The 52008-nt window shown below is 41.5% G+C and carries 60 protein-coding genes and 7 tRNA genes; 47 read left to right on the forward strand and 20 right to left on the reverse strand.

From position 1 onward, the window contains the following. Positions 1 to 50 precede the first annotated feature (50 nt). The 6 genes from PLF31_02730 to PLF31_02755 are packed head-to-tail and all read left to right on the forward strand — an operon-like array spanning position 51 to position 6360. Positions 51 to 704: a hypothetical protein gene (locus PLF31_02730; protein HRH26360.1), complete on the forward strand. Its 654-nt coding sequence runs from the start codon at positions 51 to 53 to the stop codon at positions 702 to 704. 9 nt (positions 705 to 713) lie between these two features. Then, positions 714 to 2531: a DUF87 domain-containing protein gene (locus PLF31_02735; GenBank protein HRH26361.1), complete on the forward strand. Its 1818-nt coding sequence runs from the start codon at positions 714 to 716 to the stop codon at positions 2529 to 2531. Continuing rightward, positions 2531 to 3121, forward strand: a complete 591-nt coding sequence (locus PLF31_02740) for a hypothetical protein (GenBank protein HRH26362.1) — start codon at positions 2531 to 2533, stop codon at positions 3119 to 3121. Before PLF31_02735 ends, PLF31_02740 begins: the two co-directional genes overlap by 1 nt. Further along, on the forward strand, positions 3093 to 4097 hold the full coding sequence (locus PLF31_02745; protein HRH26363.1) for a hypothetical protein: 1005 nt from the start codon (positions 3093 to 3095) through the stop codon (positions 4095 to 4097). The genes PLF31_02740 and PLF31_02745 overlap by 29 nt, the downstream gene beginning before the upstream one ends. Continuing rightward, positions 4090 to 5112 carry a hypothetical protein gene (locus tag PLF31_02750; GenBank protein HRH26364.1) on the forward strand — a complete coding sequence of 341 codons (1023 nt, stop codon included), beginning with the start codon at positions 4090 to 4092 and terminating at the stop codon, positions 5110 to 5112. Before PLF31_02745 ends, PLF31_02750 begins: the two co-directional genes overlap by 8 nt. Before the next feature lie 9 nt (positions 5113 to 5121). Next, a complete protein-coding gene (locus PLF31_02755) occupies positions 5122 to 6360 on the forward strand; it encodes a hypothetical protein (GenBank protein HRH26365.1) in 1239 nt (412 codons plus the stop codon). Here PLF31_02755 and PLF31_02760 read toward each other — a convergent pair. Next, the gene (locus tag PLF31_02760; protein HRH26366.1) at positions 6344 to 7084 is read right to left on the reverse strand and encodes a YidC/Oxa1 family membrane protein insertase; all 741 of its coding nucleotides are present in this window, start codon (positions 7082 to 7084) and stop codon (positions 6344 to 6346) included. The genes PLF31_02755 and PLF31_02760 overlap by 17 nt on opposite strands. A gap of 344 nt (positions 7085 to 7428) precedes the next feature. Then, on the reverse strand, positions 7429 to 7563 hold the full coding sequence (gene rpmH / locus PLF31_02765) for a 50S ribosomal protein L34 (GenBank protein ID HRH26367.1): 135 nt from the start codon (positions 7561 to 7563) through the stop codon (positions 7429 to 7431). A gap of 122 nt (positions 7564 to 7685) precedes the next feature. Here rpmH and dnaA point away from each other — a divergent pair, with 122 nt between their 5' ends. The 3 genes from dnaA to PLF31_02780 all read left to right on the forward strand — a co-directional run bounded on the left by dnaA (position 7686) and on the right by PLF31_02780 (position 10784). Continuing rightward, positions 7686 to 9074: a chromosomal replication initiator protein DnaA gene (dnaA, locus tag PLF31_02770; GenBank protein ID HRH26368.1), complete on the forward strand. Its 1389-nt coding sequence runs from the start codon at positions 7686 to 7688 to the stop codon at positions 9072 to 9074. A 329-nt stretch (positions 9075 to 9403) separates the two neighbouring features. Continuing rightward, positions 9404 to 10498, forward strand: coding sequence for a DNA polymerase III subunit beta (gene dnaN, locus PLF31_02775; protein HRH26369.1), 1095 nt, complete (start codon positions 9404 to 9406; stop codon positions 10496 to 10498). A gap of 34 nt (positions 10499 to 10532) precedes the next feature. Next, the gene (locus PLF31_02780; protein ID HRH26370.1) at positions 10533 to 10784 is read left to right on the forward strand and encodes a hypothetical protein; all 252 of its coding nucleotides are present in this window, start codon (positions 10533 to 10535) and stop codon (positions 10782 to 10784) included. A gap of 9 nt (positions 10785 to 10793) precedes the next feature. On the opposite strand, the gene PLF31_02785 is transcribed toward PLF31_02780, so the two are convergent. Continuing rightward, positions 10794 to 13085: a transglycosylase domain-containing protein gene (locus PLF31_02785; protein HRH26371.1), complete on the reverse strand. Its 2292-nt coding sequence runs from the start codon at positions 13083 to 13085 to the stop codon at positions 10794 to 10796. A gap of 60 nt (positions 13086 to 13145) precedes the next feature. Here PLF31_02785 and tyrS point away from each other — a divergent pair, with 60 nt between their 5' ends. After that, entirely contained in the window at positions 13146 to 14348 is a 1203-nt protein-coding gene (gene tyrS / locus PLF31_02790; GenBank protein HRH26372.1) for a tyrosine--tRNA ligase, read from the forward strand. Between the two features lie 35 nt (positions 14349 to 14383). On the opposite strand, the gene PLF31_02795 is transcribed toward tyrS, so the two are convergent. The 5 genes from PLF31_02795 to PLF31_02815 form a co-directional block, all read right to left on the reverse strand. Next, a complete protein-coding gene (locus PLF31_02795; protein HRH26373.1) occupies positions 14384 to 14692 on the reverse strand; it encodes a hypothetical protein in 309 nt (102 codons plus the stop codon). Between the two features lie 47 nt (positions 14693 to 14739). Next, positions 14740 to 15279 (reverse strand): crossover junction endodeoxyribonuclease RuvC, encoded by a 540-nt coding sequence (ruvC, locus tag PLF31_02800; protein HRH26374.1) that lies wholly within the window; start codon positions 15277 to 15279, stop codon positions 14740 to 14742. After that, a complete protein-coding gene (locus tag PLF31_02805) occupies positions 15269 to 15793 on the reverse strand; it encodes a YebC/PmpR family DNA-binding transcriptional regulator (GenBank protein ID HRH26375.1) in 525 nt (174 codons plus the stop codon). Before PLF31_02805 ends, ruvC begins: the two co-directional genes overlap by 11 nt. A gap of 16 nt (positions 15794 to 15809) precedes the next feature. Then, a complete protein-coding gene (gene ruvB / locus PLF31_02810) occupies positions 15810 to 16823 on the reverse strand; it encodes a Holliday junction branch migration DNA helicase RuvB (protein HRH26376.1) in 1014 nt (337 codons plus the stop codon). Between the two features lie 341 nt (positions 16824 to 17164). Next, on the reverse strand, positions 17165 to 18853 hold the full coding sequence (locus PLF31_02815) for a GspE/PulE family protein (GenBank protein HRH26377.1): 1689 nt from the start codon (positions 18851 to 18853) through the stop codon (positions 17165 to 17167). A gap of 42 nt (positions 18854 to 18895) precedes the next feature. Between PLF31_02815 and PLF31_02820 the strand changes: the two genes are divergently transcribed. The 5 genes from PLF31_02820 to PLF31_02840 all read left to right on the forward strand — a co-directional run bounded on the left by PLF31_02820 (position 18896) and on the right by PLF31_02840 (position 24084). Continuing rightward, positions 18896 to 19861: a D-glycerate dehydrogenase gene (locus PLF31_02820; GenBank protein ID HRH26378.1), complete on the forward strand. Its 966-nt coding sequence runs from the start codon at positions 18896 to 18898 to the stop codon at positions 19859 to 19861. Positions 19862 to 19993: 132 nt separating this feature from the next. Then, on the forward strand, positions 19994 to 20398 hold the full coding sequence (locus PLF31_02825; GenBank protein HRH26379.1) for a hypothetical protein: 405 nt from the start codon (positions 19994 to 19996) through the stop codon (positions 20396 to 20398). 76 nt (positions 20399 to 20474) lie between these two features. Further along, positions 20475 to 20945, forward strand: coding sequence for a tRNA (adenosine(37)-N6)-threonylcarbamoyltransferase complex ATPase subunit type 1 TsaE (tsaE, locus tag PLF31_02830; protein HRH26380.1), 471 nt, complete (start codon positions 20475 to 20477; stop codon positions 20943 to 20945). Positions 20946 to 20951: 6 nt separating this feature from the next. Then, positions 20952 to 23369, forward strand: coding sequence for a DNA polymerase (locus tag PLF31_02835; protein ID HRH26381.1), 2418 nt, complete (start codon positions 20952 to 20954; stop codon positions 23367 to 23369). 1 nt (position 23370) lies between these two features. Then, positions 23371 to 24084, forward strand: a complete 714-nt coding sequence (locus tag PLF31_02840) for a hypothetical protein (GenBank protein ID HRH26382.1) — start codon at positions 23371 to 23373, stop codon at positions 24082 to 24084. Between the two features lie 35 nt (positions 24085 to 24119). Here PLF31_02840 and PLF31_02845 read toward each other — a convergent pair. After that, positions 24120 to 24192 (reverse strand) — tRNA-Lys (locus PLF31_02845). 68 nt (positions 24193 to 24260) lie between these two features. On the opposite strand from PLF31_02845, the gene PLF31_02850 reads away from it, so the two are divergent. Then, positions 24261 to 24761 (forward strand): TrmH family RNA methyltransferase, encoded by a 501-nt coding sequence (locus tag PLF31_02850; protein ID HRH26383.1) that lies wholly within the window; start codon positions 24261 to 24263, stop codon positions 24759 to 24761. Here PLF31_02850 and mutM read toward each other — a convergent pair. The 3 genes from mutM to ruvA are packed head-to-tail and all read right to left on the reverse strand — an operon-like array spanning position 24751 to position 27609. Beyond that, positions 24751 to 25680 (reverse strand): bifunctional DNA-formamidopyrimidine glycosylase/DNA-(apurinic or apyrimidinic site) lyase, encoded by a 930-nt coding sequence (mutM, locus tag PLF31_02855; protein ID HRH26384.1) that lies wholly within the window; start codon positions 25678 to 25680, stop codon positions 24751 to 24753. The genes PLF31_02850 and mutM overlap by 11 nt on opposite strands. Beyond that, on the reverse strand, positions 25673 to 27004 hold the full coding sequence (murE, locus tag PLF31_02860; protein ID HRH26385.1) for a UDP-N-acetylmuramyl-tripeptide synthetase: 1332 nt from the start codon (positions 27002 to 27004) through the stop codon (positions 25673 to 25675). Before murE ends, mutM begins: the two co-directional genes overlap by 8 nt. Before the next feature lie 23 nt (positions 27005 to 27027). Beyond that, entirely contained in the window at positions 27028 to 27609 is a 582-nt protein-coding gene (gene ruvA / locus PLF31_02865) for a Holliday junction branch migration protein RuvA (protein ID HRH26386.1), read from the reverse strand. Between the two features lie 53 nt (positions 27610 to 27662). Between ruvA and rpsT the strand changes: the two genes are divergently transcribed. Further along, entirely contained in the window at positions 27663 to 27926 is a 264-nt protein-coding gene (gene rpsT / locus PLF31_02870; protein ID HRH26387.1) for a 30S ribosomal protein S20, read from the forward strand. A gap of 57 nt (positions 27927 to 27983) precedes the next feature. Here rpsT and PLF31_02875 read toward each other — a convergent pair. Both PLF31_02875 and PLF31_02880 read right to left on the reverse strand, forming a co-directional pair. Then, a tRNA-Arg gene (locus PLF31_02875) sits at positions 27984 to 28055 on the reverse strand. Between the two features lie 49 nt (positions 28056 to 28104). After that, positions 28105 to 28563 carry a hypothetical protein gene (locus tag PLF31_02880; protein ID HRH26388.1) on the reverse strand — a complete coding sequence of 153 codons (459 nt, stop codon included), beginning with the start codon at positions 28561 to 28563 and terminating at the stop codon, positions 28105 to 28107. An 80-nt stretch (positions 28564 to 28643) separates the two neighbouring features. Here PLF31_02880 and PLF31_02885 point away from each other — a divergent pair. The 21 genes from PLF31_02885 to PLF31_02985 all read left to right on the forward strand — a co-directional run bounded on the left by PLF31_02885 (position 28644) and on the right by PLF31_02985 (position 41983). Then, positions 28644 to 28730 (forward strand) — tRNA-Ser (locus PLF31_02885). A gap of 146 nt (positions 28731 to 28876) precedes the next feature. Beyond that, the gene (locus PLF31_02890) at positions 28877 to 29524 is read left to right on the forward strand and encodes a prolyl oligopeptidase family serine peptidase (GenBank protein ID HRH26389.1); all 648 of its coding nucleotides are present in this window, start codon (positions 28877 to 28879) and stop codon (positions 29522 to 29524) included. 117 nt (positions 29525 to 29641) lie between these two features. Continuing rightward, positions 29642 to 30031, forward strand: a complete 390-nt coding sequence (locus tag PLF31_02895; GenBank protein HRH26390.1) for a hypothetical protein — start codon at positions 29642 to 29644, stop codon at positions 30029 to 30031. Between the two features lie 119 nt (positions 30032 to 30150). After that, positions 30151 to 31773: a hypothetical protein gene (locus PLF31_02900; protein ID HRH26391.1), complete on the forward strand. Its 1623-nt coding sequence runs from the start codon at positions 30151 to 30153 to the stop codon at positions 31771 to 31773. 94 nt (positions 31774 to 31867) lie between these two features. Beyond that, positions 31868 to 32194, forward strand: coding sequence for an ASCH domain-containing protein (locus tag PLF31_02905; protein ID HRH26392.1), 327 nt, complete (start codon positions 31868 to 31870; stop codon positions 32192 to 32194). A 544-nt stretch (positions 32195 to 32738) separates the two neighbouring features. Further along, positions 32739 to 33269, forward strand: coding sequence for a hypothetical protein (locus PLF31_02910; GenBank protein HRH26393.1), 531 nt, complete (start codon positions 32739 to 32741; stop codon positions 33267 to 33269). Between the two features lie 207 nt (positions 33270 to 33476). Beyond that, positions 33477 to 33914 (forward strand): hypothetical protein, encoded by a 438-nt coding sequence (locus tag PLF31_02915; protein ID HRH26394.1) that lies wholly within the window; start codon positions 33477 to 33479, stop codon positions 33912 to 33914. A 118-nt stretch (positions 33915 to 34032) separates the two neighbouring features. Beyond that, positions 34033 to 34461 (forward strand): hypothetical protein, encoded by a 429-nt coding sequence (locus PLF31_02920; protein ID HRH26395.1) that lies wholly within the window; start codon positions 34033 to 34035, stop codon positions 34459 to 34461. An 87-nt stretch (positions 34462 to 34548) separates the two neighbouring features. Further along, on the forward strand, positions 34549 to 34983 hold the full coding sequence (gene ruvX, locus PLF31_02925) for a Holliday junction resolvase RuvX (protein HRH26396.1): 435 nt from the start codon (positions 34549 to 34551) through the stop codon (positions 34981 to 34983). Between the two features lie 17 nt (positions 34984 to 35000). Beyond that, complete coding sequence (locus tag PLF31_02930) at positions 35001 to 35354, forward strand: methionine--tRNA ligase (GenBank protein ID HRH26397.1); 354 nt, start codon at positions 35001 to 35003, stop codon at positions 35352 to 35354. Positions 35355 to 35410: 56 nt separating this feature from the next. Next, the gene (gene pilM, locus PLF31_02935) at positions 35411 to 36481 is read left to right on the forward strand and encodes a pilus assembly protein PilM (GenBank protein ID HRH26398.1); all 1071 of its coding nucleotides are present in this window, start codon (positions 35411 to 35413) and stop codon (positions 36479 to 36481) included. A 6-nt stretch (positions 36482 to 36487) separates the two neighbouring features. Then, complete coding sequence (locus PLF31_02940) at positions 36488 to 37021, forward strand: hypothetical protein (protein ID HRH26399.1); 534 nt, start codon at positions 36488 to 36490, stop codon at positions 37019 to 37021. A 2-nt stretch (positions 37022 to 37023) separates the two neighbouring features. Beyond that, complete coding sequence (locus PLF31_02945) at positions 37024 to 37638, forward strand: hypothetical protein (protein HRH26400.1); 615 nt, start codon at positions 37024 to 37026, stop codon at positions 37636 to 37638. Between the two features lie 3 nt (positions 37639 to 37641). Beyond that, the gene (locus PLF31_02950) at positions 37642 to 37974 is read left to right on the forward strand and encodes a hypothetical protein (GenBank protein HRH26401.1); all 333 of its coding nucleotides are present in this window, start codon (positions 37642 to 37644) and stop codon (positions 37972 to 37974) included. Positions 37975 to 38007: 33 nt separating this feature from the next. After that, positions 38008 to 38082, forward strand: a tRNA-Arg gene (locus tag PLF31_02955). Positions 38083 to 38100: 18 nt separating this feature from the next. Next, positions 38101 to 38550 carry an NUDIX domain-containing protein gene (locus PLF31_02960; protein ID HRH26402.1) on the forward strand — a complete coding sequence of 150 codons (450 nt, stop codon included), beginning with the start codon at positions 38101 to 38103 and terminating at the stop codon, positions 38548 to 38550. Positions 38551 to 38682: 132 nt separating this feature from the next. Continuing rightward, positions 38683 to 39750 (forward strand): quinone-dependent dihydroorotate dehydrogenase, encoded by a 1068-nt coding sequence (locus PLF31_02965; protein HRH26403.1) that lies wholly within the window; start codon positions 38683 to 38685, stop codon positions 39748 to 39750. Positions 39751 to 39759: 9 nt separating this feature from the next. After that, the gene (locus PLF31_02970) at positions 39760 to 40389 is read left to right on the forward strand and encodes a 2,3-bisphosphoglycerate-dependent phosphoglycerate mutase (GenBank protein ID HRH26404.1); all 630 of its coding nucleotides are present in this window, start codon (positions 39760 to 39762) and stop codon (positions 40387 to 40389) included. Next, complete coding sequence (locus PLF31_02975) at positions 40386 to 41189, forward strand: pyruvate kinase (protein ID HRH26405.1); 804 nt, start codon at positions 40386 to 40388, stop codon at positions 41187 to 41189. Before PLF31_02970 ends, PLF31_02975 begins: the two co-directional genes overlap by 4 nt. A gap of 6 nt (positions 41190 to 41195) precedes the next feature. Continuing rightward, entirely contained in the window at positions 41196 to 41606 is a 411-nt protein-coding gene (locus tag PLF31_02980) for a hypothetical protein (protein HRH26406.1), read from the forward strand. Between the two features lie 23 nt (positions 41607 to 41629). Continuing rightward, entirely contained in the window at positions 41630 to 41983 is a 354-nt protein-coding gene (locus PLF31_02985; protein ID HRH26407.1) for a metalloregulator ArsR/SmtB family transcription factor, read from the forward strand. Here PLF31_02985 and PLF31_02990 read toward each other — a convergent pair whose 3' ends face one another. Genes PLF31_02990 through PLF31_03005 form a run of 4 tightly spaced genes read right to left on the reverse strand, consistent with a single transcriptional unit; the run spans position 41984 to position 43781 of the window. Next, complete coding sequence (locus tag PLF31_02990; GenBank protein HRH26408.1) at positions 41984 to 42331, reverse strand: hypothetical protein; 348 nt, start codon at positions 42329 to 42331, stop codon at positions 41984 to 41986. A 36-nt stretch (positions 42332 to 42367) separates the two neighbouring features. Next, positions 42368 to 42667: a hypothetical protein gene (locus PLF31_02995; GenBank protein HRH26409.1), complete on the reverse strand. Its 300-nt coding sequence runs from the start codon at positions 42665 to 42667 to the stop codon at positions 42368 to 42370. Continuing rightward, positions 42642 to 43247 carry a hypothetical protein gene (locus PLF31_03000; protein HRH26410.1) on the reverse strand — a complete coding sequence of 202 codons (606 nt, stop codon included), beginning with the start codon at positions 43245 to 43247 and terminating at the stop codon, positions 42642 to 42644. Before PLF31_03000 ends, PLF31_02995 begins: the two co-directional genes overlap by 26 nt. A 60-nt stretch (positions 43248 to 43307) precedes the next feature. Then, positions 43308 to 43781 carry a hypothetical protein gene (locus PLF31_03005; protein HRH26411.1) on the reverse strand — a complete coding sequence of 158 codons (474 nt, stop codon included), beginning with the start codon at positions 43779 to 43781 and terminating at the stop codon, positions 43308 to 43310. A 936-nt stretch (positions 43782 to 44717) separates the two neighbouring features. Between PLF31_03005 and PLF31_03010 the strand changes: the two genes are divergently transcribed. Both PLF31_03010 and PLF31_03015 read left to right on the forward strand, forming a co-directional pair. Further along, the gene (locus PLF31_03010) at positions 44718 to 45302 is read left to right on the forward strand and encodes a hypothetical protein (protein HRH26412.1); all 585 of its coding nucleotides are present in this window, start codon (positions 44718 to 44720) and stop codon (positions 45300 to 45302) included. Positions 45303 to 45717: 415 nt separating this feature from the next. Then, positions 45718 to 46017, forward strand: coding sequence for a hypothetical protein (locus PLF31_03015; protein HRH26413.1), 300 nt, complete (start codon positions 45718 to 45720; stop codon positions 46015 to 46017). Positions 46018 to 46212: 195 nt separating this feature from the next. Here PLF31_03015 and PLF31_03020 read toward each other — a convergent pair. After that, a tRNA-Val gene (locus PLF31_03020) sits at positions 46213 to 46285 on the reverse strand. Between the two features lie 93 nt (positions 46286 to 46378). On the opposite strand from PLF31_03020, the gene PLF31_03025 reads away from it, so the two are divergent. The 4 genes from PLF31_03025 to PLF31_03040 all read left to right on the forward strand — a co-directional run bounded on the left by PLF31_03025 (position 46379) and on the right by PLF31_03040 (position 48538). After that, a complete protein-coding gene (locus PLF31_03025) occupies positions 46379 to 47194 on the forward strand; it encodes an RluA family pseudouridine synthase (GenBank protein HRH26414.1) in 816 nt (271 codons plus the stop codon). Positions 47195 to 47221: 27 nt separating this feature from the next. Further along, positions 47222 to 47638, forward strand: coding sequence for a 50S ribosomal protein L19 (gene rplS / locus PLF31_03030; protein HRH26415.1), 417 nt, complete (start codon positions 47222 to 47224; stop codon positions 47636 to 47638). Positions 47639 to 47740: 102 nt separating this feature from the next. Further along, a complete protein-coding gene (locus PLF31_03035; protein HRH26416.1) occupies positions 47741 to 48292 on the forward strand; it encodes a hypothetical protein in 552 nt (183 codons plus the stop codon). Between the two features lie 162 nt (positions 48293 to 48454). After that, positions 48455 to 48538: transfer RNA gene (locus tag PLF31_03040), tRNA-Leu, on the forward strand. A gap of 33 nt (positions 48539 to 48571) precedes the next feature. On the opposite strand, the gene PLF31_03045 is transcribed toward PLF31_03040, so the two are convergent. Further along, positions 48572 to 49873: a pitrilysin family protein gene (locus PLF31_03045; GenBank protein ID HRH26417.1), complete on the reverse strand. Its 1302-nt coding sequence runs from the start codon at positions 49871 to 49873 to the stop codon at positions 48572 to 48574. 583 nt (positions 49874 to 50456) lie between these two features. Here PLF31_03045 and PLF31_03050 point away from each other — a divergent pair. The 3 genes from PLF31_03050 to PLF31_03060 all read left to right on the forward strand — a co-directional run bounded on the left by PLF31_03050 (position 50457) and on the right by PLF31_03060 (position 51984). Then, positions 50457 to 50527 (forward strand) — tRNA-His (locus PLF31_03050). A gap of 162 nt (positions 50528 to 50689) precedes the next feature. After that, complete coding sequence (locus PLF31_03055) at positions 50690 to 50896, forward strand: hypothetical protein (GenBank protein HRH26418.1); 207 nt, start codon at positions 50690 to 50692, stop codon at positions 50894 to 50896. Between the two features lie 233 nt (positions 50897 to 51129). Continuing rightward, a complete protein-coding gene (locus PLF31_03060; GenBank protein HRH26419.1) occupies positions 51130 to 51984 on the forward strand; it encodes a hypothetical protein in 855 nt (284 codons plus the stop codon). The last annotated feature ends 24 nt before the right edge of the window (positions 51985 to 52008 follow it).

The following is a 52008-nucleotide window of genomic DNA, read 5'->3' on the forward strand; positions in this document are numbered from 1 at the left end:
ATGTAGTTTCTGTAGGTGTAGGGTAAGGAAGAGAGTATAATATATAAAGTATGGCAATCAGCGCATCAGCTACGCAAGAATTTGTTCCCATTCAAGAGGTCCGTGATGGCATTATCGTCATGCGTGACGGTACAGTACGCGCTATCTTACTCGCTTCTTCAATTAACTTTGACCTTAAGTCTGCAGATGAGCAACGCTCCATCCTCATGCAGTTTCAGAACTTCTTAAACTCTTTGGACTTCTCCATCCAGATCTTTGTACAATCACGAAGACTCGATATACGGCCATACATAGCCCTTCTTGAAGACCGCCTTAAGGATCAAACAAATGATTTAATGCGCATCCAAGTAAAGGAGTACATTGAATTCGTAAAGAAGTTTACGGAAGCAACAAATATTATGACCAAAAACTTCTTCGTTGTGGTCTCATACGCACCCTCAATGATCGATACATCAAAAAAGGGAAGTATCTTAGGGTCATTGTTTGGAAAAAAGAGCACAGTAAAGACTGTTGGTAACACTCAATTTGAAGAAACACGCAGCCAACTTGAAGAACGTATGGCTGTTGTTGAGCAAGGACTCGTGCGAACAGGTGTACGAATGGCGCGATTAGGAACAGAGGAGGTAGTTGAGTTATTTTATAAGATTTTCAATCCAGGCGAGACTGAAAAGCCAATGATGCCAACTGGCGGAGAGATAGCATAATATATTCATATGGCACTATTTGGACTAGGAAAAAATAAAGAGGAGCGAACACCGGAATCAATCCTTCCGCAACAGATTTATGAGGCTGGAGTATTGGAGTTACAAGACATAATTGCTCCGTCAGCGTTAAAAGTTACACCAAAGAGCTTGTCTTTGGGGGAGAAAATTGCTCGAACATTCTTCGTCATCTCATACCCAAGATATCTTACTGAAAGCTGGTTCTCTCCAATCATCAACCTCGACAAAGTATTTGATGTTTCTATTTTCATTCACCCAATAAACACAGCTGACGTTCTTAAAAAGTTCCAGAAAAAAGTTGCTGAGGTACAGAGTCAGATCTCTGCCAGGGAAGACAAAGGTCTCGTACGTGATCCAAAACTAGATATTGCATACCAAGACCTCGAATCTCTCCGAGATAATTTGATGCAGGCACAGGAAAAGCTATTTGATGTTGGATTATATATTTCTATCTACGGAGAAACAGAAGACGAGCTCGACAAAATCGAAACTGAAATCCGTGGAATTCTTGAATCAAAACTAATCTACGTAAAGCCTGCGCTCTTCCAGCAACAGCAAGGATTCGAATCGGTAATTCCACTTCAAAACGATCTCCTAGAAGTTCATTCTAAGCTTAATTCCAGCCCTCTTTCGAGCATTTTCCCCTTTGTGTCCTTTGACCTTACATCTGATAAGGGAATTCTCTATGGAATTAACAGGCACAACTCAAGTCTTGTGCTCTTTGATCGATTCTCACTTGAAAACTACAACTCAATCACATTCGCAAAGTCTGGTTCTGGTAAGTCATATGCAACAAAACTAGAAATCTTGCGTTCTCTTATGTTTGATACTGACGTAATCGTCATCGACCCAGAAAGAGAGTACGAGTACATGGCCCAGGCAACAGGAGGAAGGTATTTTAATATCTCACTTAACTCCGACAACCACATCAACCCATTTGATCTTCCAATTCCAAGTGAAGACGAGCCTGCTGCAAGCGTACTTCGTTCACAGATCATTAATCTTGTAGGCCTCTTCCGCATCATGCTTGGAGGACTAACACCTGAAGAAGATGCGATCATTGACCGAGCTATTACAGAAACATATGCACTCAAGGACATCACACCTGATTCAGATTTCTCATCTGTAGAAGCACCGCTTCTTTCTGACTTCGAACTAGTACTAGCTGGAATGGAAGGAGGGGAGTCACTTGCACAACGCCTTTCAAAATATACCCGTGGTACATGGGCAGGCTTTATCAACCGACCATCTAACGTTGATATCAATAAGAAGTTTGTAGTCTTCTCACTTCGAGACATGGAAGAGGAGTTGAAGCCGGTAGCAATGTACATTGTTACTCACTACATCTGGAATGCTATTCGACGAAACCTTAAACGCCGTCTTCTTGTAATTGACGAGGCATGGTGGATGATGCGATCAGAAGACACTGCTTCATTCTTGCTCGGACTTGCAAAGCGAGGACGAAAATACTTTCTTGGAATCGCAACAATCACCCAAGACGTAGATGACTTCTTGAAGTCCCCTTATGGAACCCCAATTATCACCAACTCGTCTATCCAGGTACTTCTAAAACAGTCACCAACCTCAATTGATCGCCTTCAAGAGGTGTTTCATCTTACAGACGAAGAAAAGTTCCTGTTGCTTGAATCAGGAGTAGGGGAGGGTATCTTCTTTGCAGGCTTAAAACACGTTGCTATCAAGGTTATTGCGTCTTACACCGAAGATCAAATCATTACTTCTGACCCATCTCAGCTTTTGGCAATCAAGAAAGCTAGACAAGATCTAGAAGCGAGCGAGAATACTAAGTAATGAATACGGAGGTTCATAAAATCAGCATAGTAGAGGCAATACTTGCCATACTGTTTACACTTCTTATTGATGCACTGCAGATAGTGCTCACGTTTTTCGTTGTTGGGGTGTTTTTAGGGATAGTACTCGACGTAATCTACATTTTTATAATTGGTACGTGGTTATTTTTGGCAAACCACATAGGTAAAAAGTCTGCCTATGCGTTTGGTGTAGCACTTATTGTTGAAATAATCCCTGTAATTCAGGTTTTTCCAGCCTGGACACCTTTTATTCTCTACACTATTGGCCAATCTAGAGGCTGGAGAGCAGCAAAAGTATTTGATGCAGCGAGAAATACCGTAGCAAAAACAAGAGGTGGAAACATCGGCTCAGTAACACCACCAAGACCTCCACAGCTTCCTACACCTAAACCAATAAGTACTCCACGTACACCTATTCGAGAGATTAAAACTACAAATAATTCATTTACACCAACACAACAAAGAAACTCTATCCCCAAAGAAGAGCCTAAAAATCTTCTCAATCTGAGGGATCGGCAATATAATAAGGAGCAACCTCCTAATGTACTCGATCTTAAAAAAACACAATAAGAAAATATTTTCTTTTTTCCTTACTCTAGGAATCATACTTGTTGCACCAATAATATCTCTTGCACAATCAATGCCGAGTATTGGAGGATTAACTCCAAACGCAAACATTAACCTTACAGCAACCCCAGAGTTTCCACGAGCAGGGGAGCAGGTAACTATTGTTGCAGAAAGTTTTTACATGGACCTCGATCGTTCAGCGATCGGCTGGTATGTAAACGGCACCCGGGTTGCAGAAGGAACAGGGTTAAAACAATTTACCGTTGATGCTGGAGCACTTGGAGTTTCCAAAACAATTTCAATACTCGCAGTACAGGGAACAAAACGGGCAACGCAAAGCATTTTCATTAACCCAGCTGAAGTAGACATGCTCTGGGAAGCAAAGACATATACACCACCGTTTTATAAAGGAAAAGCACCATACACACCACAAGCCGATCTCCTTGTTCACGCTGTTGCAAATTTGAAAGGGTACTCAGGAACAAACATTGTGTATGAGTGGAAGAAAAACGGACAACAAATAGCAAGAGGCGCTGGATTAGATACACTCACTCTTTCAGGAGATGAATTAACTCAAAGTTTTATTCTCTCTGTACAAGCAGAATCATCTGACAAAAAGACACGTGCTTTTTCAAGTAAGACTTTCTCTCCAGTACTTGCCTCAATCGTGACCTATCAATACAGCCCAACTCAAGGAGTATTGTTTAATCGTGCTCTTGGAACAAACCCAACATTCCCTGAACAAGAATTTACAATTGCAGCGTTTCCATTTGGTTTCTCTACTCCAAACAGATATCTTTCACCAGCACCTATTGCGTGGACAATTAACGGAACAAAAGATTCACAGAGCACAGGCAAGCCTAACTTAACATTCAGAAAAGAAGGGGAGGGTAAAGCAAGTATCGGAGTCTTCGCTCAGTCGTCATCAAAAATTGCCCAGTTTGCTAACACTACATTACATGTACAACTCAATGATTAAATTTATTTATACGTTTGTTTTAACTGTAGGAGTATTTGGTGCACTAGCAATCACTGCGCACGCAACAGAAATAGAAATCAGCGACTATGTACCACTAGCAGGGAGTATCCCAGGTGTAACAGAATCAATTAGAGATAATAGTGAGCAAGGAATTGGTCCATACATCCAACAAATGTATACACTTATAATCTCACTATCGATTGTCTTGGCAGTAATTATGTTTATCTGGAACGGTTTTAAATACGCAACAAGTGACATTCTTCCAGTTAAATCAGATGCCAAAGAAGGATTAAAAAACGTTATTCTTGGGCTTTTACTTGTTCTTGGTGCTTACCTTATTCTTTTTACAATTGACCCATACCTAACACGATTTGAATTTGGAGCAGACCTTCCACCCGCACCAAACTCTACATCAACCGCACCCACTGATCCAACACAAGTTCCTGAGTGTGACACAGTTCGAGGATCAGCAATTCCAACCTCAGAGGGTGTATTTTTGAAAACTGGGTTACCATGTAAGGCCCCTGGAGGAAGTACAGCATTGAAATTTGAGTACAAAAAGGTTAGCAGCTACGAAATGTTACTTGCAACAGCGGCTCCTACAGCGGGGCAAGAATGGGTAACAGATAACGCTTGTGAGGCGCAGGTTGCGCAATGGAAAACAGAGCACCCAACAGGGGTTGCGATGTGTGCGTATAGGCAACAACTGTATGTTGCAAATGTATATTTCGATTTTAAAACTCAGAGTGGCAAGACAAGACAAGCCTGGTTTGTTGAAATACCATATAACGCACCGGGGGTTCCTAAAAATGTATGTGAATTTCGTGCAGGCGAATACACAAACCCAGGAACACTTCTTACGACTGCAAATAGAAAATTAGCTGATCAGGCAACTGCTCCAAATGATTTATATGGAATGGCAGAATTTGCAGGAGACCGAATTACTGAGATATCAAATATTCGATTCTTTGGATGCGAAGCTCTCGATGACTCATACCTACAAACAGGATTTTAAAACACTCACATGAAACGATTTATTATCTTATTTACAGTTCTCGTCATCGCAGCAATCGGTGCTGTTGGATATTTTATGTTCTTTGCAGACAAAGGAACACTCCAAGAAACATTCACTGACCTGAATCCCTTTAGCGATGGGGGAGGAGTGAACACAACACCCCAGTCACCACAAGGCCCTGCATTTCCAGGAGATGACAATAGTTTTTCTGACCCAAGTAAACCAATCACTCTCTTACAAGTATCAAAAGAAGCTGTTACTGGATACACATTCTTCACACGAACTGAAACTAAAGTGATTGATGATGAAAAAATAACTATCACCGAACCAGTAGTTAGGTACATGGACAGGGGAACAGGTCACATTTCAGACTACCTATTCACACAACGAACTGTTGAAAAGATTTCAAATACAACAATGCCGACACTTGATCACACATATTTCTATAAGAATGCATCTGAGTTTATTTCACAGAGATTAAACGAAACAGATATCATTGAAACAATAGGTGGAACAATTGCGTCTTCATCTGTTGATGCTATTTCACTTGAAAATCGACTTCTCCAAGCTATTCCAGCTCCTACCACTCGAAAATTATTCCTTTCACGTATTGATAGTGGTAAATACACAGCCCTTATCTCAGACCCAGATGGCAGCAAAGCAAAAGTATTATTCACATCACCCCTTACAGAGTGGTGGGCAGAGTGGATTAACGACACATCAATACTTCTTACATCAAAGCCAAGTGCTGGAACTGAAGGATCTTCATACATTATTAATACTCAAACAGGAGTTCGTCAGCCATCAATTACAAAGCAATTAGGGTTACTTGCTTCTGTAAACCCTGTTTCAGCCGTTGGAACAACTCTATACTCAAAAACAGTAGGGAATACCATTCAAACACTTATTCGATCAGGGAGTAGGGATTTTGCGCTAACCAGACCCACCCTTATTGATAAATGTGTATGGAAGAAGAACGGACTATCAATTCTTTGTGCACGACCAGGATGGATTCCATCTGCAAGTTACCCAGATGACTGGTTACTTGGAAAAGTAGCGTTCGTTGACTCTCATATCGATGAGATAGACGCGAAAACTGGCACCCTACTTAACAGCTGGAGTCTAGAACAGTCAGGTGTAGACATTGACGCTGTTAGATTACAACTATCTTCTAATGAAACCATGGTTGGTTTCATGAATAAAAATGATAATACCCTCTGGGTATTAAATATTAACTCTGCGGAGTAAACTTTTCTCTCTCTTTTCTAAGAAGAATTTCTTGGAAGATGTTAAATAGTGCTCCAACCGTCCAATAGAGACCAATTACAGAAGGGAGGTTAAGGGCAAAAATACCTGCCAATAGTGGGAAAACATATTTCATTTGAAAAGACATAGAGCGGGCGAGGTCATCCTGGAATGTCCGCTTAGCGCCATCTACTTTTGGCTTCTGTGGTTGTTTACGTTGTTGGAAATACGCAACAAAGTACTGTGAGACTCCTGCGAGTACTGCCATTGTGATACTTTTTGCAGTTAGATCAATGATTCCAAATAATGTGTGGTCATTAACTGGAGGAATAGGAACAAAACTATACAAAAGTGATGCGTTGATAGATGCTAATGCGCCACTTGAAAAAATGTAATAGAGAGAAATGATAATTGGAATCTGTAAGAGTAAGAATAGGATTCCTGAAAATGGATTAATATTTTTATCCTTATATAGAGCCATCATTCGGCGAGCCTGCTCTTCTTTATTATCTTTATATTTATTTCTAAGTTCAGCTAGTTCTGGCTGTAACTCTTGAATACGCATCTGAGAAAGAAGTGCCTTCTTTGAAAGAGGGTAGAGAATACCTCGAATAACCACCGTAAATAAAATAACTGCGAGACCTGCATCTACATACGGGATTGATAGGAATAATGCGAACGCGTTATAAAGGGGGATATAAAAAATCTGACGTAAAATTTCAAGCATTGGACAATTGTATAGGTGTATTAACTTAGAAACAAGAACACTTCATGTATCGCGTCACGTAATTCTAACGGCGTCGCTTGAATAATTTTCTTAGTACATACAAGCGCAATAGAAGCTTTAGGACGGATTTCAACATATTTAAGGTTATTATAGACTTTTCGACGAACAGTGTTTCTCTCTACGGCAGTGGGGAATACCTTTTTTGAGGTTAGAGTAGATAGTGAAAAACGAGAAGAGGGAGCGTAAGTGACTAAAAACAGCGGAAAATTCCGCTGTTTTCCTTCCTTAAAGAGGGTATCGAGCTCCTTAGTAGTAAGCCGCTCTGTCTTTGGAAGCATATATGGCTATACAGCAAGGCGCTTTCGACCTTTTCTCATACGTCGAATCAACACATTACGTCCAGTTTTTGACTTAGTTCGTACGAGGAACCCGTGAGTTGTCTTTCTCTTTCTTTTCTTTGGTTGGTAGGTTTGGGACATCGCGATACTTTTTAGCTAATTAACGATTAGTAAACATAGTATAAACATATATTTAAGAAAATTTCAAGTATCTTAAAATTTTTGCGGCATTATAATACACGTACACAAATTACTTTTTGATCATGATAGACAACAGTCAACTTTGGAATACCGTTTTGGAAAATCTGAAGTCTTCGATGTCTAAGCCATATTTCAGCATGTGGCTCAAAGATTCTTCTATAGTTAAGCAAGAAGAGGGAATAATCTCTGTTGGAGTACCAAGTGTATTTGCTCGCGAGTGGCTTTCAGAGAAATTTCATAAACAAATACTTAAAGCTCTCCGAGAGGTGAACGATAACATCCGTGGTATTGAGTATGTTATTACTGATGCACAGAAGAAAAAGATGCTCGAGAAACGAGCGCAAGCAGAACAACTACGGAGAGAGAGTGTAAAAGATCAACAAGGGAAGAGTAGGGAGTTACCGCTCGATGATTTATATGTAAACAAAGAAGATAACCTAAACCCTCGGTATACCTTCGATTCCTTTGTGGTTGGGCCGTTTAATGAGCTTGCTCATGCAGCGTCTCTTGCAGTTATTGCAAAACCAGGAGGAGCATATAACCCACTCTTTATCTATGGAGACACAGGTCGTGGAAAGACACACCTAATCCAAGCAGTAGGGAATAGACTTAAACAACTCTATCCTGGTAAAAAAATCTTTTATATAACATCAGAGAGATTTGCCAATGACTTTATTATGGCTGTACAAAACAACCGTAGTCAGCAATTTAAGGAGAAATATCGCTTCTATGACGTAATAATCATGGACGACGTGCAGTTCTTCTCAAATAAAGAAAAGAGTCAGGAGGAACTATTCCATTTGTTTAACCATTTCTACGACAATAATAAACAAATTATCTTTTCTTCAGATAAACACCCTCAATACATTCAAAACCTAGAGGAGCGTATTAAATCAAGATTCAATGCGGGAATGATAGTAGATATTCCTGCGCCTGATTTTGAGTCACGCTGTGCAATTTTACGTACTAAGTCACGTATTAATAACCTTGGACTCTCTGAAGAGGTTGTAGTGGAGTTAGCCAGGGTAGTAGAGGGGAATATCCGAGAACTTGAAGGTGCTCTTAACTCAATCATGATGCATACCCAACTTAAAGGTATACAAGTTGCTCCTCATGAAATTAAAAACATCATTAAAACAGCTTCTAAGCCTGCTGTTCAGAAAAACGTATCCATAAAAGACGTTATCCGTATCGTATCTCAATTCTACGACGTAGAAGAGAAGGATATTTTTGATAAATCACGAAAAAAGGAAGTAGTTAAGCCACGCCAGATGATTATGTATATCCTAAGAGAGGATTTTGATGTCTCATATCCATCAATAGGGGAGAAGTTAGGGGGTAGAGATCACACAACCGTCATTCACTCATGTGAAAAGATAAAAGAGGAGATTAAAACTAACCCTTCAGTTATTAGTGATATTGAACGTATCCGTTCCATCATTCAATATTAGTTGTGGAAAAGCATGTGGATAACACTGGGGATAACCTGTGTACCACCTTCGGATAATTTTTAAGATTTCTTTATTTTTAATTTAAGGAATTTTTTATCCCAATGTTATCCATACCTTATTAGGTAAAATTTACCTGTAATCCACAAGTTGTTCTTTTAGAATTTTACTTTTATAGGCCTCTATATGGCTATTTTTTAACCTTATCCACTTATCCCCAGTGTATATATCATCAACAAAAGGTATTTTCTTAAAAAAGAATTAATACATATATAGGATTGGGAATTTAAGACTTCGTACGTGAAATCGTTCAAAATGGTATAGTTCCCCTTATGGAAATAGAAGTGAACAAGGAGATATTCTTAAGTGCTATTCAGAAAGCTGAACGAGTCACTGGAAAAGGGTTATCTCTCCCAATACTCTCAGCAATCCTCTTTGAAACAATTGATGGTGGTCTTTGTGTAACTGCTACAAACAGTGAACTAGGTATCCAGTTATCTATCCCTGCAAAGGTAACTACCCCTGGAAAAGTAGCTGTCCCTGGAAATATTCTCTCAACATATATTTCATCTCTAGGAGGGGATAAGAAAATTACTATCACTCAGGTTGGTGGAACAATAAAGATTCAGAGTCAGAAAGCTGAAACTGCAATTAAATGCATGCCGTCAGATGATTTTCCATCAATCCCTAAACATGAAAATGGATCTTCTTTAAAGATTTCTCCAAAATATATTATTGAAGGAATTAAGTCAGTTATTTTCTGTGCATCTCAATCTTCTATAAAGCCTGAATTGGCCAGTGTGTACATCTATGGAGAAGGAGACATGACATTCGTCGCTACTGACTCATTCCGACTAGCAGAGAAGAAAATTGGGCTTTCAAAGCCTATACAGGATTGGTCTGTTCTTATTCCAGCGAAGAATGCGAACGAAATCATTAGAATCCTTGAAGATATTGAAGAAGATGTTGATATGAAAGTTGATACTCATCAAATTTCATTCACTAAGGAAGGGTTATATCTAACCTCTCGAGTGGTAAATGGATCATTTCCTGACTACCGACAAATTATTCCTAAGGAATCAAAAGTTAAGGTGTTAGCACTTAAGCAAGACATAATTAATGCATTTAGGTCTGTATCAATATTCTCTGATAAATTTTTTAAACTTACTTTTAATTTTGATCCACATGAAAAGAAGTTTTCTATTAAAACAAGTAACGCAGATGTAGGGGAGTCAGTTACAAATATTGAAGCATCTGTGTCTGGTGAACCAACAGAAATTAACTTTAATTTTAAATATATTAACGACGCGCTTCCTATTATTCCTTCATCAAGTATTGAACTATCACTCAGTCCACAAGGACGGCTTGTTATGAAGGGGAATTCTGAAAATTCCTTCCTCTATATCGTGATGCCAATGAATAGGTAGCACTCGGAAAAAGAAAAATGTAAAATAGGTGGGTATGAAAGGAATATCCGACTATTTCAAAAAATTTACCTTCATCCTCTCTAAGGATCAAGCAGTAAAAAATGTAGTATCAGAGACTATCCGAGGGATGTTTTTAATAGACTTGGAAAAAAAAGATTTTTATATTTCAAATGGAGTTTTAATTATTAAAACTCATCCAGTAATACGACAAAAAATTCTATCTAGAAAAAAAGCAGTTCTTGATGCACTTCGAGCGAAAGGAACAGATATTTGGAATATCTCCTAAGAGAAGCTATTAGTTTCTAGAGTTGGTACGACGATTGTTGTTTGTAGGCTCGTCTGGTTCAAATCTTGGAATTGGAACATAGAGTAAGGGAGGATTTTGGTTTGTAGATGTACTGTTTTGGTTTAGGTTTGTACCAGCCCATATTTGAACAGGGTATTCCCAATTGTAGTATTGAGAGTCAGCTGCAGGATTTTGTGGAGCAGGACCTAATGGATCATTTTTATCTACATAGTGGAGTATTTCGTGTATTTGGTATGAACCATTTTGTAGTGGTTGGATATTAGGATCCATATCAAAAATAGGAGCCTGGTTAGTTACAGGAACCATCCATTGTCCTGCAATGACAGGTTTGAGTTCTCCCGGGTCGGTCGGTATTGGTTTCTTAAATGGCTCGTCGGGAATTTTTTCAAACATCTTTTCCATGAATTCGTGCCACATTGGACTAATAACAGCACCAGCAACACGTTTACCAATAGGCTCATTGTTGTTATTTCCGGCCCAGACGCCCACTGCAAGGCTTGGTACGTATCCAACTGTCCAAACATCACGATAATCGTTTGTAGTACCTGTTTTTGCCGCTACACTGCGTCCTGGGAAATAAAGAGGGGAAGTGGGGCTAAATGATGGTAATCGTGCATTGTTATCACTTAAAATATCTGAAATTTTTAAAGCAATGTTTTCAGGAAGTACTCGTTTTTCTTCTAACTCATGCTCTTCAAGAGTATTTCCAAGTTTGTCTGTGATTTTTTGAATAGCAAATTTTTCATGTCGAACTCCTTCGTTTGCAAACACACTGTACCCACTTACAAGATCTAATAGAGTAACTTCACCACCTCCAAGTACTAAAGTTAATCCATAGTCGGCATTTTGACTGAGGGTGGTAAGTCCCATATCTCTAGCTACACGAATAGAATCCTTAATTCCAGCTAGGTATAGTGTTTTTACAGATACAACGTTTTTGGATTGTGCAAGACCACTACGAAGGGATATTGGTCCTTGGTATACAAGATCATAGTTTTCTGGAGAGTAACATGTTGCATTTGGAGTAGCTGGAACGCTTTGAGGGCTACAATTAGCAGAAAATTCTGTTGGTAGATCAAAAACTACAGTTTCTGGTTCGTATCCTTTAAGAAAAGCAGAAGCATAAATAAAAGGTTTAATGGTTGATCCAGGTTGTCGTTGTGCGGTGGTTATATTGAAGTTACCATCAATAGCAGGATCAAAATAATCTCGTGAACCAACCATAGATAAGATTGCCCCTGTCCGAGGATCGATTGCTATAAGACCGGAATTTTCAGCATTTACATTTTTGTCATTTTTTAATGCCCACTCTTTAACAATTCTTTCCGCTTCTTGCTGCATTTCATAATCAAGTGTTGTAACAACATTAAGTCCCATTGTTGCGAGTGCCTCTGCTCCATAAGTCTCTTCGAGTTGCTCTTTTACATACATCACAAAGTGAGGGGCTTTGATTGAAACATATTGTTGTGGGGAAAAGACAACCTCCTCTGCTTTTGCAGACTCAAATTCTTTTTCAGTAATCATTCCTAATTTTTTCATTTGAGAAAGTACAAGGTTTTTTCGAGAGTCCAAGTCTTCTTTGTGGTTTCCGTACGGAGAATAATATGTTGGGGCTTGGGGAAGGGCAGCGAGATATGCTGCTTCAGCTAATGAAACACTTAATGCAGTCTTTCCAAAAAAAGCCTGGCTCGCTTCCTCGATTCCGTAAATATTACTGCCGTATGGGTTTTCATTGAGATAGATGTTTAAAATCTCATCTTTAGACATGATTCTCTCGAGGTTTGGTGCAAGGAACCATTCTTTAACCTTTCGGGATATTTTCTTGTCTGTAGTGAGTAGTGCGTTTTTTACAACCTGTTGAGTGATTGTTGAACCTCCTTGTTCGTACCCAAGATTAATGATGTTTACAAATACAGCTCGGAGAATAGAAAGAGGTTCAATACCGTGGTGGTTATAGAAGTTCTCGTCTTCAATGGCGATAGTTGCATCTTTGACGAATTTTGAAATTTCTTCGTTTTTAACAACAGTTCGGCGGGTATTTTGGTTTAGATCGAATAGTACGATCTTTCCTGTGTTGTCGTAGATCTTTGTAGATACACCAATACGGCGTTCATTGAACGACTCAATATTGGGGAGGGTAAGGGTAGAAAGCCACAGGAAACATAGTCCTGCACCAATCGCCATAACAGAAAGTCCGATAAAAATCAGGTTTTTCCAGGAAACACGGCGAAGAAATCGCTTAGTGTTCCGCCAGGCTCCAATGTACCAAGGCCTATTCACAAGTTAGGTAACGTTAGCATAATGAGGTCAAAAAATCGACTCTATGATAGATTAAGACGCATGAAAACGGCTGTAATTACCGATCCAGCAAAAATCAAGGATCTACTCGAAAGAGACACTGAAGATATTGTTGTCAGAGAATCGTTGGAGAAAAAACTAATGTCGGGTAAGCAGTTGCGCGTAAAGTTGGGAATTGATCCAACTTCTGAAAATATTCACATCGGCCGCGCGGTTCCACTTCGTAAATTACGCGCATTTCAAGATCTTGGGCATATTGCAGTTTTTATTGTTGGAGACTTCACTGCACAAATTGGTGACGCATCTGACAAACTTTCAAAGCGACCAATGCTTTTAAAGGAAGATGTTGAAAAAAACATGAAGACTTACAAGGAACAGGTAGGGAAGATCATTGATTTAGATAAAGCTGAGTTTCATCACAACTCAACATGGCTTTCAAAACTAACATTTGTGGAAGCAGTACTCCTTGCTGAAAGTTTTTCAGTGCAGCAAATGCTCGCACGAAGAAATTTCAGTGACCGGTATGAAAAAGGAGAAGAAATTTCTCTTCGAGAATTTATGTACCCACTTATGCAAGGGTATGACTCTGTTGCGATCGATGCTGATATTGAGATCGGAGGTTTTGATCAGTTATTTAATGTAAAAGCTGGCCGCACTATTCAGAAGTTTTACGGAAAACCAGAACAAGATATCATTACCCTTCAGATGCTCGAGGGAACTGATGGAAGGAAAATGTCATCGAGCTGGGGAAATGTTATTACCATCAATGCCGAGCCTGAGGATATGTATGGAAAGGTGATGAGTGTAAGTGATGAATTGATTGAAAAATATTTTCGACTTTGCACAGCGGTACCACTTGATGAAATTGCAGGATATGTTGAAAAGATTAAATCGGGAGTTAACCCAAAGGAGGTGAAGATGATACTTGCAAAAGAAATTGTAACTATTTATCACGGAGCCTCTGCTGCAGAAAAGGCAGAATCATATTTCACGAATGTATTCACTAACAAGCAAGCTCCAGAAGAGGCGCAGGTTATTGAAGTACCAAAAGGACAAGCTGTAGCCCTCGCACTAAGATATGCAAAAATTATTCCATCAGCATCTGAATGGAGTCGTCTTGTTGAAGGTGGAGGTGTTACATATGCAGAGACAGGAGAAAAAATCACAAACACAAAACTGGCAGTAGAGAATGATATGTATCTGAAAGTGGGTAAGCGGAAGTTTGTAAAAATTAAAGTAGTGTAAAAAAATAACCGGGATATCCCGGTTATTTTTTGTAGTTAGATGTCGTCTCTCATATACCCATCTAATGGATTGTAGCTTTCATCGTCGTCCTCGTCATCGTCATCATCTTTAAACTCATCTTCATCATCGTCAGAAAATCCAGTTCCATCTTCAACCTTCTTTTTCTTGACTAGATCTTCCTCAAGGTCCTCGACAGCCACAAGTAGTTCCTCATCGTCTTTTAACTCTTCGACAGCAGGTTCGGCGTCGGGCAAAACCACTTCTTCAGTGTCTTCTTCAGCCCCCTCAACTTTAGGGGTTTCTTCTTCGTCTTCAATTTCGTCGTCGTATCTGCTGCGAGGCATCTAAAAAATGATTTAACTTGTAAACGGTATTGTTGTATCAAAATGAATTATTTTTGCAACAGGCTGCGCTCTCTTTGTTTGTGGGGATAACTGAGTAAGCCCGCTACAGCGATCGCAATTGCATCATATTCATCGTCTCTAACTATTTTTTTTACGTCCGAATTATTTTTTTGTATGGGTATGTTGCACAGTCTCTGAACCATTAAAATAACTTGCTGTTTGTCACTTTTACCATGCCCAGTAAGTGCAACTTTTACACTCATTGGGTTAAGTTCTATCACCTCAAGTCCCGCTGCGTGTATAGAAGTTAAAATTACACCACGTGCCTCTGCAACTTTTATCGCAGTCTTTTGGTTTTTAGAAAAAAACAATGACTCAGTCGCCACACCGTCCGGTGTGTACTCGCTTATGAGGGTGGGTAGGAAAGTGGCAATGGTCTGTAATCGCTCTGCGTGTGGAGCTGTTTTGGGTGTTTCAAGACACCCTGAGACCAATACGGTAGGTTTTTTTCCTTCCTCAACGACAGCATAGCCGAGTCTGTCATACCCAGGATCAATTCCTAGAATGCGCAGTGGCCTATTCTGCATTGGTGTATACGTCTTGGACCTCGTCGTTATCTTCGAGTTCTCCAATCAATTTTTCGAGGATTTCTGAGTCAGATTCAGAGATTGGAATAGTGGTCTGTGGAACCCACTCATTATTTTGTTTTGTAAATGCCCAACTAGCAGAGCCTGGGCTTGCTAACTCAAAACCATTTTTTGAAAGGATGTGTTTAATTTCTTGTGCAGCTTTATTTCTGTTATCTGTAAGTGCTTCGATGATGAGTGCTGATCCACCTGGTCCGTACGCTTCATATGTAATTGAATCCATATTTGCTGAGTCCGTTGCTTTCTTAATTGCACGCTCAATAGTGTCGTTTGGCATGTTTGCTGCACGGGCCTTATCTATCGCCGCTTTAAGACTAGGGGAGTTGGGGTTACCTCCAGCTTTTTTTGCTTCAACAGAAATGAAGCGTACGAGCTTACCGAAAATCTTACTCTTTTCAGCGTCCGTACCAGCTTTCTGTCTTTTAATTTTTGACCATTTGTTATGTCCTGACATGGAGCGATTGTACCACTTACGACTTCTTAATGTGACCGTGTGCTTTTATTGTTGCGACACGACCGCGAGGGGTGCGCTCGAGCATTCCAATCTGAATTAGATATGGTTCGTTATAGTCCTCAATAGTTCCTTCGTCTTCGGATAGTGCAGCGGCAATTGTTCCAATTCCAACAGGACCTCCTCCGAACTTATGAATGATTGTGTGGAGTATTTCTCGGTCTGAGCTTGTGAGACCCAACTCATCAATACCGAGCATGGCGAGTGCCTCGTGTACCAAGTCACCTGAGAGTGCTAACCGTTTAACTTGTCCGTAGTCGCGTGCGCGTTTAACCAGGAAGTTTGCTGTTCTTGGTGTGAATCTACTTCTCTCTGCAATTTTTGTGACTGCATCATGATCAATTTCTGCACTCAAGAGTGACGCTGATCGTTTGATGATTTTTTTAATTTCATCTGGTGTATAAAATTCCATCTTGAAGACTCCTCCAGAAAAACGACTTCTAAGTGGTGAAGAGAGGAGAGAGACGCGGGTTGTTGCTGCGATTAATGTAAACGGCTGGAGGTCTAATTGAATTGTTCGAGCTGATGGGCCTTTGCCGATAATAATATCGAGTACGCGTGATTCCATAGCAGGGTAGAGTACTTCTTCAATTGTTTTGTTGAGTCGATGGATCTCATCAATAAATAAAACATCACCAGGACCGAGGTTTGTAAGAATAGATGCAAGGTCTCCAACCTTCTCAATTGCGGGGCCAGATGTAATTTTCATCTGAGCACCAATCTCTTTTGCGACAATATGTGCGAGCGTTGTTTTTCCAAGACCTGGAGGACCGTAAAAAAGAATATGTTCAGGAGTTTCAGAGCGCTCTTTAGCAGCCTGAATGAGAACTTTAAGGTTGTCTTTTATTAAACTTTGCCCAATATACTCCTCAAAACGATGAGGTCGTAACGTTAAATCAAGGGAAGTGGCTTCTTCCTCTTTAAACTCCGCATCGGTGCCTACTAATGGGTCCTGAGGGATGGCGCTTGACATTAAAATTTAAATATGCTAATATATAAATCCAAGTACGTTTTACTAAGATTCATATACGTTGGTTGATAGGGACGCCAAAAAAGCGAAAAGTCGACCGTTTGAATCTCCAAGCAATGGCCCCCAGGGTTTTGAAAGTGTCTACGCGAGGATTGCCTGGCTCTTTTCTTCGGAAAAGGCGGCTGGGCATCTCCTTAGCACGTCACTTGGCTTTCGGTGCTGTATCGAAAGTATTGTTTGGAGATTTATTCGGTGGACGCCTTACAAAATAGTAACGTACTTCAAAAAAAGCACAACTTAACAGTGTGCTTTTTTTGTTTCGTACTCTTTTTTAGAATAAAAATTTACAACCATGACTGATCAAGATCGATCACACGCTCAAGTTCATCAAGGGAAGTGACTCCACGAAGTACTTTAATCACTCCATCTTGTTGTATTGTGTTAATTCCTTGTGGGAGTGCTGCTTTCCAAATCTCACGCTCACTCGGGTTGTTACGAAGTACTTGTTCAATCGCCTCGTTCATAAGAATAGCTTCATATAATCCAACTCGTCCTTTGTATCCCGTGTGGTTACACTTCTCACAACCTGCTGCTGTCCAGATTTTTTCTCTTTGAGGTACTTCTTCTGGGCGAGCAAGGTTTTTTAATATGCGTTCAAAGAGTGCTTTGTCGGTGTTATTAATAGGTTGTTCTTTTTTACAGTTCTCACATAATTTTCGTGCCAATCGCTGAGCCATTGAAATACTAATAGCAGAAGAGAGGATCTTTGTATCAATTCCAAGGTCAATCAAGCGGGGGAATGTTCCTGCGGCGTTGTTGGTGTGGAGTGTTGAGAACACCAAGTGACCAGTGAGTGCAGCATTTACCGCAATTTCAGCTGTCTCTTGATCTCGAATTTCTCCCACCATGATTACGTCAGGGTCTTGTCGAAGCGCAGAGCGAAGTCCGGAGAGGAAGGTGTATCCTTTTTCAGTGTCTGTTTGTGTTTGCACGATACCAGGAAGGTGGTACTCGATTGGGTTTTCAATCGTGATGATTTTAATAGTCTGTGAGTGGATCTTTCGGATGAACGCATAGAGCGCTGTGGTTTTTCCGCTTCCTGTTGGACCTGTTGTAAGAATAAGTCCGTTTGGCCGTGAGAGTTCGTGCATAATTACACTTAAAAGGTGTGGCTCGATACCGAGGGCCTCAAGTGGTACTGAAATTGAATCAGGATTCAAGATACGCATAACCAGTGATTCGTTGTATGCACCAGGCAGCGCTGATGTACGAATTTCAATTTCACTCTCTTTAATTTTTATACTGAAGCGACCGTCTTGGGCATTCTCGTGGATATTTAGTTTTAGTCCTGAGAGAAGTTTGATACGAGAAAGAAGGAGAGTGTACGTATGTGAATCAAAATTCATGATATCGGTAAGCACACCGTCGATCCTATAGCGAAGTCGAGCATATTCTTCTTCAGGTTCTAGGTGAATATCAGACGCTCCTGTTGCAAGTCCTCCGGCGAGAATAATTTCAAGAATGCTTGATGTTTTTCTATTTCGAAGACTTCCAGTTCCACCAAGCTTTTCTTCGATCATCTTTCGAACGTCTTCAAGAGAATGTACTGATTCTAAGAATTGTTGGAGTTGGTCACCAGCAATTTCAAGTGCACCAGCTTGGGTTTCTTCTGAGAAGGATAATTCTTTGTATCGCTTCCAGACAATTTCCAAACTATTATTTGATACAAGTGTTTTTGTTACTTGATATCCCTTTTGTTCAAGATCAGCAATAACCTCGACTGTTTTAGGTAGGTTAGGGGAGAGAACTGCAAGATCAAGTCGGTGAGCTACAACGTTATACGGTGCAACTTGTGCCTCTTGGGCAATTTTTTCAGGGACAATACGAAGCGCTTCAAGGTTGATTGGGGTAAGTGTGAGGTCTGCATACTTAAACCCATATTTAGCAGCAAGCATTTGCGCGAGGTTTTCTGAGTCTTTGTCGCGCAACTCTTTTAGTTGCTTTACCTGCTTGTCGTCATTAAACGTGATCATATGCACTATAGTGTAACACTAGAGGCTTGCTACAATACGTATATGAAACACATCTACATCACCCGACCGATACCATCTCTTGCAAGTTCAATGCTGCGTGATGCTGGTTTTGAGGTAACACAAAACACCGCTTCAAAAATTCCATCACCACGAAATCTTATAAAAGCCCTCAAGGGAAAAAAGTATGACGGAGTGCTTTCTCTCCTTACTGAAAAAATTGATGCGAGCATTTTTGATGCTGCGCCCGAAGCGAAAATCATATCTAACTATGCGGTTGGGTTTAATAACATCGATGTAGAAGAAGCAAAGAAGCGGGGAGTGGCAGTAACAAACACGCCTGTTACCAGTGAACCTGTTGCAGAGTTTACGCTTGCACTTATCCTGGCACTCGCTACGCGAATCGTTGAAGGAGACCGATTTATGAAGAAAGGAAAATATGCTGGTTGGGATCCAAACCTCCTCAACGGAACTGATCTCAAAGGAAAAGTGCTCGCGCTTGTTGGTAGTGGCCGTATTGGATTTAGCGTAGCTGAGCGCGCATACAAGGCGCTTGGTATGAAGATTGAATATTACGATCCAATTCCAAATCCAAAACTAGAAGCAGAGTGTGGAGCGGTGCGACATGAGAATGTAGATGACCTACTTAAAGTGGGAGACTATGTCTCTATTCACGTACCACTCATGAAAGAAACCGAACATTTAATTGATGGACGAAGATTATCTCTCATGAAACCAAATGCGTTTTTAATTAATACTTCACGCGGACCAGTAGTCGATGAAAAGGCACTAGAAAAAGCACTCAAGGAAAGAGTGATTAGGGGAGCAGCAATCGATGTGTATGAATTTGAACCCAAAGTGTCTCGTGGACTTCGGAAGTTAGAGAACGTCATCCTTACTCCTCACATTGCCTCAGCTCGAGAGAGTGCTCGTCTAGAAATGGCTAAGGTTGCAGCTCAAAACATCATTGATTTCTTCGAAGGAAAGAAGCCTGTTGGCTTGGTGGGGTAAGAAGTACCCTACATTGACAATAGTGTATTTTGTGATATAATATATATCAGAGTACGCTGTTATTTCAAATCACATTAACGGAGGTGTTCCATGTGGACACGCATGTACGCGTTTCTTCTGACCCTGGTCACTGTGACCGGGTGTGTATCACTCGATCCGAACGATCCATCGTATGCTTTTCGGCAAGATAAGGATTTTACGGAAAAAGAACTCGCACAGACTCGCGCCGAACAAGACGCAGCATTACGATTTCTCGGAGATGGTTCGTGGCCTGGATATGGCAGCACATACATAGAAGGTTACGGAGGGGTCGGTGCTGCCACTGTGTTTGAAGATCATCCACCAGAAATCGTTCTGACCGAAAAAGGTACCCGGGTCACAGATCGTGGATACAGGTACGATTCAACTGTCGGCGGTGAGATAGATGTACGGGGTACGTATCGCGGTGTTCCACCCCATGAACGCACGTATTACAAGCGCAAAGTAAAAGAGTACGAGGAGCAACAACGCGCCCGCGATCGTGCTAACCGTCGGTAATGTGAAAGTTCACTATAAGCCCAAGTCGAAAGACTCTGGGCTTATTTTTTACCTAAAATTCGTATATTATGGCGATATGGACACACTCGCCGAATACCAGATATTTTCACTAGAAAAGATTGATAGTGTCGCAGAGACTATTTTAGATGTTGTTGGAAGCCACTACTCAGGAAAAGGTGCATTCGTTATTACGCTTTCAGGTGACCTTGGGGCAGGAAAGACGGCCTTAACGCAGGCGATTGCACGAAAACTAGGGGTAACTGAGAATGTCTCAAGTCCCACGTTCGTGGTCCAAAAGACATATCCGTTGTCCACACCTAATCCACAGGGTTTTACACAGCTTATACACATAGACGCGTATAGGATTGAAAACCAAGCTGAGGCGGAGGTTTTGAAGCTACAAGAGTTACTGCATACACAAGGGGTATTATTCATCATTGAGTGGCCAGAAAAGTTACCTAGCTTTCGAGTTGATATGCGCATAGAATTGGCTCACGCTCCTGAAGTCGGAGAAGATACTCGCTCCATGAATGTAGTACTAATGTAATATTCAATGTCACCAACAAAACACACTAAAGATAAAAAAGTACTCGTTCTCCTCGACTCACATGCGATTTTACATCGTGCATACCATGCACTTCCAGATTTTGCGTCTACAAAAGGTGAACCAACGGGAGCACTCTATGGACTATGTTTAATGTTGTTTGCGATTACTGAAAAATTTTCTCCATCACACATTGCTGCGTGTTTTGATTTACCAAAACCAACATACCGGCACCACGCATACGCTGCGTACAAGGCTGGAAGAGTGAAAAGTGATGAAGCATTAATCACGCAGATTAACCGTGCGCGAGAAGTGTTTAAAGCATTCAACATTCCGCTCTATGAAAAGGAAGGATTTGAGGCTGATGACATGCTTGGAACAATTGTGACTCAGGTAAAGCGAGATATTCCAATCGTCATTGCGTCAGGGGATATGGATACATTGCAGTTGGCTGATAAAGATCATGTATCAATATTTACTCTCAAGAAGGGTGTAAAAGATACTATTTTATATAACGAAAAAGCCGTCGTTGAGCGTTTTGGTTTTGATCCGGAATTTTTGCCTGATTATAAAGGTCTTCGTGGAGATCCGTCTGACAACATTATTGGAGTACCTGGAATTGGAGACAAGACTGCAACTATTTTGATTTGTAAGTACCACAGTATTGAAAAGATGTATAAGGCGCTTAAGAAAGACCGAAAAAACTTTGCTGCAGAATCAGGTGTTACTGAACGTATCGCAGGAATTTTGGAAGAACATGAGGAGGATGCACTGTTCTCGAAAATGCTCGCAACAATTAGAAGAGATGCTCCGGTTCTGTTTTCTCTTGAAGGCTCTGTGTGGAACCCAGCGGGGAGGATGGCTGAAATTAAAAAGCTATTTACTGACCTTGAATTTCGATCACTCATTCCTCGAGCACAGACTCTGTTTAATGGTGGAGCTCCGTCTGTTGAATATGATGATCCTGCGGACGTAGAAGAAGAGTCAATTGTGCCTGATGAGGCAACATTAACTGATGAAGACAAGGAGTTATTTAACAAGTCCGCTGTAATGTTGTGGATAGTGGATTCAGCGCATACAACCCCATCGCTCGATGAAATTTTCACGTACACAAAGGCAAAATCACTTAAAGAGGCACACGATACACTCCTAGAAAAGTTGAAAGCAGAACCAACACTGTTAAAGATTTGGAATGATATTGAGTTACCACTCATGCCTGTCATTAAGCATATGGAAGTGTCGGGTGTAAAAATCGATACGGATAATTTCAAGAAGTTATCTGAAACGTATGAAAAAGAATTACGTTCCCTTGAAAGCCAGATTTGGAAACATGCAGGGAAAGAATTTAACGTTAATTCACCACGACAACTTGGGGAGGTTCTATACACTGACTTAGGCCTCGGAGTGAAAGTGAAAAAGACATCTACTGGTGCACAATCAACAAAAGAATCAGAGCTTGAAAAGATTAAGGATGCACACCCAATCGTTTCCTGTATTTTAGAATACCGAGTGTTACAAAAACTCCTCTCAACATACATCGACGTCATTCCTTCACTGGTAAATCCAAGTGACAGCAGGCTCCATGCAACATTCCTTCAAGCAGGAACAACAACAGGAAGACTCTCATCTGCAAACCCAAACATGCAGAATATTCCAATTAAAAGTGAGCGGGGTAGAGCTATTCGTGATGGGTTTGTGGCTGACGAAGGGTATGTACTTCTTGAATGTGATTACTCTCAAATCGAGCTTCGGGTTGCAGCGTTTCTTTCAAACGATCCGCTACTCATTGATATTTTTAAGGGTGGACGAGATGTTCACACTGAGGTTGCCGCACAGGTATTCAAGGTGCCAACTGAAGAAGTGACAAAGGATATGCGTCGAAAAGCAAAGGTGATTAACTTCGGTATTTTGTACGGAATGGGAGTAAATGCTCTTAAAGCAAACCTTGGCACATCACGTGCAGAAGCACAGGAATTTTATACGAAATATTTTGAAACATTTAATCGACTCGCAACATATCTCGAAGAAACAAAAGAATTTGCAGCGACGCATGGATTTACAGAAACGTTTTTCGGACGGCGCAGGTATTTTGCAGGATTAAAATCACCACTTCCATTTATCCGAGCAGGCGCAGAGCGTATGGCAATTAACGCACCAATCCAAGGAACCGAGGCAGACATCATTAAGCTAGCCATGATTGATATTTTTAACGGAGTAGTGAAAGAGAACGAAGGAGATATTAAGTTAGTTATGCAGATCCATGACTCACTTATCTTTGAAGTTAAAGAATCAAAGGCGGTAGAGTTCGCAAAAGAAGTGAAGCGAGCAATGGAAGCATCAATGCCTGCAAAAGATACTCGAGGTGTACCTATTCTTGTTGATGTTGCAATCGGTCCACACTGGGGTGATATGAAACATGTTGCATAGTATGTTGTACGCATTTATTGGAACTGACACCGTTAAAGCATCTTCCGCAGCACGGGCATATATTACTTCTGAAGAAAAACGGTTGGGGATTCCTCTAGGTACGATATCTCGCACTCGATACACTCCACAAAATTGGTCAGTGGAAGATTTTGAATCGATTGCGAGTGGAGCGGGTGGGCTTTTTGGTGATCCAATTGTACTCATTCTTGATGGGGTAGATGAGGTGAAGGGAATTGATATGGAACGTGTGGCTACAATTGCACAAGAAAGCTCTCATGTATGTGTATATATCGGAAACCCTGAGGAGAATGCGTTAAAAAGTATTACTGGTGCTGCAAAGTCGGTACAGACATTTGAAACAGTTCTACAGAGAGAAGACAAAAGCAACTTTGAACTCGCAGATTACATTGGAAAGAGAGACAAGAAAACTGCTTGGCTTAAATATAGGGCAATGATTGATGGAGGAGCTTCCGCTGACGAAATTCACGGAACAATTTTTTGGCTTTTTAAAAATATGAAACTAGCAAGCGAAGAAACTGCAGTTGCTTCGGGGCTACATTCATTTGTGTATGGAAAAGCTCAGGCCAATGCCAAGAAATTTTCTAAGGAAGAAATTAACGAACGACTACAAAGACTTATTTCAATGCATGTTCGTGCACGAAGTGGGGAAGAGGATATGGAAGCAGGTATTGAACGGTTTATATTATGCCTCTAAGTGTAGATTCTTTGGATGAATTGTACGGGATTTTGTGCTCCCAGCAGGAATCGAACCTGCGACCCTCTGCTTAAAAGGCAGGTGCTCTACCGACTGAGCTATAGGAGCGTGAGTAACAGAATATATAAAAAATGTCCATTTGTCGACATATAGCCTCATTTTGATAGCATGCGAGCATGCAGAAAAAGGAAGAAACATATGGTGAATACAATGCTGTTGCAGTGCTATGTGATATCAGAAGTGAGGAAAATGTTGGTTCAATGTTCCGCACTTCTGATGCGGTAGGTATCACCAAGCTGTATCTTGCGGGGTATACGCCCGCACCACTTGATAAGTTCAATCGACCAACATCAAAAATTGCCAAAGCTGCTCTTGGGGCTCAAGAAACTATTTCCTGGGAACATAAAAAGAGTGTTCCAGCACTCCTTAAGCGATTAAAAAAGGAAGGGTATGTGTTGGTTGCAGTAGAGCAGTCAGAAAATTCAGTAGATTACAAAACAGTTACTTTTCCTCGTATAAAAATAGCGATCGTGGTTGGAAACGAGGTGACTGGGTTATCTAAATCCGTATTAAACCTTTGTGATGTCACAGCGGAAATTCCCATGAAAGGGAATAAGGAGTCACTCAATGTTTCTGTTGCATTCGGTGTTGCTGCGTTTCGAATTTTTAATATTTAACCTGGTGAGTGTCACAAAAGTGAGCGCTTCTCGTAGCAACAACGATTCTCTTAATCGTTCCAGTGCATCCTTTTTGTGCACAGGGTTTTCCAGTTTTTCTATAGGTATTGTGTCGATTTTGGAAATCTCCAGCTAGTCCGTACACGTTTCGGTAGTCAGACATTGAGTCTCCTCCAAAATTAATTCCGTTGATCAGCACTTTCTGCATGTCAGTGTATAGGTGTTTAAGCTGTGCTTCAGGTATTTTCGAAACAATAGATTCGGGATGAATACGTGCTAACCACAACATTTCACCAGAGTAGATATTCCCAATACCCGCAATGAGAGATTGATCTAGGAGTACCTGTTTAATTTTTCCTTTGGATCGCTTGTGCAGCGCCTCTTTAAATTCTTTGTATGTAAATTCAGATGAGAGTGCATCTGGGCCAATGGCCTTAATATCAGAAACCTCAGAAAGTTTTTCTGTATCAACGAGTAATACTTTAGCGAACTTGCGCATATCAGAAAGCGCTAGATGTTTTTCTGTTTTGTTTTTTGTAAGCGTAAACACTAAATGAATTCGTCTATTGAATGAGTCAGTAGATAGGGGAGTATTCTCAGCTCCTCTCCATGGATCTTTTTCTCCTTGGTGGAATGTATATGTGCCAACTAGATAGTGTCCGGTCATCTTCATGTGAGTGAGGATGGTCTTTCTGTTATCTAAATGTACGAGGACATTTTTTCCTCGACGACTTGTGCTCTTGATCACTGCTCCAACTGTGTTTCTTTTGAAGTACTCAAAATACGACGCATCTTTAATTGATTGCTTGTGTGCCTTGTACGAACTGGCATAGTCGGTCCACACATCGTTGATGGTATATCCAACTATTTCTTTTCTAAGTCCAAGGACGGTTGTTTCAACTTCTGGGAGTTCAGGCATTGATCCTTTCTTCTGTAACAGCTGCCTCAGCAGCTTCAACTGCAAGTAGGTGACGCAGTTCTTCTTCTGTTACCGTTCTGTCGCTCCATACTTGCTTTGAGCCATTTTTGCCCATGATATATGGGTCAGTTCCTTTTCCTGAAATAAGTACAGATACTTTTTCTCCTGGATTTGCAACGACTATTTCGCGTGCCATTGAGAGTGCTTGTTTAATTGCGGTGCGACGGTCAATTTCAATTGTCAGTGGCGCACGAGGGATTGCAGAAGCCATGTCGGTAATAATTTGCATCGGATCTTCATCGTACGGATCTTCATTTGTGAGGAAAATATGGTGACAGTGGAGGGCGGCAATGCGAGCCATCTCAGGTCGCTTCCAGGTATCACGTCCTCCTCCAGTATTTCCAAGAACACCAATGCGCTTTGATTGAGAAAATGCTTCGTAGAGCTTTGTTAGTGAGTCAGGTGTATGTGCGTAGTCAATTACCGCATCAAAACCTTGTCCGAACTCAATTTTCTCAGCTCGTCCGGCAACACGCCCCATCCGTTCAATTCCTTCTCGTATCGCAGCGTCGGGTATTCCAAGGGATTCTGCACACGCTGCCGCAGCAAGACAGTTCATAATATTGAATGCACCAAGTAGTTGGCTTGTTACGCGGGCGTTTTTCCAAGAGAATAGAATTCCGTGTTCGTGTATTCTCCATGGCTCAGCATCTTTCATTGAGAACAACTTTCTATCAGCGGTAGACATCTTGAGGAATTTCTCATGCTCAACATCATCAGCGTTTACAACAATCGCACGCTTCTTTTTGGATGTTCGCTGGAGTTCTTTTGCAATTGAGAGTTTTGCATTCACATAGTTTTCGTATCCTCCATGAGACTCAATGTGTTCAGGTGCGAGGTTAAGGAAAATAACAGCGTTTGGGTTAAGGAACTTGTGTCTGAATTGAACTGCTGCTTCAGAACTCATTTCAATGACAGCCCACTTACATCCAGAAACAACAGCTCTACTCAAGAATCGCTGCATGAAAAAACGACCAGGAGTGGTCATCTTAAACATGTTTCTCTCGGAACTGTCACCAATCTTGAATCGAATTGTATTTGTAAGTGCTGTCTTTTTTCCAGCGGCTTCCAAAATAGAACTCATGATTTCTACCGTACTTGATTTACCTTTTGTTCCAGTGATCAAAATAACCCCGATTCTACGAGAAGGGAAGCCATAATAGATGGCGCCAGTTAGAGCCATAAAATAGTGATACCACGGCTGTAGTTTTTTGAAGGTCTGCTTAGGAATAACCCCTTTAATTTTTCGAAGAATTGCCTCCATATATATGTATTCTAGCGTCTGGTCTACTTGTCGGCTAGGCGCTTGAGGCTCTCTTTTACCAGTTCTGCAGAAGATTTGCCAGTAGTGTCAATTTTCTTAAGCGCTTCTCGAATTTGTCGCTCTTGGTACCCAATCGCAGTGAGTGCTTCAACTGCTTCTTCAAATGAAACCTGTTCTTCAGCGTTTACCCCAGTTACAACTGAAATCTTTCCAGCAAGGGCGAAGATTATTTTCTCAGCTGTTTTTCTACCGATACCAGTTGTTCGACTGAGATGAATTGCATCACCTGTAGAAATTCCTTGTCGGATAGTCTCTGCGCTCGCAATGTTTAAAATATTTAGTGCTGTTTTTGGTCCAACACCACTGACATTGAGAAGGAGGGTGAACATATCCAGGTCACTTTCTTCGATAAACCCATAAAGGTCTTGAGAATCCTCGCGAATCGCATGGTGTGTCCACAATAAAACACGCTTTGTATCACCCCAATTACGAAGACGTTTAAGTGTTTCTTGGTTGCTGTATACCTTATACCCAATATTGCCCGTTGCTATCACAACGTATGTTTCTGTAGTGCGGACACAGAGCCCTTCGACGAATGCAATCATAGAAACATGATACCACTATTGCCTTTCTGATCTTTTTATCGTAAGATCCTGGGATGCCAATTACATCTTCAGCAAAGAAGGCCCTTCGCGCATCAAAGAAGAAGCGTGTCTTCAACTTGCGCCGCAAAAACAATATCGACAATGCGATCAAGACAGTGAAGCGTTTAGTGGCTGACAAGAAGGGAAGCGAGGCAACGAAAGCACTCGCCGCAGCATATGCTGCCCTCGACAAAGCCGCAAAAGGAAAGCTCATTAAGAAAAATGCAGCATCCCGAAGAAAGGCTCGTCTCGCTGCGTTCGTCAAAAAGACAGCGTAAGTGATATTTTTTACATTCGACAAAAAAGCCCCTGTTTGGGGCTTTTTTGTTTTTACATCCCCTCGCTAGGAATCGAACCTAGATTTAGAGATCCGCAATCTCTTGTCCTATCCATTGAACGACGAGGAGTATGGTGCGAGGTTACCATGATTCCTTACAAATTTGAAGCGAACGAGTGTTAAAAACCGATATAGTCGAGGAGTTTGTAGAGGAGGGGCTCTGCGTGAGAATCTTCAGGAATATATCGTGAAATTACTTCTTCAACAGTTTCTGGTGGGTATCCAGTGATTTTTACAATTGTATATGGTAGAAAAAACTTCTTTGATTTGATAATTAGCTTTGGAATATATTCTTTTTCAACTACTGCAAATGAATCAAGTGTTTCGTACGGATAAAATAGGTTACGAACCTGGATACCTTTCTCGTAAATACCTACATCAACTAGTTCAGGGTGTTGTGTGGTCAAGAAGGCGAGCATAGCAGCGCCAAGACCCAATACAATTCCCAAAGACCAGTTTCCGAGGAGGACACAAATGACTACAAGAGCAATAGAAATGATCGTTACAATCCAATACCAGTCAGCTGAATGATTGCGAGGTTCGTATTCATGTGTCTGCCAAAATAGCAGTGGTTCCATATGTAGAAAATAATAGCATGCAAGTGAAATTACAAATTTACTTGTGTTAACTGCTTCTTTTGTCTATTATGGTCGTACCTGGAGGAGTGGCAGAGTGGTCTATCGCACCTGTCTTGAAAACAGGAGGGGTCGCAAGGCTCCCGTGAGTTCGAATCTCACCTCCTCCGCAAAAAACAAAAAAGGACACCAACTACTTGGTGTCCTTTTTTGTTTTTTCGGAAGGGAAACACCAATGAGAAAGTCTTAGACGTATCATGACTACGCCAAACCCCAAAGTATTTCATAGGTAACAAACTCGCGCTACAATAATATTATGGATGAGCCTAAATTTTTACTTGAAGTTCCAGAAGGCGTCACTGATAAAGTGGTAGTTTTCCTGCCCGGAATAACTGGGGGAGCATTGACAGGGCGTTTTCAACTGCTTGTGGATGTGTGCTTAAGGTCTCACATCGCAATTGCAAGGGTTAATCTTTGGAAAGATGCAAAGGATGTTGCAGGTAAAACACTCAACGATCTGCATACTGGTCTTGATGAAATTATTTCGCTTCTGCGTAGTAAGGGTTATATTTCGATATGTATAATTGGAAAAAGCTTTGGTGCTACTGTCTTGCTCACTTCACCTTCATTAGACGTTGCGAAAATTGCCTTATGGTCTCCAGCAATAACTGTCGTAGATTTTGGCAATAATATTAATGAATGGATGACAAAACCACTCAGTGCTCTATCCTCAGTGCTTAGTATAACCGTAGACAAAAAATATTTAGAACGTAAGCAAACAAACACCCTGATTATTCATGGAACAGGGGATGATAAGGTTCCATTTTCTAACTCAGAGAAAATGGCAACCTATCTACCAAATGTACATTTGGTAGCTATAAATGGAGCTGATCATTCTTACAGTGATAAAAACCACGAACTTGTAGTCGTTACTACATCTATCAATTTTTTTAATAAAGAATAGGGCAAGTTTCTTGAGTGCTCCAACCGGCATAGTCTTATTGACAGTATGTTATTGAGGTAGTATAATTTATCGGATAACCAGGCAAAGAGCCAGGTATAGTCCTTTACGGAGATTCACATGAATCATTCAGCGGTAGTTTCTCAAGCGGTTGCACTTCCTGTTTTTGACACGCATGTTTTGAAGCGTGTCCTCAAGCTTGAAAGCGAGGTTAACGATCCTGTACCACTGACAGATGTCCAGGTCGACTCGGACATCGAGGAGTACCTCGGGTTCCTACGTCAACACAAGATGGAGCCGGGCAAGGATATCTTGCCTCCGGTACGTGTCGACCGTGTCTGGCATATTCACATGATCCAGACCGAGCAGTACGCCCAGGTGTGCCAAGAATACTTGGGCAGGTTTCTCCATCATGCTTCGATGATTTGCGGTGCCGGCCAAGAACGCGTTTATCCGTGGCACTATCGCGGTGAACGCGAAGAGGAGCCGGTCGAACAGGTTGCCGCCTGATCACTCGGGGCAATTTAATGTTCAAGGTGGTACCAACACGCACAGTTGGTACCACCTTTTTATTTTGGACAACGTACTTGATTTGATGCTTTAATGCAATATATTCTCCTACAATATAAATGGAAAATTTTGAAAATACAAAAGTAGAAACACCAGAAGATCACCCCGAACTCTTTCGTGATTTTGCTGAGACGCCTGGAGACTTTAAAACAGAGTACCCTGCATATTGGAGTCCTTATAAATCTCCAAAGGAAAAATCAGAATATCAACAGCGTCTCCCAGTAGAAATACAGCCGTTTATTCGGGGGTATTTTCAGAAGCATAAAGATGAGATATCCTCTCGGCAGCATGAGGGTGTGGGGGAGTATCTAGTTCATCTTCATGAAGCGTGGGATCGTCACCTAGAAGTAAATCGCCAGATAGACTGCTTTCTTTCGTATGAATTAAAGAATATTTTTGGAGATTGGTCACCGAAAGAGTGGTATATGGCTAAACGCCTGCTTGTTGCTGGCATGGAGACCGATCATTCTAAAACAATGTATTCCGGCGGTATAAAAAAGAAGTTAGACTCTGAATCAGAACTGTTGGCTGATAAGTATAAAGATTTAGACACTGATTTTAAAAATGAGTTGCTAAGTCCCTCATTCGTCACTTTTTACGAAGCACGAGATCTTGAACATAAAAAATACCTTGCGTCACTTCTAGAAGGTGATCCAGACCCAGATTTTAAAAATGACCTTATAAATCGGTATCATTCAGGAGATGTTGGTTTATTTGAGTTGCGCTTAAATCAAATTAAAAAACCCGATCAAACAGTAGTGGATTTAAGAAAAGAGATAAAAGCTTTGGAAGTTTCTCATGAAGAGAGGTTTGTAAAAAAGACATACTTTATGATGGAGAGAAAAGATATTCAAGATTTTGAGGGTTTGCTAAAATTTGACAATGTTACTGAGTACGAATATACGTACTCTCTTAAAGGATTACCAGACCTGTTCCTAAGGGAGGAAATCCTACGAAGACTTGTCGATGTTGGAGAAATTGATGCCGATGTCTCAGTTTTCTCACTCACCTTAAATGATTTTTCAATTGCTATTGATAACGTAATAGCAAAAGAAAAAAAGCACTTTACTATTAAATTACGACCGTATTTACAAAATTATGATACTTGTGGTACTGCTTGTGTCATGTCCATTTTAAATAGACGAGGCTATCCATTAGACGAAGAATCAGAACTACATATTTGGGAAAAAGTAGGTAAACCTTATAACTTTCCAGGTGGACTTGCGGATGTGATGTTAGAAAAAGGTTTTAATATTACTTTTGTTCAAGATAAACCAGAATTACTTGATCGTAATAATCCTGAATTTAGTAAAATGGGGGAGGGGTTAGTGGTCGCTGCAAAGACATACGTAGCACTGTTTGAAAAAGCTCTAGATAAAGGATTGCAATTTAAAATTGAAGATTGGAATTTTAAGAAGGTTCGATCAGAAATTGAGCGAGGTAATCCTTGTTTGGTTTATTTAAATGTTTCAGAAACAGTTTCTCATGTAGTAATTGCAAGAGGTATCAAAAATGATCGATTGGAAATAGTAGATCCCTTAGGAAGCATCAAGTATCTTACTGAGGATGAGTTAAATCGTAGAATCGTGGATCCAATGGGGAAGCGTTTAATTGTAGTCAATAAGCTTCCAGACGATTTTTTTAGTAAGCTTGATAATGGACTTGCAGCTGTTGGATATTAGAACAATTTCTAATAACCTCAATAATTTGTCGTAAACAGAGTTATCTCCTAAAATCAGCCAATTTTTTTGTTAGGATTTACTTATGACTCACCACATGAAGTTGCAATCTGAACCATTTATAAAAATTAAGAATGGTTCTAAGTCTATTGAGATACGATTGAATGACGAAAAACGACAACTCCTAAAAGTGGGAGATGATATTGAATTCTCATTATTGTCCGATCCTACCCAAACAGTTAAAACTAAAGTATTAGAACTATTAAAATATAAAACTTTTAAAGACTTATTTAATGCATTCCCATTTGAAGTGTTTGGTTCAGAGACTAAAGAAGATTTGAATGGAATTTATCAATACTATTCCACTGAGGAAGAATCCCGATGGGGAGTCTTAGGAATAAGAGTGGAACGATACAATATATAAAAATATCTAACAGCCCAGCGCTCTTTGTATATTTGACAATTATACTAAATAGTGGTATTTTATTTATCGAAAGATCATAGCTCTTTTTATATTACGTTTGCGGTTTCTTGTATTTCTCCTATATGTACTTATCATGCTAACAAGTGTTCTGTCCCAAACTCTTTTGAGGTTCGTAATGAGTAAACGAAAGACAGCAACTTTCAAAGTTACATATCAAATACCTCGCGCCAGAGCAGCGATACTCATCAGGCACTCAATGTCGGTAAGTAAGCCCGGACCATGGTCGCAAATTCCGTACGGGGGAATCTATAAAAAGCGAGTAATCAAGACTCCTAAACGGATAAAGGATCTTCGGCTGGGGAAAGTGTTTTGAGTTTTAAATTGCCTATTCACGCCGCCTCCTGAAGGCGGCTTTCTTATATACTGTTGACCGCAGGGACATACTTGACATATTGTGTATATTATGATATAATATACACAGATGGTTGGCACTGTGTCAGCCGGTCCCTTACATGCTCTATATGGGCACAAACCGGAGTTCTATATGAATCCTGCAAAGTTTTGGCAAGTCGTATCTCGGCACAAGTGGATCCCTACCGTTATTCTTTGGGAATCATTTGATTTAGAAAGATGGGACCCATCAATCATGGGATATGCATTTCTCCCTGACACCATTGAAAGGGAGTATGAGTGCATTGCTTTTCGTCCTTGGCACACACTTGAACTCACGAGTATAGACTCAGGAGTGGAAGTGAAAGTGGGAAGCGAAAGCGCGGGGGAAAAAGTTCGACACGTGGTGTTTTATCACCTACACGGTGAGTTTGAGTTTACTCGCCACACACTGATTGGTGACGGATCAGTAGAGGAAACACTGTTGTCTATTGATTCGCGGGCTGTGATTGACGCTGTGGTCCGTATTAGTACGGTCAGCGTCAATGCTAAGCCTGATTTCTCAAACGCAAAAACAAGTAAGGGGATTGTTGATGCGTTAGTCGCCAATTTCGAGAACAACGTGAAAGAGCGATACGAGATCTTTCGGCCAAGCCACACTTCTGGACACGAGGTTACAGAGTGAGGTTTCTCTACAGTCACTTGGGCCTGGAACATAGTTCCAGGCCTTTTTCTTTTCATAAAAATACGTTGATTGAGAGTCGATCATGCGCAGTAAGAACACTTTCAGCGGAGTACCAAGAAACAAAGGTATTGCATTCAAATTTGCTTTTTCTTTGTTTAGGCATAGGCTACCAAATAGGTTAGATCATTAACTTCTACTGGAGGCATCATGTTAGAGACGGAACCTACTGAAGTTACTCCTCGTACTGAGAGGGTGGTACTTTGTGAAAACGAATCACGAGCAATTCTGATTGTGGGAGCAATTGCGTTTGTGATTGCTTGTGTTGGTGGACTGACCATTGCTGCTTGTCTTAGTGTCTTGGTGGATCTGATCACACTGCACCATATTGGCTGGATTGTTGTAGTAGCAAGCACAATTGGTACAGCTTTGTTTTTCATCCACCTGTTTGAAATCAAGTATGTTTTTCCTGAATGTTGTAGAAAGACAGCACTGTGGACGTTATCTGTATGTGCTGTGGTCACTGCAATTCCTTGCGGGTGTGCATACCTCATTCCAGGACCCGATATTGCAATGTGGGGACTAGCATGTATTTTTACTGGTCTTACCTCGCTCATTGTTGGGTGTGAATATTTCGCGCCAGATTGATCAAGCCTTGTACATACCTCATTAGGTTATGTACAAGGCTTTTTTCTTGCATATTTTCTAAGGAAGCATAGGCTGTAGAAAGTACAGAACTTTTAACTCATACTTCAGGGAGGTTTAGATGACTCTTGGTGGAAAAATGTCGTCACAGGCGTTCGATAAGAAAGTGTCTGCGAATCGGCTGATTCAAATTCTGGCCATTTTAATGGCGCTACTCGCGATAGTCATCTTGGTCAATGGTATCGGACTCGCAATAACAATCTGTATTGCTCTTTCGGTCGGTGTCGAACGATTTTCAATGCTCGGATGGATTCTCATGGTTGCAAACTTGATTTCTCCAATTCACCTTGTGTTTTCATGGAAATCAAACTTTGCTAATCCATGGATTGGCTTCTTCATGCATGCCTTGTGTGCAATTGGTGCGGCGGTTAGTTTATGCTGCATGATGGTTGTGTATGGACAAGGCTCCTGGCAGGCGTTTGTAGCAGGAACACTTGTTGTGATAAGTACATTTGGTGCGTTCCTGGTCCTTCGCATCATCTTTGACTAAGGAAACAGACCCTACAAAATACCAAAAGTATTTCGTAGGGTCTTTTATTTTCTTGCATATTTCCATGATCTCTAATTAAATGAAGCTATGACATCACCCAAGACGCTTGGCATTGACTATGGAACAAGGAAGATTGGCCTTGCGCTTTCTGATGACGGTGGAACGTTTGCATTCCCGTATGGAGTGATTCCTCGTATTGGGGGAGAGGCGCATATTGCACGGCTCGTTAAAGATCTAGAGGTAGGGGTACTTGTGATGGGTAAGTCCACAAATCTCTCTGGAGGGGACAATACTATTGTTGAGGAAGCGAAGTTGTTTGCCGATGCTGTAAGTTCACAGACGTCTATCAAAGTAGTTTTTATTGATGAGCGATTTTCATCAATGCAGGCAAATCAGGATCCTGGTCAGAAAAAAGCACGACCACAGACCCGAACACGAAATACTGAAAGGTCTATAGATGATGACGCGCATGCTGCTGCAATTGTTCTTCAGTCATACCTCGATATGCAGAAGGGAAGATAATGTACTAGTATACAAACATGATCAATATTGATGACTTTAAGAAGGTTGAAATGACGGTAGGAAAGATTATCTCTGCCGAGCCAGTACCTGATACAGACAAGCTACTTCGTCTCGTGGTTAACTTTGGCGCTCTTGGAGAGCGACAAGTAGTTTCAGGAATTGCACTAAAGGTTTCTTTAGAGTCTCTTCCTGGAACCAAGGCGGTGTTTGTCACTAACCTTGAGCCAAGGACACTCCGTGGACTTGAAAGCCAAGCAATGATTCTCGCAGCATCACTTGAAACTCCCGCGACAGAGACAATTGAAGCACAATCACTTTTTTCAATCATCGGACCGCTCACTGATATTCCAGAAGGCACACGAGTTGGATAAAAAATTTCCCCGTTTTTAAAACTCACACATACTAGAGTGCGATATACTATATGTGTATGTCGCTCATAGATCGATTTCTTTCTTTGTTTCCGCCACCAAACATGTTGCGTTTGTTGCATAGTGGAATTTCTATTACCGACTCTGGAATCTATGTCCTTACGCTTCGCCCCAAAGGAAAGGGAATGAAGTTACAATCTTACGGAATGTATCCACTCCCAGAAGGAGTGGTAACACTTGGTGTTATTCAATCCCCACAAGAAGTGGCAAAGGCACTCGTTGAAATTAACAAAGACCACGGCATTCGTTTTTGTGCAGCGACTATTCCTGACGAAAAGGCATATATCTTTAAAACTACAGTCAACCGCTCAGGAGAGAGTAGTATTTCAGATGCAGTGGCAGGGAAGATCCAGGAAATGGTGCCGATCAATATGCAAAGTGCCCTCTTTGATTACACAGTTATTGATGCAGCTGCTGATAAGGTTGATGTGGTGGTTCGTGTGGCTCACCAGAAAGTGTCTAGCGCATACTTTGAGGTGTTTAAAACAGCAGGAATACAACCGCTACAATTTAAAGTTGAGTCACAGGCAGTAGCTGACGCAATTCTAGGTGAAGACGATATGCCTCCAAGTATTATTGTGCACGTTGGCGATGTGCGTACTATTTTCGCAATCACGTACAAGCGAGCGGTATACTTTTCAACGACACTTGATTACGGACTTGCAGCATGGGAAGCAAGTATGCAGCGTGAGACCGGACTTTCTCCGGCTGATGTTAAGAAAGCAATACGTGGAACACCTGTTGAAGGTGCAACACACGAGCAAATCATCATATCTCTTGCAAACATGCTTTCAGTGGTGCGCGATGAAGTGCTCCGTATTAAAGAGTATTGGAAGAGTAGAGACGAGCGTGAGATTCCAATTCACTCGGTGATCATCTCAGGAGCACCGGCGGTACTTCCAGGACTTACAAAATACTTGGCTGATTCCCTAGAGCTCCCGGTAAAGCAGGCTAATGTGTGGACGAACGCGTTTTCGGTCGATGAGTATGTTCCAAAGTTGCAGTATGCTGATTCACTTGCATACGCACCAGCTGTTGGGGTCGCACTCCCACAAGCATTACACTGGTAATTTTGTATGTTTAATCTTCTACCAAACGAAATCAAAGCAGCACTGCAGCGAGAGTATCACTATCGCCAGGCGTTCATTTGGAGTGGGGCAATCACAATTGTTATTCTCATCGCGACAGCGCTCCTTGTTCCGGCATATATATTGTCGCTGACTCGTAACCAAACATTAAAAATCGAACGTGAGTCTGTAGAAATTGCATCCCAAAGAAATGCGGGTAGTGCGGCGCAGGTGGTAACAGCTGCTGAGAAGTTATCTACATCACTTACGGGAATTCCTGAATCAAACGTAAGTACGCTGGTCTCTCAGATAATTTCTTCACGACCGGCTGGGATTGTAGTCCTGCGTTTTAGTTTTTCCTCAGCATTAGACGCTCCGATTCGTGCTGAGATTCAAGGTGTAGCAAAAAATCGTGAGGCACTCCGTGGATATGTTCGAACACTTGAGCAACAACCGTCATTTGGTGAGGTGGCAGTTCCAATTGAAAGCTTTACCCGTGAGACAAATATTCCGTTCACACTCACTATTTCTATACGAAACTAGCCATGAATTACTCTTTTAAAAAATATACATTCATTTCATGCGCCGTTACATGTGCTGCAATTCTCCTATATGCAGCGATGTTTTATCACCTCTATACAATTGAGCGGGGAAGTAACAGTTTAGGAGCAGAGGTGGTGGTGCTTAAAAAGGTATCTGACGAACAGATGTCTCTCCGGCAGCTTGAAAGTGAAGTTAAAGATGATGTAGTTGCCCTACAGAATTCGGTAGTCACTTCCGATGGACAAGTAGATGCAATTAACTTTCTCGAATCTGTTGCGCGAGAAGAGGGAACATTTATTGAAATTCTCTCTGTCTCAGAGCGTCCACAAGAGCCATATGCAGCACTGGATTTTAAGTTGGTCTCCGAAGGCTCGTGGAAAGAAGTGATGACGTTTTTAGCAAAGCTTGAATCAATGTCGCTTAAGGCAAGAATACTTCGTGTTGACTTGGAGCGTATTGATAGTGTTCGTATTAACGATCCTGGCGCAGGTTCGTCAGCCGTCACAAGTTCAGGAAGTGGAATACTCTCCGCCGCACCAAAGGAGCAGAAAGTTCGCCAGACTCCAGGGTGGCGTATCGCCGCAGATATTAGTATCCTTAAGGAAATTGGTTCATAGCATATGAATATCTCACTCAATTCAATCTTTAAAAAGAAAAAATCATCGGTCAAACTCTATGACCACGCGCTTCATGTATATCGTGACTGGGCATTTGCTGCTGGATTTGTGTGTATAGCAACAGCAGCGCTTGCAGTACTCCATGCATTCCTTGCATACAAGGTGAATTCAGGTACGCTATTCTCATTTGCCCCGGAAGAGAGAGCAGTGCCCACAACGGTTGATAGAAACCGTCTCTCGCAAGCCATTGAAGACGTGAACGTTCGTGCAAAAAAATATGGAGAGGCTCGAGCTGGATTACTCCCCATCCCAGTTGACCCAGCTATCGGATCGTAACAAAATATCGTAGTATTGGTGCCGGGTGATTTTGTCCTCGTAGCTCAATGGATAGAGCAGGGCTCTTCTAAGGCCTTGATGGGGGTTCGATTCCCTCCGAGGGCACCAAGATAGTAGACTGTATATATGACAGAAGAGAAAAAGCGTGTTGGTGCTGGTTTTGGAGTGATATTAGAAAAAGACGGCAAAGTGCTTCTCGGGTTACGACACCCAGATCCTGACAAAGCGGATTCAGCATTCAGAAGTGCTGGGGAGTGGTGTCTTCCGGGCGGGAAGCTCGAGTGGGGAGAGACATTTGAAGGTGGTGCAATTCGTGAGGTGAAAGAGGAGACAGGAATTACAATTAAAGACCCTCAAGTAATCTCGGTTCACAACTGTAAAAATGATTTTGCACACTTTATGACAGTTGGACTCGTTACGCACACCTGGAGTGGAGAAGCGACAGTAACTGAGCCAGATGAAATTACCGAATGGAAATGGTTTGATCTTAGAGATCTGCCGAGCCCTCGATACTTCCCAAGTTTTCTGGTCATTGAGAATTATCTCCAGGGAAAATTCTATATCAAAGGTCAATAACTGCACTTGTTTGCGGTTATTTCGCCATGGTATAGTGAAATTAAGTAATTCATTAACTATGAAATTACATCTTGTATGAAAGAAATACTAATTTGGTTAAGAAATTCGATACTACACATACTATATAGGTTTGTGTTAAAACCGATTTTCTTTCTCAATGATCCAGAGCTCATGCATGACTCTATGGTAAGGGTGGGGGCGACCTTAGGTAAGTACTCACTTGGCAGGAAACTCACATGGCTTTTTTTGGGATACAAACACAGGAAACTAGAGCAAGACATTTTGGGAATCCATTTCAAAAACCCGATTGGCCTCTCCGCTGGGTTTGATAAGAACGCTGAATTAACCGACGTACTTCCGTATGTCGGTTTTGGTTTTATAGAAGTCGGTTCAATTACCGGGGAGCCGTGTACAGGGAATCCTAAACCTCGACTGTGGAGGTTGCCTAAGTCAAAAAGCTTGGCAGTATACTATGGCTTAAAAAATGATGGGTGTGACGTGATATCAAAGCGTCTAGAGGGGAAGAAGTGCAAGGTTCCACTTGGAGTTAATGTTGCAATGACTAATTCGTTGGAAACAATCGATACTCATACGGCAATAAATGATTATACAAAAGCCTTTAAGGTGATGGAGAAGGTCGCAACATATATCACCGTTAATATTAGTTGCCCTAACACCTGTGGTGGGCAACCATTTGTCACACCACATAAACTTGATTATCTCTTCGACATTCTCGACGAGATCCCAACCAAAAAACCAATTTTTATAAAGCTCTCACCGGACTTAAGTGAATCAGAATTAAATGACCTCCTGGATGTTGTACATAAACACAGAATCCACGGCATCATTTGTACAAACCTTACAAAACAAAAAGAAAACAACCCACTCGTTAAGGACAGTTTTGTACCAGCGGTTGGTGGGCTAAGTGGAAAGCCGGTAGAAGAGCTTTCTAACCGCATGCTTTCGTATATATACAAGAGAGAAGGGAAGCGATATATGCTCATTGGGTTAGGTGGTGTGTTTACTGCAGAGGATGCATACAAAAAAATCAGACTCGGAGCATCCCTTGTGCAACTCATTACCGGTATGATTTTTGAGGGTCCTCAAGTGATATCAGAAATTAACCAAGGACTCGTGAAGTTACTTGATCGAGATGGGTTTAAGAGTGTCGATGAAGCGAGAGGGGTAGACAGCTGTTAATATGTACACATGGGAAAACTTATACTAGCGCGGCACCACGAATCAGAATGGAATAAATTAGGGAAGTGGACAGGTACACGAGACCGTCACCTCACTGAATATGGATTTAAAAAGTCAGAAGACATGGGTCTCTTGATTAAGGACATGTACATAGACTGTGCGTTTGCTTCAATGCAGGTCCGTTCAATTGAAACACTTTCATGTATGTTAAATATCTGTGAGCGATATGAAGTTCCAACTGAACACTCTTCTGCATTAAATGAACGAGATTATGGTGAATACACCGGAAAAGACAAATGGGAAATGGAAAAACTCCTCGGTGAGGAAACATTCAAAGCGCTCAGGCGTGGATGGGACTACCCAATTCCAGGAGGGGAATCACTCAAGGATGTATATGATCGAGCGGTGCCGTTTTTCTTGGAACACGTACTGCCAAAAGTGAAAGAAGGAAAAAATACACTTGTGGTTGCCCATGGAAACTCACTCCGCTCAATCGTTAAGTATATTGAGAATGTATCAGATGAGGGAATTGCAGACGTAGAGGTTCCGTTTGGTTCTATCATTGTCTATGACGTGGACACTGACGGACACATGGTCACCAAAGAAATTAGAAGCACATCATCAGACGTACCAGCATGAAGACATCACGCGCACAAATACTCGCAACCATTGGCCCACACTCTGGAGAACGAGAAATCTTACGATCAATGATTGAGCATCAGATGGATGTTGCCCGACTTAATTTTTCATGGGGAAGTCTAGAAGAACGACTACAGCAAATTCAGATAATTAGAGAAGTTGGAAAGGAAGTTGGTAGAAACATTCCAATCGTCATCGACCTTCCGGGCCCTCGCGTACAGGAAGAAGCGGGTCATACATATAATCACACTGCAATTTCATCACTTACGGAGCACGATAAGGGGTTTATTCAGTTTGGAGCTGACCAGGGTGTTGAGTACATCGCACTTTCGTTTGTGGGAAATGCACACGATGTTGAGGTGTGCAGAAAAGAAATACAGGTTCACGGTGGTAACCAACGCATTATTTCAAAGATTGAACGCAGTGTGGCGATTGAATTTATTGATGAAATTATTGCTGCCTCAGACGCAATCATGGTTGCACGAGGAGATATGGGAAATGAAGTTCCAATTGAGCAAATTCCGTTTGTGCAAGACATGATTATCAAAAAATGTAAGGCGGCAGGAAAACCCGTCATCACCGCTACTCAAATGCTTATCTCAATGGTGGACAATCCTGTCCCAACACGTGCAGAGGTCAGTGATGTTGCGCAAGCAATTCTCGAGGGCTCGGACGTTGTGATGCTTTCTGATGAAACCGCAAAAGGAGCGTACCCAGTTGAAGCGGTAACTGTTATGGAAAAGATCGTACTTGAGGCAGAAAAACACATGCGTGGAGCCCCACATATTAATCCGTTATAAAATTTTATGAGAAAAATAGTGCGTTATTTCGATAGATTAGAAGATGAGGTACGAGCGCTATTAAGTAGGCATTTACTGACGTACTCACTGATTGGTGGGGTAGGTGTTGTGCTCTTCTGGAGAGGTGTGTGGGAAACATCAGACATGCTCATGCGTTCACATGTTGTTTTTGCATGGCTATTTTATCCGCCAATCCAGGTTGTTTTATCAATTGTTATGTTGATGCTCACGGGTTTGTTTGTTTCTGTATTTATTGGAGACAGGATCATCATTTCTGGTATTAGACACGAGAAGAAGCTTGAAGAGAACACAAAGGACCTAGTTAAAGAAGAAGTGGTGACACTCCACCATGTCAGAGAAGAGATTCGTGCTCTACGAAAAGATTTAGAGGTGATGCACACACATAAGAAAGAATAATATTTTTTGGTATACTGCCAATAATGAATACTATCGAAACTACGAAACTACCACCGAGTGTGAAAGTGACATTGAAGACTCGTCTTCCGCAGGAAGCATATGATAAGAATGCCAATATCTATAAGGTACTTGCTAACCCAAAGCGTTTAGAAATTCTAAATCTACTTAAGGGAGGGGAGATGGGGGTAGAGTTGATGTTGAAGATAACAGGACTTTCAAAAGCAAACCTATCTCAACACCTAGCACTCATGAGACATAGTGGTCTTGTGCAGACCAGAAGACAAGGGCAGAATATCTTTTATCGAATTATTGATCCTCGAATAGTTGAGCCGTGTAAGATTTTGCACGACCTTCGCACAAAACGTTTGGTGATGTAATTATAGGGAGGTCTTGCTCCCGATCTTTTGATCAATATCTACTGCGTATTTTTCTGGTACCACATATAATTTCCACTCAACTCCTTTTGGGGACTCGTGTTTGCCTGGGTGCGTACTCCCAGGCGTATCAATTCGAACACTTGGACCATTTGCAAAAAGGCTAAAATTTTCACGATCAGTGACATCTTTAATTTCATCGATGTCGCTAATGGCAATGAGTCTAAATCCAGGAGGAATTACTGGTTGACTGAGTGGATGTTCGTGTAACGGTACAATTGTCCCCCAGCCGCGCATTTGCTCAGCTCTCAATCGAGAGTCATGCACAAGGGTTGCATGGGGTGGCTGCATATCTATGTGTATAGCACAGTATGGGTAAAAAAAAGACTAGAGAGAATTGATCTCACTAGCCAGTGTGCAGTAGTCTTCGAGTAGATATGGGGAAGTACGGATACCTATTTGTGAACATGATTCACGAAATCGGTTACGTACAGCCTGAAACCTTTCCTTGTCGACTACGAGTTGTTGGGGAAGTTCCTTTTCTTGCACCACAAATGGTGTAAGTTTAGGGCGTAATTCAAGAGCCCAGTCCGTCAGTCTTCGTAGTTCGAGGACTAAATTAGTGTGCCCTTTAATCTTTTCAAGAAACGTCTTTCGCTCGCTACGCGACAGAGGATCTGGAACCATATTTCTCCCGCTGAAGGTTCATTTCGTCACGTACATTCTCAGCCCATCGCTGGATGTCGTACCTTTCGTATCCTACCACACTTTTCCACGATGTGTCAAGAGAGGCATTTTGGTATGAAATTAGGAGGGTTTTTAAGGTATCGATCAATTTGTTATGTTGTTTTTTTCTAAACTGATCAGCTGTTGTAATTTCACCTAGAGCCTTTTGTTTTTTCTCGGGGTCAAAACCTGGTGACTGAGGCCCAGATCTAGCGTGTAGACTTGATCGGTCATACGCGTCTACCGAATTGACGTAACTAATGAGGTTACTCGTTAGTTCTTTTGTAAGGGAGGTGATACGCAACTTCATACTATCGACTTTGTTTTTTATTACCTGTGAGAGTATTTCTTCTCCCTGGTCTTCAATTTCTTCCGCGTATTTATGTTTGAGCTCATCTTCAAATGCTGCTCCGTTTTTAATAAGTAACTGATATACATCGAAGCTTTCTTTTCGTTCCTTTTGTAATTTTTGTTCCTCGGCCTGTTCTATATCAAACTGAGTCTCAAGTTCACGTTTTTCGCTCTGAAGAAATTCTTTCATGTACTTATTATAGTAATAAAAACCCCCGCTTGCTATGGAGCGGGGGTGTGACGAGTCTATTTAGTTGTCGAACAAGTATGCGAGACCTTCTTTCGTTGATCTGTTCCGGGGTCTTGGTTTTGAAGTTTTGGTGGACCTGGGTTTGCGGAGTGGTGCAGACCTTCTGTGCCACTCTTCCACATTTTTTCCTACCATTGCTCGGATTTGGTTGTACATGTCTCGCAGCCGAGCATGCGGGTCTTTTTTATTCGAAGATGAAAGGATTATCGGATTAAACTGAATGAAGTACACTCTGTCCCTTTTCTCATACCTAAGACTAAACAGTTGTCTGAGGTTTGTATTTGAATAAATGCAGATTCCTGTGTCCTGACCCTCCAGAATTTCAATTTCCACCACTCTCTTTTTTAAAGTCGGTGATTTCTCAAACTCTCTGAATTTTTGTATTGCCGAAAGCGCACTTGCGTCTCCGGACCTTGAACTGATGATGCAAGGGAAGTATGTATCTTCAAGTGGTGCATTGCTCGCTAGACTCATTTCGAACTCCTTTTAAAAGAACTTCTTCCAGTTAGCACAGTGCCTTCTGGGTTCTGGAAACATTGCATGCGTCCAGGACCCAAAAGAAAACACCCCGACGTGCGGGGTGTTTTCTGAGGAGGTGTATAGGTTTCTATACTCCGAGCATACTCCGCACACCCGCACAAATAGCTGCTGTCCAAAAGAGGAAAGCCGAAAGGGTCACGGGTAGAATGCGATAAATGTTCATAAATGTAACAATATAGCAGGCTCGTCAAGGCGGCAAGTCAGTAATCCCCAGATATTTGACTTTACCTGTAAATATGATATAATATATTCCAAGTGTTCGTTGTATTTACGTATTTACCGTCACTCTAAACAAGGAGGCTGTATGGCTTCAAACTCACGCAGCTGGTCACCAAGTGCAACTTGGTTGTTGTTTGGTTTAGTGGTCATTATGACCATACTGTCCATTTTGCAGAAAGTGGCATTTCACAAGTGAGTTCCTATCAATGTCCCTATCCCAGAGTACTTGGAGTAGGGACATTTTTTAATACAATTGTGAAAATAAAAACCTGGCAAAAGCCAGGTTTTTATAAAGTGTGAGCCATCATTTCATACTCACAAGTGCAAGTATGTAGATAAATATAACCTAGTACTTTTTTGCTATGACATCGACAAAGAAATTAGGAGAATTGGGATGAAAAGATGATTAAGATAAGGAAGTATTGAGTTTGCCGTGGCTCTATTGACAAATATCATATTTGGGTGTATAATCTTATACAGTTAGAACTTTGAAATAACTTGTGAATTTGCCATAGCGTAGAGTGGCTCTAGTAAGGGTTATTGTGAGCTGCGGCAAAGCCGTGTGGTGAGCTCGTCCTACTGGACAACAGCATAATCCAAGTCGCAACGTCGTTCGAAAGAACACTGTTGCAAACAAGAAAGGAATCAACTATGAGCGACCTTACGCTCGATGTTGGCCAAGCGTGTGAAGTGAAGGAAGCGTTCCGTCGTGGTAAGTGGTCAAACGCAGACGTTAAGCGTTTCAGTCAGTCTGATCCAGACCGAATGCGTCTCTTCCGAGAAGTTATGTTGGGTCGTGCAGTTATCAATATCAACGTCATGAGGCACGTCATCGATTGCGACACCAACCCATATTTGCCGAATGGTTGGACGGTGAAAGAACACCGCAAAGGTGGACAGATGGAGTGGGATTCCTTAAAGGTCGCACTTCACCTCTCTCCAAACCAGATGGGCAACAAGAGGGTCAAAGGGAACAAGCTCCGCAAAGAGCTGGCGAATATACCCGTCATGAACGCCAACGTTCTCGACTATCTGCTCGCTCATACCGAACTCATCTCGGAAGAATGGAAGGGTAAAGTCGTGTTCTTCTGGGGAACCATCTACCGCGACTCCGGTGGCAACCTCTGCGTGCGTTACCTCTGCTGGCGCCACGACAGGTGGGACTGGTGCGACCACTGGCTCGGCAATGACTGGCGCAGTGGCCACCCTGCGGCAGTCTCACAAGTTAGTACTTAGGACTATGTCACTTTGGTCTTTCAGACCCTTTGAACTTAGTCCTTCGTCGAAATTTCTCGACAACCGCTATCCAGAACAGCGTTCAACTGGAACCCCGAGCATTTCGCACGGGGTTTTCTTTTGATACAGTGTAAGACGGCAGTAGGTGAATATGTGGGAGATTACGATTTCCTGCTACCGACCCCAGTATCCATATACCGAGAATATTCGCAATTACGGTTTCGAGTAGAGTGGTATATGCAGAAACTTCAAACAAAAAAGAAGATACTTGGTACAGAGTACTAGGACATTATGATGTCGAATACGATTCAACCCCAAGAGTATTTAAGGGGTGGTGACAAAGATGGTACTCTGTACACAACCGCGACTCCGATGGCAACCTCTACGTACGTTACCTCTACTGGAACGACGACGGGTGGAACTGGAGCAACAAATCATTGATCTTATAAACGCAATGCCAGCTCGTAAAGAGCGTCTTTTTGAATTACATGAAACTTGCGGGATAGATATAAGTCGATTGAAATCTAGAGTAGAGGAATTAAGTACGACTGAAAGGAGGGCTCGCGAGGAACTCGAAGAGGTACGCAAGCAAATTTCTCAAACAGTCATATCTCAAGGATATGTTGAAAGCCTTAACCTATTTTCAGAGAAGTACAAGGCTGCCTTGGAAAAGAGTTTCGATGATCGTGACACACTTCACCACACTACTCCATGAGCTTATTGAAGAAATAGTTATCTATTCTCGACCCATTAAGAAGGGCGATATTATTGCGGGACGTCAAAAGGAGGGTCAACAAATACCACATCGTCTACATATCAAACTAAAGCTGCCACAAGATATTCTTCGACAAATAAAAACTTTTCTTCCTAGAGATATCGATTTCAATTCGGGGTATGAAATGATCCGAGGTGCGGGATGAGGGACTTGAACCCCCGACCTTTTCAGTGTAAATGAATTGCTCTACCAACTGAGCTAATCCCGCATACGGGTATCCTATAGTATTTTTAGGTTCTGGGCAATGTCATTGGCTCAATAAGTTGCTTTTAGGCCCGATTGATGCGAGAAAGAAGGATACATGAAGAATACTAAGCTCAAGGTTATAGCTGAAAGTCCTGATTTCCTGGTTATTGATAAACCAGCAGGAATTATGGTCCATGGTGACGGACGATCAACTGATACCACTATCGCAGACCTGGTGACTGAACAGTACCCAGAGATTGTTGGGGTGGGTGAGTCTATTGAAGTAAAAGAAGGACCGGCAATTATTCGTCCAGGGATTGTACATCGACTTGATAAAGACACATCAGGTGTACTTTTGATTGCCAGAACAACAAAGTCATTCCAGCACTTCAAGGAGATGTTTAAGGATCGAGATATGGGTAAAGAGTACGTGGCATATGTCCATGGCCATATAAAAGAAGATGAGGTGACAATTGACCGACCGATCGCACGAAGTCGAGGAGACTTCCGACAGTGGTCTGCAGCCCGTGGTTCACGCGGAGGCGAGAGAGAAGCAGTAACACACATCAAAGTACTCAATCGTGGATTTGATGCAGAACTCATTAATAAAGGAGGAAAGAGGATTGAGCGTTTGAGAGCGTGGGATGCAGCAAAAGTTAGCTTGATTAGTGTTGAACCTGAAACTGGACGAACACACCAGATCCGTGTGCACTGTAAGGTGGTTAATCATCCAGTGATTCACGATACGTTGTACGCTCCACGACGTCTTTCACTTCTTGGTTTTACACGTTTGGCACTACACGCACGTAAGTTGTCATTTAAAGATACTAAAGGAAAAGAGTGGGTAGTCGAGTCACCACTACCTGAAGATTTCAAGAATGCAGAAAAGCAGTTCAAGGGGGTAGAAGAGGCAGAAGTTGATAAAATCTAGCCTACATGGTACAGTGTCGCTCTATATATGAAGACAGCAGCAAAGATTTCACCGGTCAATATTAAGGCTCGCCAAGAGCTCGATATTCGTGCTGGAGACACCGTTAAGGTGCATCAAAAAATTAAAGAAGGAGATAAGAGCCGAATCCAGATTTTCGAAGGTCTTGTACTTGCACGAAAGCATGGAGCTGAGGCAGGAGGAACATTTACAGTCCGAAAGGTTGCAAGTGGAGTAGGAGTAGAAAGAATTTTCCCACTATTCGCTCCTAGTATTGAAAAGGTAGAAGTTACAAAGCGATCAAAGGTTCGTCGCGCAAAGCTCTATCACATTCGTGAAAAGGCAACAAAGGAAGTTAGCCGACAGCTCCGCCGTGAAGTAACTGCTCCTGAGACAAAGTCTCTCGCCCACGAAGGGGTTCCTGCAGAAGAAAAATCAGCAGAATAATCTACTCTCTCAAGTTAGAAAAAAGCACCCATTGGGTGCTTTTTTCTTTGACAATATTTTTGATAAGCATAGGATGCTGTAAGTTCGTACAAAGGAAAAAATATGGATCTGTTGCAAAAACAGATAACTGCTCAATATCTATTTAAGAACGGTTGGTTTGAATATAGGGAAGAGGGTGGTAGGTGGTTTGAGGTAGTGTTTGCTGCTAAAGCGTTACAGATTGATAGGCAAGAAGCAGCAGCACTCATTGTTGCTGCACGTCCGTTTCACGAGAGAGAAGTGTGGGTAACCAGTATACCTAAGCTCAGTGATTTGCGAGAGAAAGAGTTGATGTATGAGTATGCAAAGGTCTGTTGTCGGCAGATACGAATAGAGGATTTTACTGAGACTGATCCAGACGATGAATTGCGTGTTCCCAGGAGCTCTACAATAGGAGAAATTATTCGTTGTTGGGTGAAAAATGTGCATCCTGATAACAATGCACAAAGGGCACATGTGGCCGAGTTTTTCACTGAACTTCTTGAAGACGTGTTGCGTGATGAGTTAGTAGACATCAAAACGGAGTATGCAAAGGATGTTAACTATTCCAACGCTGTTGTGGTTGTGGAGGAGGCGGAAGGTGATTCTCAGATGGATTTCTTTGAAGATAAGTAAAGGCATTAGGTGTCTTTTGGGACACAACAGTGTCTGTGTTTGTAGAGAATGTTCATCGGGTCCGCACTAAGCGCGAGGTACACACCTTGCGCTTTTTTTTGACTTTGGGCGGGATTTGATTATGATTAGGCACGCGATACATAGCAAAGGCGTGATCGATATGCGCAGGTGGCGAAATTGGTAGACGCACTACCTTGAGGTGGTAGCGCCCGCAAGGGTATGGAGGTTCGAGTCCTCTTCTGCGCACATATGAAAAGACCGGCAGATGCCGGTCTTTTGTTATTTCGAAGCTCTAATGATTCCTCTGTAAAGTGTTTCTGGACGTAATACTTCTCTAATAAGATTTACCGCGTCTTCGTGTGTCACTGCTTCTGCTTCTCGAAGGTTTTCAGCGAGAGTAATTGGGTGGTCAAAATACTCGATGTCACTGAAGGCGTCGTTTGCAATGCTTCCTGAATTAAACTCTGCTGCTTTAATTCGGTCGATTCTTAACCTCTTCTCTTTCTCAAAGATATTTGCGTATGCACCGGTAAGTATTTTATCTATTTCATTTCGTACTGCAGTTTCTGCTTCGGCAATCTTATCGTCTCCAAGGTCAATGTAGATTGAGTGCTCGGTGATGTCTTTGTTAATTGAGATGTCAGCAGAAAGTCCGTACAGTAGTCCACGTTTTTCGCGGAGTTCAGTAAAAAGGATTTCGTGAAGAAATGCTCGAGTGATGTTTCCAACAGCAAGTGTATGGTGGTTTGTCGGAAGAATACGAGAATAATAAATTGTTGCTTGTTCTGATGGAATACCAATCTCTCCAGATGTGACCTCGATGTGTTCTTCTTTTGGAGTTGGCCACCCAGTTGGTGGAGTAAGGTCTGGCAGGCGAGCGCCTTCTGGCATGAGATCAATTGTTTGTTTTACAGTTTCGATCTGGCTGTCGGTCACTGCACCAACAAGAACTACACATAAGTTTCCACGGTGGTACTGTGCTTTGTGCCATGAGCGGAGATCTTCGGCTGTAGTTGCTGCGATTGTCTCGGGCCATCCAAGAGGACTATAAAAACGGCCAGCAGGATGGTTTTGATAGATGCTACCGATCTCTCGTCTGAGGTGGTTAATATATTTTTGATTTCGTAGTCGCCCCCATGCTTCTTGGGTGATGATGTTACGTTCACGTTCGATATCAGCGTCAGTGAGTAGTGGGTTAAAACAAATATCTGCCATTCCACGGATTGCTTCGATTGCGTGTTCTGGAAGTGCGCGACACTGGTACATCGTTGAGTTTGAGCTTGTACGTGCGTTGAAACTATCAAGGAGAAAATCTTTTGAGAATTGTTTTACCGCTTCAATATCAGGGAAAGCTTTTGAACCATTAAACGGAAGGTGTTCCAGGAAGTGGGAAAGGCCCTCTTTTCCAGTTGGATCGTCAACTGCTCCTACAAAAAAACCAAATCGAATATGTACACACGGTGCCCAATCTAGTTTATTTGAGTATATCGATACACCTTTATATTCTTCGTGAAGAAATAGGTATGGGTCTTTTGAAGATGCGGGAGTTGGAGTAAATGGTGTATTGGTCATGATTGCCATGGTACCACAGGGTGTTTTGTTGAGGATAGCGGGAGGTTTTTTATAATTTCTTCATAGGTAAATAGTTATTCTTTGGTATGCCGATAATGAATTGTAAAAAGTGTGAAGAGGAGTTTTATGTAAAACCCTCTCATGTAATGAGGGGGCAGGAAAATATTGTTCTACACACTGTCAGTATGAAGGTGCAAGGAAGGGAAAATTTATGCAGTGTCATGTGTGTGGTGTAAGTGTATATAAGAAGCGATATGACTTAAATAAATGTGTTAGTAAAAAATTCTTTTGTACCAAGTCATGTCAGACAAAATGGAGGAATTCAATGTTCATTGGTGAAAAACATGCTAACTGGAAACATGGAAAAACTACCTATCGGTTAATACTGCAGAAAAGCGATAGGTTAAAGAAATGTGTGTTGTGTGGAATAACAGATACTCGTATTTTAGCGGTTCATCATATTGATAAGGATAGATACAACAATAAGGTTCAAAACCTTGCCTGGCTCTGTCATAATTGCCATTACCTTGTCCATCATGATAATGTGGAGCTGCGTAGGTTCCAGGATCAAATGACTGCAACTCGCAACATGGTGCCTATAGTTTAGTGGCAAAACTCGGGTTTGTGGAACCCGTATCGAGAGTTCGATTCTCTCTAGGCACCCAGAAATAAATTTCTTAAATAAATCATTTATCTAGGCAATTAAACTGGTTCAAACTAAAAACTGGCCATATTTGACATATTTAAATATAGATGATATAATGAAATCTAGATTCTTGGAATGTCCAAGATTGTTTCTTAGGTTTCAACTTAAGGTGTTGTGTTATGTCCAATGAACATTTCCAACTCGACGGAGTAAGCGAAATGTCTGAAGAAGCTCGATTGCTTGCTGAAAAAGAGGCAGCAGAACTTGCCAAGCTCAGGGCTATGTCTCCAGAAGAGCATAAAGCTCTGGAGAGAGATTTCTGGAAACAGATTGGTCCAGCCTTTCGTGAGGTTCAGCCCGACATCCAGCTTCCGTACGATGACTGATTGAAGACGTAAAACTGAGAAAGCAACTCAGAAGCTACCTCTTGGGTAGTAAAAAATGCGATCCCCCTACAAAGTAAAACTAGTGGGGGATTTATATTTATAGAACGGGAATATAGATACTTGTATCATTAAGTTTCTCAAATATAGTTCTAACTTCCTCCACGACCTCACCTAAGGTCAAAATAAGAAACGATGGGGGGTAATAAGTATCCTTATTCTGGTATGCTTTGGGTATGGACAATCAAACACCAACTTCAAGCGACGTATCACCTGTTACACCTCCGAGTGTGAATCCTCACATTACACAAAGCTCAGAACCTATGCCTCGTCGACCAAAATTTGTTTTAACTATAATTATTGCCACTGTGTGTGCAAGTATCGCAATTCCGATTACGGGACTCATATTGCTGTTTACAATGGCTTTTAATGATAGCGGAGCTGGTATTGGTTCGGTAATTAAAGTGGTGCTTGCAATCTTTTCAGTTGGGATCTTGCCATATATTGTTGCACTTCTAGTTCCTGCACTATTTATTGATATTAAAATGAGCACTCCAGGACGAGTGGGGAGAAAAATTATTGTTTTTATTGCCCTCGCTATTGTGACATTTTTTGTTGCGGCAATAATTGTCGGATTATTTATGTCTATAGCTAAGGATAAGGGTAATAGTATTGAAGAAGTACATGAGCGCTTTATGCCCAACTTTGATCCCGAAACAGATCGAATATTTACATGTACTAAAGATAAAATTATTGCGCAGGAATTACTTGCAAACAAGCCTAATTTTGGAAACCCAAAAATGTATGACTATGTACTTTCAGAAATTTTTTATACTACACCCGAGCGAGGTAGTTCGGCTGCTGTGATCGCATATGTAGATGATTCAAAGATTATATTTGACACAGGCTGGCGCACACCGTCTTACCAAGAGAATGCAAGGAATAATCAGATACAGGAAGTTGAAAAAATGAAAGAGTGTCGAGATGCTGAAGGTAAGACGGTTCTTGATTATTTCACCGCTCCAGATTTTGGGGTTTCCTCAACAAGTGTGGAAAAAGTTAATGCTACTTCATCTCCTGTTGTACAGTAGAAGGGGATAAGATAGTGAAACTCT

The organism is Candidatus Paceibacterota bacterium (genome assembly GCA_035438625.1).
Classification (GTDB): Bacteria; Patescibacteriota; Minisyncoccia; order Phycocordibacterales; family DAORIS01; genus DAORIS01.

What these genes read in the sequence shown, in the direction of transcription:
- PLF31_02730 (HRH26360.1), top strand. Translation starts at nt 51, where the DNA reads ATGGCAATCAGCGCATCAGCTACGCAAGAATTTGTTCCCATTCAAGAG.
- PLF31_02735 (HRH26361.1), top strand. Translation starts at nt 714, where the DNA reads ATGGCACTATTTGGACTAGGAAAAAATAAAGAGGAGCGAACACCGGAA.
- PLF31_02740 (HRH26362.1), top strand. Translation starts at nt 2,531, where the DNA reads ATGAATACGGAGGTTCATAAAATCAGCATAGTAGAGGCAATACTTGCC.
- PLF31_02745 (HRH26363.1), top strand. Translation starts at nt 3,093, where the DNA reads ATGTACTCGATCTTAAAAAAACACAATAAGAAAATATTTTCTTTTTTC.
- PLF31_02750 (HRH26364.1), top strand. Translation starts at nt 4,090, where the DNA reads ATGATTAAATTTATTTATACGTTTGTTTTAACTGTAGGAGTATTTGGT.
- PLF31_02755 (HRH26365.1), top strand. Translation starts at nt 5,122, where the DNA reads ATGAAACGATTTATTATCTTATTTACAGTTCTCGTCATCGCAGCAATC.
- PLF31_02760 (HRH26366.1), bottom strand. Translation starts at nt 7,084, where the DNA reads ATGCTTGAAATTTTACGTCAGATTTTTTATATCCCCCTTTATAACGCG.
- rpmH (HRH26367.1), bottom strand. Translation starts at nt 7,563, where the DNA reads ATGTCCCAAACCTACCAACCAAAGAAAAGAAAGAGAAAGACAACTCAC.
- dnaA (HRH26368.1), top strand. Translation starts at nt 7,686, where the DNA reads ATGATAGACAACAGTCAACTTTGGAATACCGTTTTGGAAAATCTGAAG.
- dnaN (HRH26369.1), top strand. Translation starts at nt 9,404, where the DNA reads ATGGAAATAGAAGTGAACAAGGAGATATTCTTAAGTGCTATTCAGAAA.
- PLF31_02780 (HRH26370.1), top strand. Translation starts at nt 10,533, where the DNA reads ATGAAAGGAATATCCGACTATTTCAAAAAATTTACCTTCATCCTCTCT.
- tyrS (HRH26372.1), top strand. Translation starts at nt 13,146, where the DNA reads ATGAAAACGGCTGTAATTACCGATCCAGCAAAAATCAAGGATCTACTC.
- PLF31_02795 (HRH26373.1), bottom strand. Translation starts at nt 14,692, where the DNA reads ATGCCTCGCAGCAGATACGACGACGAAATTGAAGACGAAGAAGAAACC.
- ruvC (HRH26374.1), bottom strand. Translation starts at nt 15,279, where the DNA reads ATGCAGAATAGGCCACTGCGCATTCTAGGAATTGATCCTGGGTATGAC.
- PLF31_02805 (HRH26375.1), bottom strand. Translation starts at nt 15,793, where the DNA reads ATGTCAGGACATAACAAATGGTCAAAAATTAAAAGACAGAAAGCTGGT.
- ruvB (HRH26376.1), bottom strand. Translation starts at nt 16,823, where the DNA reads ATGTCAAGCGCCATCCCTCAGGACCCATTAGTAGGCACCGATGCGGAG.
- PLF31_02815 (HRH26377.1), bottom strand. Translation starts at nt 18,853, where the DNA reads ATGATCACGTTTAATGACGACAAGCAGGTAAAGCAACTAAAAGAGTTG.
- PLF31_02820 (HRH26378.1), top strand. Translation starts at nt 18,896, where the DNA reads ATGAAACACATCTACATCACCCGACCGATACCATCTCTTGCAAGTTCA.
- tsaE (HRH26380.1), top strand. Translation starts at nt 20,475, where the DNA reads ATGGACACACTCGCCGAATACCAGATATTTTCACTAGAAAAGATTGAT.
- PLF31_02835 (HRH26381.1), top strand. Translation starts at nt 20,952, where the DNA reads ATGTCACCAACAAAACACACTAAAGATAAAAAAGTACTCGTTCTCCTC.
- PLF31_02840 (HRH26382.1), top strand. Translation starts at nt 23,371, where the DNA reads ATGTTGTACGCATTTATTGGAACTGACACCGTTAAAGCATCTTCCGCA.
- PLF31_02850 (HRH26383.1), top strand. Translation starts at nt 24,261, where the DNA reads ATGCAGAAAAAGGAAGAAACATATGGTGAATACAATGCTGTTGCAGTG.
- mutM (HRH26384.1), bottom strand. Translation starts at nt 25,680, where the DNA reads ATGCCTGAACTCCCAGAAGTTGAAACAACCGTCCTTGGACTTAGAAAA.
- murE (HRH26385.1), bottom strand. Translation starts at nt 27,004, where the DNA reads ATGGAGGCAATTCTTCGAAAAATTAAAGGGGTTATTCCTAAGCAGACC.
- ruvA (HRH26386.1), bottom strand. Translation starts at nt 27,609, where the DNA reads ATGATTGCATTCGTCGAAGGGCTCTGTGTCCGCACTACAGAAACATAC.
- rpsT (HRH26387.1), top strand. Translation starts at nt 27,663, where the DNA reads ATGCCAATTACATCTTCAGCAAAGAAGGCCCTTCGCGCATCAAAGAAG.
- PLF31_02880 (HRH26388.1), bottom strand. Translation starts at nt 28,563, where the DNA reads ATGGAACCACTGCTATTTTGGCAGACACATGAATACGAACCTCGCAAT.
- PLF31_02890 (HRH26389.1), top strand. Translation starts at nt 28,877, where the DNA reads ATGGATGAGCCTAAATTTTTACTTGAAGTTCCAGAAGGCGTCACTGAT.
- PLF31_02895 (HRH26390.1), top strand. Translation starts at nt 29,642, where the DNA reads ATGAATCATTCAGCGGTAGTTTCTCAAGCGGTTGCACTTCCTGTTTTT.
- PLF31_02900 (HRH26391.1), top strand. Translation starts at nt 30,151, where the DNA reads ATGGAAAATTTTGAAAATACAAAAGTAGAAACACCAGAAGATCACCCC.
- PLF31_02905 (HRH26392.1), top strand. Translation starts at nt 31,868, where the DNA reads ATGAAGTTGCAATCTGAACCATTTATAAAAATTAAGAATGGTTCTAAG.
- PLF31_02910 (HRH26393.1), top strand. Translation starts at nt 32,739, where the DNA reads ATGAATCCTGCAAAGTTTTGGCAAGTCGTATCTCGGCACAAGTGGATC.
- PLF31_02915 (HRH26394.1), top strand. Translation starts at nt 33,477, where the DNA reads ATGTTAGAGACGGAACCTACTGAAGTTACTCCTCGTACTGAGAGGGTG.
- PLF31_02920 (HRH26395.1), top strand. Translation starts at nt 34,033, where the DNA reads ATGACTCTTGGTGGAAAAATGTCGTCACAGGCGTTCGATAAGAAAGTG.
- ruvX (HRH26396.1), top strand. Translation starts at nt 34,549, where the DNA reads ATGACATCACCCAAGACGCTTGGCATTGACTATGGAACAAGGAAGATT.
- PLF31_02930 (HRH26397.1), top strand. Translation starts at nt 35,001, where the DNA reads ATGATCAATATTGATGACTTTAAGAAGGTTGAAATGACGGTAGGAAAG.
- pilM (HRH26398.1), top strand. Translation starts at nt 35,411, where the DNA reads ATGTCGCTCATAGATCGATTTCTTTCTTTGTTTCCGCCACCAAACATG.
- PLF31_02940 (HRH26399.1), top strand. Translation starts at nt 36,488, where the DNA reads ATGTTTAATCTTCTACCAAACGAAATCAAAGCAGCACTGCAGCGAGAG.
- PLF31_02945 (HRH26400.1), top strand. Translation starts at nt 37,024, where the DNA reads ATGAATTACTCTTTTAAAAAATATACATTCATTTCATGCGCCGTTACA.
- PLF31_02950 (HRH26401.1), top strand. Translation starts at nt 37,642, where the DNA reads ATGAATATCTCACTCAATTCAATCTTTAAAAAGAAAAAATCATCGGTC.
- PLF31_02960 (HRH26402.1), top strand. Translation starts at nt 38,101, where the DNA reads ATGACAGAAGAGAAAAAGCGTGTTGGTGCTGGTTTTGGAGTGATATTA.
- PLF31_02970 (HRH26404.1), top strand. Translation starts at nt 39,760, where the DNA reads ATGGGAAAACTTATACTAGCGCGGCACCACGAATCAGAATGGAATAAA.
- PLF31_02975 (HRH26405.1), top strand. Translation starts at nt 40,386, where the DNA reads ATGAAGACATCACGCGCACAAATACTCGCAACCATTGGCCCACACTCT.
- PLF31_02980 (HRH26406.1), top strand. Translation starts at nt 41,196, where the DNA reads ATGAGAAAAATAGTGCGTTATTTCGATAGATTAGAAGATGAGGTACGA.
- PLF31_02985 (HRH26407.1), top strand. Translation starts at nt 41,630, where the DNA reads ATGAATACTATCGAAACTACGAAACTACCACCGAGTGTGAAAGTGACA.
- PLF31_02990 (HRH26408.1), bottom strand. Translation starts at nt 42,331, where the DNA reads ATGCAGCCACCCCATGCAACCCTTGTGCATGACTCTCGATTGAGAGCT.
- PLF31_02995 (HRH26409.1), bottom strand. Translation starts at nt 42,667, where the DNA reads ATGGTTCCAGATCCTCTGTCGCGTAGCGAGCGAAAGACGTTTCTTGAA.
- PLF31_03000 (HRH26410.1), bottom strand. Translation starts at nt 43,247, where the DNA reads ATGAAAGAATTTCTTCAGAGCGAAAAACGTGAACTTGAGACTCAGTTT.
- PLF31_03005 (HRH26411.1), bottom strand. Translation starts at nt 43,781, where the DNA reads ATGAGTCTAGCGAGCAATGCACCACTTGAAGATACATACTTCCCTTGC.
- PLF31_03010 (HRH26412.1), top strand. Translation starts at nt 44,718, where the DNA reads ATGAGCGACCTTACGCTCGATGTTGGCCAAGCGTGTGAAGTGAAGGAA.
- PLF31_03025 (HRH26414.1), top strand. Translation starts at nt 46,379, where the DNA reads ATGAAGAATACTAAGCTCAAGGTTATAGCTGAAAGTCCTGATTTCCTG.
- rplS (HRH26415.1), top strand. Translation starts at nt 47,222, where the DNA reads ATGAAGACAGCAGCAAAGATTTCACCGGTCAATATTAAGGCTCGCCAA.
- PLF31_03035 (HRH26416.1), top strand. Translation starts at nt 47,741, where the DNA reads ATGGATCTGTTGCAAAAACAGATAACTGCTCAATATCTATTTAAGAAC.
- PLF31_03045 (HRH26417.1), bottom strand. Translation starts at nt 49,873, where the DNA reads ATGGCAATCATGACCAATACACCATTTACTCCAACTCCCGCATCTTCA.
- PLF31_03055 (HRH26418.1), top strand. Translation starts at nt 50,690, where the DNA reads ATGTCCAATGAACATTTCCAACTCGACGGAGTAAGCGAAATGTCTGAA.
- PLF31_03060 (HRH26419.1), top strand. Translation starts at nt 51,130, where the DNA reads ATGGACAATCAAACACCAACTTCAAGCGACGTATCACCTGTTACACCT.